Origin of the sequence: Streptomyces sp. CWNU-52B, from assembly GCF_047444975.1 — a bacterium.
In the GTDB taxonomy this organism is placed as follows: Bacteria; Actinomycetota; Actinomycetes; order Streptomycetales; family Streptomycetaceae; genus Streptomyces.
Window position 1 is genome coordinate 451,942 of the sequence record NZ_JBLFJV010000005.1, and the last position, 56,023, is coordinate 507,964.

Here is a 56,023-nt window from a genome sequence, read left to right on the forward strand (position 1 = left end):
GCGGGTGCCGGGCCGCCGGCGCGGACGGCGGCGCAGGAACGCGTCGACGACCCGCTCGTCCGGGTAGCCGGCATAGGGGTTGCTGCGCCAGGTGGGCAGGGCCCGGGGGAAGAAGTCGACGGGCAGGGCGGGCAGTCCGGAGGTGTGGGTGATCAGGTGCGCGAGGGTGACGGGGTCCCGGCCGATGAGCCGGGCGCGCAGGGCCGGGTCGAGGCAGGCGGCGGCCGGCTCCGCCGCGGACAGGGTGCCCGACTGGGTCAGCTGGGCCAGGAGCAGTCCGGTGAACGTCTTGGAGGCCGAGCCGATCTCGTAGCGCAGCCGCTCGCGGGCGACGGGCGGCGGCGGTCCGGTGCCACCGCAGCGCACCGTGCGGTGGCCGTCCCGGGAGAGCGCGAAGACCACGTCGGGCGCGTCCACGGCGGCGATGGCCTCGTCGAGCCGGGTGCGCAGCGATTCGTCGTCCGGGGGCGTCCTCGCCGGCCGGCGGGAGTACGGCAGTACGCCGGTGACGCCGAGCGGATCGCCCGGCCAGGGCTGGGGGCGCGGCGTCACGCCCGTGCCAGCAGCGTCAGGGCGCGGGAGGTGGCCAGCACGGAGGCGAAGGCGGCGACCAGCGTCGGGTGGTAGACGAGGTCGAACAGTTCGTCGGGGTCGCCCTGCGGCATCGTGCGTGCCACGGGCATGGCCCCGTCGGGCTGTTGGGCGGCGGCGAAACCCGCCCAGGCCCGCTCGTCCAGCGTCGGGCGCGGCAGACAGGCGTCGACGACGAGCAGTTCGCCGAGCAGGTCCCAGCGCTGCAGGTCGAGCCAGTCGTCCAGCCAGACCGGCAGCCAGGTGGCGAGGTAGTCGGCGAGGTGCGGCGGGATGCCGTCGGGGTTCTCTCCCCAGTCGGTGAGGTGGAAGACGGTGTGCGTGATGTCGTAGGCGATGTGCCCTTCGACGGTCCAGGGCTCGGGGGTGCGCCCGAGCCACGTGGCGCCGACGACCTCGGACTCCGGCGGCTGGGGCGGCAGTCCGAAACGCCGCTGGAACGCGGACAGCCCGAGCCGGCGCACCGGCCGTGTCTCGATGGCCGCGTAGCTCTCCAGCCGGTGGTTGAAACGGATGATCTCCTCGATGCCGGGGTGGCTGTAGCCGAGCTCCTTGAACGGGAGGTAGACCTCGAAGGGAATGGGGGAGAGGGGCTCGATCCGCTGGCCGTGGACCAGCATCCGGCCGCCGTCCAGCGTGTGACGCCAGGCGTGGTCGAGCAACTGCCGTGCCAGCCGGGTCTCCTGGGAGCCCGACACCCCTTCGCGGAACAGCACCTTGCAGATGACGGCCAGTTCACCGACCGGTTTGAAGCGCTCCAGGAAGCCCACTTCGGGGTCGACGTCCGGGTCCAGGTAGAACCCGTCCCGGTGGGCGTGCAGCCACTCCAGGGCGCCGGTCCCGACGGCGTGGACGAGCCGGGTGCTGGTCATCTCGACACTCCTTGCCCGCCCTGTCCCTGACGCGCCGCGTACGCGAGGGGGCGTGCCCCGCGCGTCACCCCGCCGGCCTCGGCGCTCTCACGCGGACGCGCGGTGCTCAGCACGGCGGCGAAGACCGTCATCAGGGTGGAGTGGTAACAGCCGGGGAAGTCCTGGCCCACGGGGTGGCCGGCGCGTCCGGAGCCCACCTCCGGGATGGCGCCGGACGCGTCCTGGGCTGCCGCGATCCTTGTCCAGGCGTCCCGCAGCAGGGCCTGTTCGGGCGGGTCGGGCAGGCTGGCGGCGACGGCCAGCAGTTCGCAGCTCAGGTCCCACTGCTCCGCCTCCAGGCAGGTGTCGAGCCAGGGCACGAGCCAGTTCCTGAGGTAGTCCGCGACCCGTGGGGGGACGTCCCCGGGGTTCAGGCCCCAGTCGGTGAGATGGAAGACCACGTGGGTGAGGGTGTACCCGGCGGCCAGTTCGAAGGTCCACGGCTCCGGCAGACCGCCCAGCCAGGTGCGCCCCAGGGAGCGCGGCACGTCGTCGTGGGGCGGGATGCCGCTGCGCCGCTCGGAGTTGAGGATGCCCAGGCGCCGGTTGGGCAACTGCTCGGTCAGCTGCCAGCCGCGGGTGCGGGCCGTCGTCGCGACGGTCTTCTCGAAGTCCGCGTGGCGCAGCCCGGCCGCCGCGAACGCCGCGTAGATCTCCAGGGGATACGTCGCGAAGGGTTCGAGACGCTGCAGGTCGAGGAAGAGGGCGCCGTGCCCGGTCTGCTGCCAGGCGAACGTCAGCAGGTCGGAGGCGGTCTCGTGGAGCGGGTCGGCCGGGTCGGTGTGCCGGCGGACGCTGACGCAGACCTGTGCCAGTTCGCCGAGGGGCTTCCAGGTGAGGTTCACGTCGCCGTGCTCGGCGAGTGCGTCGTCGCCGAGCACGAAGTCGCCGCGGTGGGCGGACACCCAGCCCAACGCGGCCTCGCCCAGCGCCCGGACGTCGCGCGCCGTCACACCGGTGCTCCGGTCCGCATCAGCCGCGCCGCCTGGATCTGCAGGGCCACGCGTGAGTCGTCGGCGCCCATCAGTGCCACGAAGTCGAGCCCGGCCTCCAGGCCGAGCGTGTCCGGCACGCCGTCCAGGAGGACCAGCCAGCGTCCCGCGCCGGCCGCCTGCAGCCAGTCGCGGCGGCGGACCGCCCGGACGAATCCACGGGCGACGTCGACGGGACGGCCGCGGGCCGCGCGAGCCACCGCGCAGTCCTCGCCGGGCACCGCGAGCGGGGCCAGCACGGCGAGTTGATGGGTCAGCGACTGCCACGAGGCGTCGTCGAGCCAGGCCGCCGTGGGCTGTCCGTCATGGTCCGGCTCCGGCGTGTCGTCGAGGGACGCGTCCAGTCGGCGAAGGGCCCGGGTCATCGCCCAGTGGCTCCACGCCGAGGTGGGAGCCGCGTCCGCGGGGGGCGGGTAGGCGTGCACGGTCCTGCTGAACACGCCGAGATCGTCGGCTTCGAGCGGTGTGCGGCGCAGGACGCTCGGCAGGACGGCGTCGGCTCCCATCACCCGTACGGCGGCCAGGGCCAGATCCGCGGGTACCTCGGTTCCGTCGCTTCCCGATACGGTGCCGGCCAGCCGGAACTGGCCCCCGCTCCGAAGAGCGGAGACCAGTTCCGACGAGAGGCCCTGCACCGCGCCCGCCAGGCGGGTCGTAGTGCCTGACTGCTCCATGTGGTTCTTCTCCCGTCAGACCTTCTTCGGCCTGGGGGTGGGAGGCGACAGCAGCAGTCCGCCCTGCCCGCCAATCAGGGCGAGGGCCAGGCATTCGCGGCTGTCGCGGAAGGTGCCTTCGGCCTCGATCGGGTTGAGAGCCGCTTCCAGGTCCAGGGTCTGGGCCTCGGCGAGCTCGGCGGTCAGAAATTCGGCGGTAGACATACCACCATCCCCTTTACGAGAGATTCGGTTTGTTCTCACAGTGACGTGTGTCCGCTTTGCTGCGACTTATTCATGATGTGGGGATATGTCTTGAATTTTTTCGGTTCCGCCTTCAACTTCCTTCACCCCAGGAGGCGTCGCCCGGCGTGCGGGAACGCGCGGTGGGCCCCAGCCTGAGTACGTGAGCCGAGAACACCACCATTCCGAAGTGCTGCTGAGGGTGAACGGCGTGCCGCACACCCTCACCGTCGACCACCGCTCCGTCCTGCTGGACGTGTTGCGTGAGCGGCTCCACCTCACCGGCGCCAAGAAGGGCTGCGACCACGGCCAGTGCGGTGCCTGCACCGTCCTGGTGGACGGGCGCCGGGTCAACGGCTGTCTGCTGCCCGCGGTGGCCCTCGACGGCTGCGACATCACGACGGTGGAGGGCCTGGCCGGCGGTGACTCCGGCGGGGACCTGCATCCGTTGCAGCGCGCCTTCCTGGACCGCGACGCCTTCCAGTGCGGCTACTGCACACCGGGTCAGCTCTGCAGCGCCGTCGGCGCGATGGCCGAGGCCGAGTCCGGTCACCCCTCTCAGGTGACGGACCCCGGGTCGCCCTCCGGACAGCCGGTCCCGCTGGACCGGGACGAGATCCGTGAGCGGCTCAGCGGCAACCTCTGCCGCTGCGGCGCCTATCCGAACATCGTGCGGGCCGTCGAGGACGTGATCCGGTGAAGCCCTTCGCCTACGCGCGTGCCGGCACTGTCGAGGAGGCGGCCGAGCTGTACGCGGCCCGGCCCGGCGCCCGCTACCTCGGCGGCGGCACCAACCTGGTCGACCTGATGAAACTGGGGGTGGAGCAGCCGGCCGCCCTCGTCGACGTCAGCCGGCTGCCGCTCGACACGGTGGAGGAGCTGCCCGACGGGTCGGTACGGATCGGTGCCACGGTCCGCAACAGCGACCTCGCCGCCCACCCGACGGTCCGCGACCGCTATCCGGCCCTCTCGCAGGCGCTCCTGGCCGGGGCCTCCGGACAACTGCGCAACGCGGCCACCACCGGCGGCAACCTCCTCCAGCGCACCCGCTGCCCGTACTTCCAGGACACCGGCCTGCCCTGCAACAAGCGCACCCCGGGCTCCGGTTGCGGCGCCCGGGACGGCGTACACCGTGACCACGCGGTGCTCGGGCACTCCCCGCAGTGCATCGCCACCCATCCGTCCGACCTAGCCGTGGCACTGGCCGCCCTGGACGCGGAGGTCGAGCTGTACGGGACCGACGGCTCGCGGACCGTCCCGGCCGCCGAGTTCCACCGGCTGCCCGGGGACCGGCCCGAGCAGGACACCGAGATCCGCTCCGGCGAACTCATCACCGGGGTGCTCCTGCCGGCGGCCCCCGCCGGACTGCCCTCGCTGTACCGCAAGGCACGCGACCGGGCATCGTACGCCTTCGCTCTCGCGTCCGTCGCCGCGGTGCTCGGTGTGGAGGGCGGTGTCGTCCGGCACGTCGGCCTCGCGTTCGGGGGACTGGCCCACCGCCCCTGGCGGGCGCGGCGGGCGGAGCAGGCACTGCTGGGCGCCGCCCCCACGACGGCGGCGTTCGAGCGGGCCGCGGACCTCGAACTCGCCGCCGCCGAACCGCTGCGGGACAACGCCTACAAGATCCCGCTGGCCCGCAATCTGGCGGTCGACGCCCTGGAGCGGCTCGCACGGTCCACCAGGACCTGAACCGCGCCACACCGGACCTCGACGAGCAACGGAAACCATCAGGAGGAGCGGCATGGCCGACACTCGCACCGGTACCGGCACCGCGCTGGGCGCGCCCGCCGAGCGCCGGGAGGGCCGGGCCAAGGTCACCGGCAGCGCTCGGTACGCCGCCGAACAGACCGACCCCGGCCGCGTCCACGCCTGGCCGGTGATCGCCACGATCGCCCGTGGGTCGGTCCGTTCCGTCGACTCCGCCGCCGCGCTGGCCCTGCCCGGGGTCCTCACGGTGCTCACCCACGAGAACGCGCCCCGGCTGGCCCCCGCGGACGACCCCACGCTCGCCGTCCTGCAGAACCCGCGGGTGCCGCACCACGGCTGGTTCGTCGCCCTGGTGGTCGCCGAGACCCTGGAGGCGGCCCGCGCCGGCGCCGCCGCGGTCCGTGTCGACTACGACGCCGAGGCGCACGACGTGACCCTGACGGACGACCACCCCGAGGCCTACACGCCCGACGAGGCCAACGGCGGATTCCCCGCACACCGCGAACAGGGCGACCCCGAGCAGGCGTTCGCGGCCGCGGAGGTGCGCGTCGACACCCGCTACCGCGTCGCACCGCTGCACAACCACCCCATGGAACCGCACGCGGCCACCGCCCACTGGCACGAAGGCAAGCTGCTCGTGCACGACTCCAGCCAGGGCGCCACGACCGTACGCGCCACCCTGGCCTCGCTGTTCCGGCTCTCCGAGGACGACATCACCGTCGTCAGCGAACACGTCGGCGGCGGATTCGGGTCCAAGGGCACCCCGCGCCCCCACGTGGTGCTCGCCGTGCTGGCGGCCCGGGAGACCGGCCGCCCCGTCACCGTCGCACTGCCCCGGCGCTTCATGGCCGCGGTCGTCGGCCACCGGGCGCCCACCCTGCACCGGTTGAGGCTGGGCGCGGACGCGGACGGAACCCTCGGCGCGTGCCTCCACGAGGTCACCACCTACACGTCCCGCATCAAGGAGTTCGTGGAGCAGGCCGCCGTACCCAGCCGGATCATGTACGCGGCGCCCCACCGCCTCAGCTCCCACCGGGTGGTCCCGCTGGACGTGCCCAGCCCGTCCTGGATGCGCGCTCCGGGCGAGGCTCCCGGCATGTACGCCCTGGAGTCGGCCATGGACGAACTCGCCGTCGCGACGGGCCTGGACCCGGTGGAACTGCGCATCAGGAACGAGCCGGACACCGAACCCGGGAGCGGCAAGCGGTTCAGCAGCCGCCACCTGGTCGAATGCCTGCGGGAGGGCGCCCGGCGCTTCGACTGGGCGCGGCGCGACCCCCGCCCTCGGTCCCACCGCGAGGGACCGCTCCTCGTCGGCACGGGGGTGGCCGCGGCCACGTATCCGGTGATGGTCAGCCCGGCGCAGGCGACGGCGCACGCACTGCCCGACGGCCGCTTCGCGGTCCGGATCAACGCCACGGACATCGGCACCGGCGCCCGTACCGTCCTCGCGCAGATCGCCGCCGACGCCCTCGGCGCGCCCCTGGACCGGGTACGCGCCGAAGTGGGCAACAGCGACCTGCCGCCGGCCCCGCTGGCCGGCGGCTCGTCCGGCACGGCGTCCTGGGGCTGGGCCGTCCACGAGGCGTGTACGCGCCTCGCGGCGACCCTGGCCGGGCACACGGGGCCACTGCCGGACGACGGGCTCCGCGCCCACGCCGACACGACGGGCAGCGCCGACGCCGACAGCCCCTACTCGCGGCACGCCTTCGGCGCCCACTTCGCGGAGGTCACGGTCGACACGGTGAGCGGAGAGGTCCGGGTACGCCGGCTGCTGGGCGTGTACGCCGCCGGGCGCATCCTCAACGCCCGCACCGCCCGCTCCCAGTTCATCGGCGCCATGACCATGGGCCTGGGCATGGCACTGACCGAGGGCAGCACCCTGGACACCGCGTCCGGCGCCTTCGTGGAGGCCGACCTGGCCGCGTACCACGTCCCGGCGCACGCCGACGTCCCCGACATCGAGGCGCACTGGATCGACGAGGAGGACCCCCACCTCAACCCGATGGGCAGCAAGGGCATCGGCGAGATCGGCATCGTCGGCACGGCGGCGGCCATCGGCAACGCCGTCCACCACGCCACGGGCGTCCGCCACCGGGAACTGCCCCTGACCCCGGACCGGGTGCTCACGGGGCTGGGCTGACCGCGCCGATTCCCACCCGCCGATCCCCGTCGCGCCGATCCCTACCCCAGCGGGGTGAGGCGCGGGCCGGCGGCGGTCCGCATACTCGGTGACATGAACAAGCACGGGCACCTCGCCGAGTTCCTCCAGGCACGCCGGAGCCAACTGCGCCCCGAGGACGTGGGATTGCGGACCTACGGCGAGCGGCGCCGGGTACCGGGGCTGCGGCGGGAGGAACTCGCGATGCTCGCGGGCATCAGCGCCCCCTACTACACCCGCCTGGAGCAGGGCCAGTCGCGCAACGCCTCACCCGAGGTGCTCGACGCCGTGGCGAGCGCCCTGCGCCTGGACGAGTCCGAGCGTGCCCATCTGCACACCCTGGCCAAGGCGCCGCGACGCGGCAGGGCCGCCGGCGCGCGGCCCCGCACCGAACGCGTCACCGCGGCGACGGGCGCCCTGCTGGCGGCGGTCGGGGGCACCCCCGCGCTCGCCCTGGGCCGCGGCAGCGACGTGCTGGCCTGGAACGGGCCCGGGCACAGCCTGTTCGCGAGCCATCTCGACCCGGACAGCCCCGACGACCCCGGCCGGCGGCCCAACATGGCGAAGCTGGTGTTCCTGGACGCGCACACCCGCGACCTGTACGTCGACTGGCCGGCCAAGGCCCGCGCGGTCGTGGGCAATCTGCGGCTGACGGCGGGGCGGCACCCGGACGATCCACGGCTGGCCGCGCTGATCGGCGAACTGACCATGCACAGCCGGGAGTTCGCCACGCTGTGGGCCGACCACCGGGTGCTGGCCTGCGACGTCGCCGACTACGAGATGCGCCACCCGCTGGTCGGGACGCTGACCGTCACCCAGCAGACCCTGCAGAGCCCGCAAGGGAGCGGACCGTCCCTGGTGGTGGCCACCGCGGGCCCCGGTTCGCCCTCCGCGGCCGCCCTGACCCTGCTCGCCCACGCCACCGGGCCGCGCGAAGCGGCCCGGCCGCGCCACGACAGCGAGCCCCGCACCCCCTGACCCACGCTCCCTGACCTGCTCCGCGCACCGCCTGCACGGTGGCCGGTGGCTCCGGGAGGGTCAGTTCGCCTGCCCACCGTCCCGCAGGACGTCGAGTGCGGTGAGCGCCACATGCAGTTCGGTGCGCCGCTCGCCGCATTCGAGGTCGCAGTCGAGCAGCCGCCCGATGGTGCGCAGCCGCTGGTAGACGGTCTCCCTCGACAGGGCGCCCAGCCGGGCGGCGGTGGTCTTGTTGCCCGCCGCCGCCAGGTAGTGCCGCAGGGTCGTCAGGAGGTCGGTGCCGTGCCGGGTGTCGTGGTCGACGAGGCGGCCGAGCTGCCGTTCGGTGTACTCCTGGACACGCGTGTCCTCGCGCAGCGCGTACAGGAGGCGGCGCAGACCGATGTCGGCCGGCTCGTGGTAGGGCCTGCCGTCCGGCAGGGGCTGTCCTGGGCGGGTCGCCTCCGCGACGCGGGCCGCCTCACGGAAGGAACGGGCGGCGTGCGAGAGGTCCCTGACCTCGGAACCGGTGCTCACCACGGCACGTGGGTCCGACTCCAGCGCGGCGCGGCCCAGATGCTCGACCGTGGGCCGCCACGGCCGGGAGGGACGCAGGGCGAGCAGGACGCCGAGCCGGGCGGGAGCCAGCGCGCCCACCAGAGCGGGCGCGCCCGTCGTCCTGAGCTCCTGGGACAGCCGGGCCTCGAGCCCGGAGCCGTCGTCCGGTGCCCGGGTGTCCACCAGGACCGCGAGGAAGGTACTGCCCTCGGTGGGCAGGCCCAGCGCGGCGAGCCGCGCGCGGGCGTCCGCGGCGGAGTGGTGGCGCTGCTCGACCAGATCACGCAGCGCGCTCCGGTGCGCCGTGCGCTCCCACGGCGTGGCGTGGATGAGACGGGCGATGGTGAGAGCCATCGCCGTCCTCTCCAGGACGGTGACGTCCTCCGGCACGAACGCCGGCCCGACGGAGGAGGCCCGGGTCCCGCCCGGAGGCGGGAGCATGGCCACGCGGCCCCACCGTTCGCCCTGGTACTCCACGGGTGCCACGAGCCAGCCCTCGGGCCCGCCCACCTCCGTGTGGTCGCCCGGCGAAGTCGCCCGGGAGCGCCGCTCCCAGCCGGTCAGCGCCTCGCCCACCGTGCTGCCGGACGGCTCGCAGAGCAACGCCCGGTGCACCAGGTTCTCCAGGACGACGGTGTGGCCGCTCATCTCCGCCGCCGCGCGTACGACGTCCTCGGGGCCCGCTCCGCGCAGTGTCAGCGCGGTGAACGCCTCGTGGATGCGCTGGGTTCTGCGCACGGCGTCCGCCTGGCTGCCGAGGATGAGGGTGTGGACGACCTGGGTGACCTCCAGGAAGTTGACGTCCTCGACCAGGGTGACCAGCGGGAGGCCACGGGTTCGGCACGCTTGGATGAGCGGGCCGGGCGGCCGGTGATAGCGCCGTACGAGTTCGATGACTAGGGCCGCCGCTCCGACGTCGGCCAGCTCGTCGACGTAACGGCGTACGCCCGCGGGGTCCTCGGGCAGGGGCATGCCGGTGGTCAGGACGAGCTCGCCGCCCTTGAGGAAGGAGGCGGGGTCCGTCAGCTCGGTGATGTGCACCCAGCGGACCGGCCGGTCCAGGCCCGTCGCCCCGGCCACCACCTCGGGCCGGCCCGCCGCCAGGACGGGAAGGGCCAGCACGTCGGCGACGGTGAGCGCGCGGCCCGCGGGGGCGGTGCCCGGTTCCACGGCCCCGGCCGCGGTCCCGGCCGGCCGGGGTGTTTCGGCGTACTCGCTCATGGTGCGTCCCTGCCCGCCCGGACACTGTGACAAGCGTGGCTGACCTGCGCGAGAACGGGCCGACGACCGGTGCGGTGGTCCCCGAGGGCGCCTCGGCCCAGGGGCGGTTGACACACTGTCCGAACCCCGCCGTCCCGTTGGACAGATCACGCGTTGTCGCCTTCCGTCCCGGTGGAGATGCTCGGAGTGCCGAAGCAGCGCCGTGCCGGAGCACGAACGCCGCAGACGACAACGCAGGGCCGGGAGACGAACATGACCGCACTGTCGCCGCACCTTCGCCAGGCCACTCCCGTGGTGGCCGTCCGGGGCGAGGGCGTCCACCTCTTCGGTGAGGACGGCCGCCGCTATCTGGACTTCACCGCCGGTATCGGTGTCACCAGCACCGGACACTGCCATCCGAAGGTGGTCGAAGCCGCCCGGGACCAGGTGGGCAGGCTCGTTCACGGCCAGTACACGACGGTCCTGCACCAGCCGCTGCGCCGGCTCGTCGACAAGCTCGGCGAGGTGCTGCCCGCCGGACTCGACAGCCTGTTCTTCACCAACTCGGGCAGCGAGGCGGTGGAGGCCGCGCTGCGGCTGGCCCGGCAGGCCACCGGCCGCCCGAACGTGCTGGTCTGCCACGGCGGATTCCACGGCCGGACCGTGGCCGCCGCCGCGATGACGACGTCCGGGACGCGCTTCCGGTCGGGGTTCTCGCCGTTGATGAGCGGCGTGGTCGTCACCCCGTTCCCGACGGCCTACCGCTACGGCTGGGACGAGGACACCGCCACCCGCTTCGCCCTCCAGGAACTCGACTACACGCTCCAGACCATCTCCTCGCCCGCCGACACGGCCGCGCTCATCGTCGAGCCGGTGCTCGGCGAGGGCGGCTACGTGCCCGCGACCCGCGCCTTCATGGAGGGACTGCGGGAACGGGCCGACCGGCACGGCTTCCTGCTGATCCTGGACGAGGTGCAGACGGGAGTGGGCCGCACCGGCCGGTTCTGGGGACACGACCACTTCGGCGTCACCCCCGACATCCTGATCACCGCCAAGGGGCTGGCCAGCGGCTTCCCGCTGTCCGGCATCGCCGCCTCCGAGGAATTGATGGCCAGGGCGTGGCCCGGCTCGCAGGGCGGCACCTACGGTGCCAACGCGGTGGCCTGCGCCGCCGCCTGCGCCACCCTCGACGTCGTACGCGACGAGAAGCTCGTCGAGAACGCCGACGCGATGGGGGCGCGGCTGCGCCGGGGCCTGGAGACGGTGGCCGCCCGGACGCCGGCCATCGGGGACGTGCGCGGCCTGGGGCTGATGCTGGCCAGCGAGTTCGTCGACGCGGACGGCGGCCCCGACCCCGAGACCGCCGCCCGGGTGCAACGGGCCGCCGTCGACGAGGGGTTGCTCCTGCTCCTGTGCGGCGCCTGGAACCAGGTCGTGCGCATGATTCCGGCGCTCGTGATCGACGAGACGGCGGTGGACGAGGGGCTCAGGGCCTGGGAGGCGGCGGTGGCGGCCGGTACGGCGGCAGCCCCGGGCCGATGACGAACACCCCCGCGACCGTGGCCCGTACGGTCGCCCGGCCCTCCGCCCGCACCTCGCCGCCGCCGACCGACCAGGAGTGACACCATGACCGACACACCGACCCGGCTGTTCATCGGCGGCGCCTGGACGGACGCCGCGGACGGCGCCACCATGCCCGTCGACGACCCCGCGACCGGGGAGACCCTCTGCCATGTCGCCGACGCGGGCCTCAAGGAGGCCAGGCTCGCGGAGGACGCGGCCGTCCGGGCCCAGGAGGCGTGGGCCCGCACGGCACCCCGGGCCCGCAGCGAGATCCTGCGCCGCGCCCACGAGATCATCCTCGAACGCACCGACGAACTCGCGCGTCTGATGACGTCCGAGATGGGCAAGCCGCTCGCCGAGGCCAGGGGAGAGGTGGCGTACGCCGCCGAGTTCTTCCGGTGGTTCTCCGAGGAGGCCGTACGCGTCGAGGGCGGCTACGGCACCCTGCCCGACGGACGTCACCGCATGCTGCTGTCCCGGCGCCCGGTCGGCCCGTGCCTGCTGATCACGCCGTGGAACTTCCCGCTGGCCATGGGCGCCCGCAAGATCGGCCCGGCGGTCGCGGCCGGCTGCACGATGGTGCTCAAGCCGGCCCCGCAGACACCGCTGTCCAGCCTCGCGCTGGCCGCGATCCTCCAGGAGGCCGGGCTGCCGGACGGAGTCCTGAACGTCGTCACCACCTCGCGCGCGGCGGAGGTCTGCGAGCCCCTGCTGCGCGGCGGGCGGATCCGCAAACTGTCGTTCACGGGCTCCACACAGGTCGGGCGGCTGCTGCTGGCGCAGTGCGCGGACGCTGTCGTCCGCACCTCGATGGAACTGGGCGGCAACGCGCCCTTCATCGTCTTCGACGACGCCGACCTGGACACGGCCGTGGACGGCGCGATGACCGCCAAGATGCGCAACATGGGGGAGGCGTGCACCGCAGCCAACCGCTTCTTCGTGCACCGGTCGGTGGCGCAGGAGTTCGGGCAACGGCTCGCCCGGCGGATGGGGGCGCTCGTCGTGGGTCCCGGTACGCGCGCCGGGGTCGACGTGGGCCCGCTGATCGACGCCGAGGGCCGGGCCAAGGTCGAGGACCTCGTCGCCGACGCCGTGGCACGCGGCGCGCGGGTGCTCGTCGGCGGCCGTACCCCCGAGGGCCCGGGGTGCTTCTACCCGCCGACCGTGCTCGCCGACGTCGACGCGGGCAGCCGGCTGACGGACACGGAGATCTTCGGCCCGGTGGCCGCGATCCTCACCTTCGACGACGAGGAAGAGGTCGTCCGCCGCGCCAACGACACCCCCTGGGGGCTCGTCGCCTATGTCTTCACCCAGGGCCTGGACCGCGCCCTGCGTGTCAGCGAACGCCTGGAGGTGGGCATGGTCGGCCTCAACACCGGCCTCGTCTCGAACCCGGCGGCGCCCTTCGGCGGCGTGAAGCAGTCCGGGCTGGGCCGCGAGGGCGGCCGAGTGGGGATCGAGGAGTTCCTGGACCACCAGTACCTGGCGATCCCGACAGCCTGACCCTGACCCTGACCCTGACCCTGACCACCCCGATCACCCCTCGCCCCGGGCCGGCGGCCGCAGGCCACCGGCCACGGCGGCATGATGACCCCATGACCCCCATGCGCATCCGAGTCGAGGCCGTCGACCTGCCCGGCCTCACCCACCCGGCCCCCACCGGCGGCGGCAGGGCCCCGGCGCCGGGCAGACTCCATGTCGCCGTACAACGCCGCGACCGGCCGGGCGAGCTGCTCGAACCGCACTCCGGGGACGCCAGGTCGGCGACCTGGACCCTGGAGTGCACCGCGACGGTGACGCCGGCCGGCACCGAGGTGAAGGGACCCTACGTACAGGACCGGCTGGGCCGGCGGTTCGTCTACCTGTCCTGGGGCACGGTCGACGAGGCGGGCCTCTTCACGATGTTCCGCCGCGCCAAGCTCATGCTCGACATGGTCCCCGCCGAAGTGCTCGCCCAGGCCGCGCGCGAGGGTCTCCTGGTGGCGCGCCTCGGGCTGACCGACGCCCAGGGCGGCCCCCTGTGCGCACGGGTCGAACCCCCGCACGTCACCTGGACCGCCGAACGCGACACCTGACCGGGGCGGCTCGGCGGCCGGCTTCCTGGACGGGCCCGGCCGCTACGAGGACCCGTCCGCCCCGAAGCCGGTCGTCGCGAAGGACGTCCGATCGCGGGACGTGGTGCCCTCGGTGATCCACCAGTGCGTGGGGTGCGTGCCGTAGTAGCCGAACAACGAGTCGGACGCCCAGTGGAGGATCAGTTCGTCCTTGCCGTCACCGTCGAAGTCCGCGGCGCCGGCGGGCCGGGCGTGCCGCCACTTCGCCGGTGTCTTCTCGCCGTCCGCCGTCGCGGGCCCCTGGCGCAGCACGGCGGTGCGCCGGTCGCCGTCGATGAGCGTGGCCCCTTCGTAGGTGGCGACGAGCACGCCGTCGCGGCCGTCGCCGTCCGGATCGGCCGCGGCGAAGCCACCGGGCCCGTAGTCGGTGCTCAACTTCTCCGGGACGTCCGGCAGTTCGTGCGTGACGGGGGTGTCACCGCTGCCGGGGTACACCGTGAGCGAGCCTTCCACCTCGGGCGCCTCCGTCTCGAAGCCCGGTTCGTCGTTGCGGCTGCCGTCGTCCCCGACGGCCACATCGCGCTGTCCGTCGCCGTCGAAGTCACCGAACGCCTGGGCGTTCCCGAGGCGCAGCTCCTGCCCCCTCCCGGCGAGCGGGGTGCCGCGGCGGGCCGGGTAGAGGGTGTTGCCGGCCTGCTCCCCGTCGCTCAGGCCGTGGAGCAGCAGCGACGTCGCACGCGGCTCGCCGGACGGAGCGATGTCGTCCGCGACGAGGTCACCCTCCTTCCACGGCAGACCGGTGTCGGTCCGCGCGGGCGTGCCGTCCCGTGTGACGGGTCCGTACAGCACCACCAGCGACGACTCGTTGTACGCGAGAGCGGCGAGGTCGTGGTGCCCGTCGCCGTCGAAGTCGCCGCGGACGACCGACTGGAGGCCCAGTTTCGTCACGCTCGGCGGCAGCCGCAGCTCGGTGGCCCCGGACTTCCCCTCGGGCCCGGCAGGTCCGCCCCAGGCCACGTACGGGACGGTGCGCGAAGCGGATATGTTCCCGTCGTCCGCCTCCTCGCCGACGACGGAGGTGATGAAGTCGGGGAAGCCGTCGCCGTCCAGGTCGGCGGTGACCGTCGACTCCGCGGAGACGCCGGACACCTTGGTCATGCTCTCCGGCGTTTCGGGCAGGCCCAGGTCCTGGCGCCGGTGGACCGTGCGCGTCGTGGGATCGAGCCCCTTGGCCGATCCGTAGACCACACCGACCCGTTGTTCGGCGTCGGGGCTGTCCGGGTCGTCGCCGACGGTGACCGGTACGACGAGATCGCGGAACCCGTCCCCGTTGATGTCGTCGGGGTCCTTCGACCCCTTGCCGGACACCGGCCCCCGGCTCTCCGTCGGCGCGCCGGGCACCCCGGAGGCCGAGGCCGCGCCACCGGAACCGGAAGGCGACGCCCCCTGACCCGGGGTGTCGCTGCCGCATCCGGTGAGCGGGGTGAGCACGACACAGACGGCGCAGACGGCGAGGGCGGGAAAGGCGGTACGAGACGTCATGCGCTCCAGCCTCACATCCCCCGTCGCCGCGACCGCGCCGGGCGGGACAACTGTTTCCCAGTTGTAGATCTCGGCTCCGGATCTCGGCTGGAGGTCTCGGCGCACGCTCCGGGCCAAGAGTTTCACTTCACCCCGTTGCCCGCCCGAATGCGGGGCACACGCACGCGTACGGGAGTCGCTTCGCTTCGAACGGCGCCCGTGGCACCGGAGCCGGGCGCACCGGGTGAGGGGTCCCAGCAGGGGACCGCTTCCGGCGTTCTCCCGATCCGGAGGCGTGCCGACGTGCGGAGGCCGACGGGGGACGGACCTTCGCGCCATGACCGGATGGAGGTGTGATGTCCACGCAGACCCATCGCCTGACCATCACCGGGATAACCGACTGTGACCACTGTGCCGTTCTGCGGATCAGTGGAGAACTCGACCAGAGCTGTGAGGACTACTTCCTGGGCACTCTCGCCGCTGTAGTCGACGCCGGGCACCGGCACCTGGTACTCGATGTGACAGCGCTCGTCTTCTGCGATTCACGGGGGCTGAACTGTCTGCTCGCGATCCGCTGGCTGCTGAAACGGCTGGACGGCAGGCTCCTTCTGGCCGGCGCGGGCCGCAGGCTGTCGGAACTGCTCGTGCAGACGGGCAGTACGGAGCTGTTGCCCGTCCGCCGCACGGTCGGGCTCGCTCTCCTGGAGCTGCCCGCGGCCCAACGCCCCGTCTGGCCCCCCGTGCCGGACCACGACGAGGAGTGACCGGGCCCGGTTGCCCGGTGTTCACAGCCGGGCGAGTCGCGTGACCAGCAGGGCGGCGTCGTCCGCCGAGCCGGCCGGACGCGCGGCCATGAGGGCGTCGCAGACCTCGTCCAGTGAGGCCCCGGGCTCGCGCACCGCCTTGCTCAGTACGGCGATTCCCTGGTCCAGGTCCAGGACGGCACTGCGGTCCTCGACCATTCCGTCGGTGTAGAGCACCAGGAGGCTGCCCGCGGGGATGCTGTGCCGGCTGCCCGCGTACACATGGTCGAGTCCCATGCCCAGCGGTGGCCCCGGCTCGCCGTTCAGGATGTCCGCCGAGCCGTCCGGGCGGATGAGCAGCGGTGGCGGGTGTCCTGCCAGGGCGAGGTGGAGGAGCCCGGTGACACCGTCGTAGACGGCGCACGCGCAGGTGGCGGCGAGGTCGCCCTCGGAGTCGTCCATCAGGCCGTCGAGGCGCGTGAGCAGCTGTCCCGGGTCCAGGCCCACGGCCAGCAGGGCACGGGCCGAGGAGCGGTAGCGGCCCATGGCGGCCGCGGCGCCCAGCCCGTGGCCCATGACGTCGCCGATGTTCAGCCCGATCCTGCCCCCGGGGAGCAGGATGCTGTCGTACCAGTCGCCTCCCGCCAGGGTGCCGTCCTGCGCGGGGCTGTACCGGTGTGCCGACCGCACCCAGTCGGTGCCGGGCAGCCCCGAGGGCAGCAGATGGCGCTGGAGCGTCAGTGTCGCCAGCCGCTGGCGCCGGTAGAGCAGGGCGTTGTCGATGGCGATCGCGGTCCGGGCCGCGATGTCCCGGGCCGTGAGGACGTCCTCGTGGCCGAACTCGCGGTCGTGCCGCAGGAAGGTCACGGCTCCGAGCACGCGTCCCACGGCCATGAGGGGCACGGCGATTCCGTACGGCGCGAGTCCGTGCTCGTCGTCCGCGCGGAAGGCGGCGGGCCGGGCGGTACGGACGCAGTCCGCGACCGGTGTCCGCGCCAGGCCGGGCGGCGGCAGATCGGCCTCCGGGTCGGTGCCGTGTCCCACCGCGGCGGCCGGGGGATCGGTGAACGCGTGGGTCCACGGTGTGGTGCCGGCCCAGGGAGTCCGCCCTTCGCCGCCGGCGGCCGAGTCGGGCTGGGCCGCGGCACGGAGCAGGTCGACCGTGACGTCGTGCGCGAACTCCGGTACGCAGACCGCCGCCAGCTTCGTCGCGATGCTTCCCAGGTCCAGTCCCTGGCCCAGCACGGCACTGATCCGGGCCAGCAGCTCCATACGGCGACGGTCCCGGGCGGCGTCGAGCAACTCGCCTCCGCCGTGGCCGACTTCGTGCACCAGACCGGCCTGGCCGACGATGTGCCCGTCGGGGCCGCGCAGCGGGAAGAGCGTCCCGCGCGCGGCGTACGGATGTCCGTCCGGGCCGATGGCCGCCACCTGCAGGTTGTCGACCGTCTCGCCGTCCTCGACGATCCGCCGCAGGACCCGCTCGTACGTCTGCGGGTCGGGCACGTCCAGCACGTCGAGGATGCGGCGCCCCAGATGCTGCGCCACCGGCAGACCGTTGATCCGGGCCAGGGCGTCGTTGACGAAGCGGTACCGCAGTTCGTTGTCCAGCACCGCCAGGCCGATCGGGGCCGAGCTCAGCAGGTGGCCGATCGCGGCGGCGTCGCACTGGTGGAGCTGCTGGGCGGCGGGCACGGCGATCGCGAACACGCCCGTCCCCGTCGCGAGCGGGACGGCGAAGGGCTGCCAGACGACACTGCGGCAGGTGCCGTCGAAACAGCGGACCCAGTCGGTGCGGACACCGGCGCCGGCCCGCACCCCGTCGGCGGCGCTCGCGCGCTCGGAGCCGCTCGTGCGGCCGGCCGTACGCTCTCGGCCTGCCGTGGCTCCCCGATCAGCCGCCCGCTCCTGATCGGCCGTACGCACCAACAGGCGTACCAGCTCGCCTCCTTGCGTGGTGACCCGGTCGGCGAGCACGCCCGCGTCCCTGCCGATGATCTCCCGCGCGGGGTGGCCGGTCAGCGCCTGGGCCCCGGCGCTCCACAGGCGGACCCGCCCGTCGGGATCGATCAGGGCGACCGCCAACGGATCATGGGCAGGGGCGGGCGAGACCGGATCGCTCACCGAGCCGTCTGGTGGTGGAACCATGAGGACCTCCCGTACCGCACCGCTTCCCGGCAATGACGCGGAACGCCGCGCGGTGGCAGAGCACCGCTGAACGCGTTCGGCCTGCTCAGGTTATGGTCTGCGCCACTCGCTCTTGCGCCGGAAGCGCCTGCGTATTACCCGGAGGAGTGACCGCTTTTTTTCGTGGTGCGTGTCGCGGGCACCGACCCGGCCGCGGACATGAATACGCCGGGCCCGCCGCTACGGGGGGAAGCGACGGGACCGGCTGAGGTACAACCTGCCACACCCGTGCGGGAAACATGCGCTTCTTTGCCCGGGAGGGAAGGAAAAGAATCGTGACGGTCGTTCACACGGCGGGTACGAGGGCCCCGCGCCGGCCCCTCACCAGCCCGTCAACAACAGGTGATTGAGCAGCAGCGCGAGGACGGCCTGCGCGCCGAGCCAGGCCCTGGGCCGGGTGAGGAACGCGCAGGCCGGCAGCAGCCACATCGCGAAGGGCAGCCAGATGCGTTCGGTCTCGGCCTTGCTCATGCCGGACAGGTCGGCGACGAGCAGGGTGAGCAGCCCGCACAGGACGAGCACGGCGAGCCGGGTCCCGGCGCTCGAACCCTGACTCTCGGCTCCCGGGCCCCGCGTCTCGACGCCCGGACCGCGCGCACCGGCCTTCGGCCTTCGGGGTGTGCGGTGCGGCAGGAGGCCGTGGCGCCCCCGGACCAGTACGGAGCCCACGCGCCCCAGGCCCGCCGCCGTCGCCAGACCGGTGATGAGCACCGTGCACGCGAGGTTCGCCCACACCCAGTACCCGTAGGGCCGGACACCGCCCGCGCCCTGGTGGTAGCGCTCGACCAGGAGGCGGTACGCCTCCCACCAGTCGAAGCCGGCGAGGGTGAACACCGCGGGCACGACGGCCGCACCGGCGACGAGCCAGGCGAGCGCGCGGACGCGGTGCCGCCCGAGGAACAGCACACCCGCCCCGATCAGCGCGAAGAGCGTGAGCCCGTAACTGAGGTAGCAGGTCAGTCCGTAGAGCAGGCCGGAGCCGAAGGCGACCGGCCCGGTGCGAGGTCCCGGCCGGGCGGTCACGGCGAGCGCGAGCAGCGCCACCGACCAGGCGGCGGCCGCGGCGAAGTACGCGTCGGCCGAGGTGCCCATCCACACCGCGGCCGGTGCGAGCGCCAGGAAGGGTGCCGCGCGCCGCGCGAGCTCCTCGCCCGCCAGCCTGCGCACGGTCACCAGGACGGCGACGCAGGCGGTGGTGCCGACGGTGATGCACCAGGCTCCGGCCCAGCCGCCGCCGCCCAGCCCGATCCGGTCGAGGAGGACGAAGGTGAGGGTGGCACCGGGCGGATGCCCGGCCACATGGGGCGGCCAGTGGTCGGGTGAGCCGAGCAGGATGTGGTGGGTGAAGTCCCGCAGGGTGGCCGGGATGTCGTGGAAGCGGTCGATGACCTGGAGGTACTCGTAGCGGGTGGTGAGGCGGACCGCGACGCCCCGGTGCCAGCCGTCGACCAGGGCCAGTGACCAGGTCCAGGCCATGGCGGTGGCCCAGGCCGCGCCGAGCAGCGCGCGCCAGGGCAGGCGCGCCGCGAGGGCGGGGCCGTACGCCACGACGGCGAGCGCGACCGCCGCCGCGGCCGGAGTCCCCGGGCCGACGTGCGGGTCCCAGACCGCCCACAGGGGAGGCCAGCCGGCGAACAGGGTGTGGTCGGTCTCCTCGATGTGGCGGCCGATCAGCACGGCGGCGAGGACGAGGAGCCCGGCCGCCGACGCCACGGCCAGATCGCGGAGAGGGGAGCAGATCACCCGGGCGGGGGGCGAGCGGATCACCCGGGTACGAGGAGAACGGGTCATGCGGGAACGCGGGGAACGGATCACACCGGAACGCTAGGGCGGGCCGGGCCCTTCCGAGCCGTCGGCCATGCGGACGTCAGAGTTTCGTCATGGGTCGCACGCCCTGTCAGGGCCTCGTCCCGGCCTACCGTCGGGCCATGCGCGACCACACCCCACGGCTCCCCACCTCACCCGGCTTCTGGCGCAGCCCGCTGCGCGGCCCCGGATTCACGTCGGTACTCGGTCTCGTCCTCCTCGTCGGCATCACCGTGCTGTTCGTGACGGGCCTGCTCTCGTACGCCGCCTACAACCCCGGTCTGTCACCGGTGAACGACAAGACCCCGGACAAGGGGCTCCTCGGCTTCTACCTCTTCGACTGGCCCACCGGCCCGCACTGGCTGTACCGCCTCACCCAGGGCGTCCACGTCACCCTCGGCATCACGCTGATCCCGGTCCTGCTGGCCAAGCTGTGGTCGGTGGTGCCGAAGCTGTTCGCCCTGCCGCCGGCCCGCTCGCTCGCCCACGCGCTGGAGCGGATCTCGCTGGTGCTGCTGGTCGGGGGCGCGCTGTTCGAGTTCGTGACCGGTGTGCTCAACGTCCAGCTCGACTACGTCTTCCCCGGCTCCTTCTACCCGCTGCACTTCTACGGCGCCTGGGTGTTCTTCGCCGCGTTCCTCACCCATGCCGCGCTGAAGACACCGGCCGCCCTGCGGAACGTACGGCGCATGCGGGAAGGCCGCCAGGCCGCGCCGGAAGGGGAACTGACCTCGCCACGCCCGGAACCGGCGACCGTCTCACGGCGCGGCGCCCTGTGGTTCGTCGGTGGTGGCTCGCTGCTGCTGTTCGCGACGACGGCGGGCCGGAGCTTCGACGGGCCGCTGCGGCACACGGCGGTCCTCGCGCCGCACGGCGGAGCCGACCCGGGCAGCGGACCGAACGGCTTCCAGATCAACAAGACGGCCGCCTACGCGGGGGTCGGCGCGGCACGGACGGGCGAGGACGCGTGGCGGCTCGTCGTCACCGGGCGCACCGGCACGGTCCGGCTGAGCCGCCGCGACCTGCTCGAACTACCCCTGCACAGCGCGGCGTTGCCCATCGCGTGTGTCGAGGGCTGGTCGACCTCGGACCAGTGGTGGCGGGGCGTGCGGCTGCGCGACCTCGCGGCGCTCGTCGGCTTCGACGGCGAGCGCGACGGTGACGGCACGGCGAACGGTCCGCCGGACGTCTTCGTCGAGTCCCTCCAGCGGCACGGTGCCTTCCGCCACGCGGCCCTGCGCGCCAACCAGGTGGCGGACCCGCGCTCCCTGCTGGCCCTGACGGTCAACGGCGAGGACCTGAGCCCGGACCACGGCTACCCGGCACGGATCGTCGTGCCCGCCGCGCCCGGTGTGCTGAACACGAAGTGGGTGTCCCGGATGACGTTCGGAGAGATGCGATGAGGGTGGCGAGGCCGGGGAGTTCGGAGAGCCCGGAGAGGCCGGAGAGGCCGGAGACGACGGACCGGCGGCGAGGGGCGCGGCGACGGCGGATCACGGCCCTGCTGGGCAGCCCGCTGCAACTCCTCCTGACCGCCTGCTCGTTCGCGCTCGCCGGCTACGCGGGGGTCCGGCTGCTCGCCGACGACCTGCTCGGCGTGGCCCTGTGGTTCGTGGGCGCGGCCCTGCTGCACGACCTGGTGCTGCTGCCGCTGTACGCGGCGGCGGACCGCGGGGCCGTCCGTGCGTTCGGCGCGGCGGGACACCGGGAGCGGACGATGTACGTCCGTGTCCCGGCGGCCCTGTCCGCGCTGCTCCTGCTGGTCTGGTTCCCGCTGATCAGCGGTCAGGTGGAGCGGCGGTACCGCAGGACGACCGGGCTGCCGGGGGACGACTTCCTGGGCCGCTGGCTGCTGATCACGGCCGTTCTCTTCGCCGGCTCGGCGCTCCTGTTCCTGCTGCGGCTGCGCAGGGCGACGAAGGACCGTCCGCCGGCCGTCCACTGATCGACGGCGGTCCAGCCCGCGCGGGTCCCGTACCGGATCAGAGCACGTGTTCCGGTACGGGCCCATGGGAACGGCGTACCGGGTGCGCCGTGTGCGTCCGTGATGTGGACCCGGACGCGCTCGTCGATGTCCACCGGCACCGTCTCGGCTATCAACAGCCCGTCCGGGACCAGCAGATCGGCCAGCCTGGTGAGGAGCGCGCGCGGGTCACCGCCGATGCCGACGTTCCCGTCGACCAGCAGCGCGGTGTCCCACCGGCCCTCGGCGGGCAGCGGTTCGAAGACGGAGCGGCGCAGGGCGGGGCCGCCCAGCCGCGCGGTCCTGCTGACGGCCGCCGCGCTGACGTCGATGCCGAGGACACGCCGGCCCTGCCCGGCGAGTTCGGCCACGAGCCGCCCCGGGCCGCAGCCGATGTCGAGCACGGAGCCCTCGCACCGGCCCAGGATCTCCAGGTCCACCGCGTCGGCGCGGGCGCACCAGCGCTCCACCTCCAGCGGCAGCAGCCAGCCGTCGGACCGGCGCAGGAAGAGCGGGCCCTGGCCGGTGCGCAGCGCGCGGGTGTAGGGGTCGGCGCCGGACCACGCGGGGTGGGCAGGGGGAGCCGACGGCGCGTCGAGGCCGTCGACGGCGGGTTCGCTCAGGGGTCGGTTCATCGGCCGGCGACCGCCGTGAGCCGGGCCAGGCGGGCGGCGAAGCGGCTGTGGGGCGCCGCCGCGGCCACCGCCTCGGCGTCGGCGGCCGTGTCGACGTCCCGCAGCCGGGGCAGGTCGCGTACGCGCAGCCCGGCGCCGATGAGCCGCTCGCGCTGCACGGCTCCGGTGACCGGGGTCGACATCGGGACGCCGCGCAGCAGCCGCGGATCGGGTTCGGCCAGGCCCAGGGCCCAGAAGCCGCCGTCCTCGGCCGCGCCGAAGAGCGCGTCGCAGCCGGTGAAGTCCTCGGTGAGCAGGGCCGGTGTCACCTGGGGTGTGTCCATGCCGATGAGCAGGGCCGGTCCTTCGCAGCCGGCGAAGGCCGCGGCCAGCCGTTCGTCGAGACCGCCGCCGCACTGGGGTACGACGTCGAAGCCGGGCGGCAGCCACGGGCCCGGTGACCCCTCCAGGACGAGGACCCGGCGGGTGGCGGGCGTGGCGGCCACCGCGCACAGGGTGTCGGTGAGCGCCGCCTCGGCGAGAGAGGCGGCCTCCGCCGGGGTGAACGGTGGGGTGAGCCGGGTCTTGACCCGGCCGGGCCGCGGTTCCTTGGCGATGACGAGCAGAGTGGTCAACGGAGGGTTCCTCCCTGGGTGGCGCCTTGCGCGGCGTGCGGAGCGGGTTCGCCGAGCACTCGGCTCATGTCCCGGACGGCCTGCCAGGTGCCGCGCCAGGTGCCGGTCACCTTGGAGGAGCCCGTACGGGGCAGATAGGGCACGTCGTGCTCGGTGATCCGCCAGCCCGCGTCGGCGGCGCGGACGACCATCTGGAGCGGATAGCCGCTGCGCCGGTCGGTGAGTCCGAGGTCCAGCAGCGGCTCGCGCCGGGCGGCGCGCAGCGGACCGAGGTCGTGCAGCCGGAGGCCGGTGCGGCGGCGCAGCAGCCGGGCGAGCGCGAGGTTGCCGGCCCTGGCGTGGGCCGGCCACGCGGACCGGCCTGCCGGGCGGCGCCTGCCCAGTACCAGGTCGGCCTCTCCCTCCTGCACCTGGCGTACGAAGGGGATCAGCAGCGACGGGTCGAGCGAGGCGTCGCAGTCGCAGAAGCAGACGAGGTCGGCGGTGGCGGCGGTGAGCCCCGCGTGGCAGGCGGCCCCGAATCCGCGGCGCGCTTCGTGGACGACGTGCGCGCCGAGCGCGCGGGCGACGCCGGCCGAGCCGTCGGTGGAGCCGTTGTCCACGACGATGGCCCGCCAGCCGGGCGGGATCCGGTCGAGGACCCAGGGCAGGGCCTCGGCCTCGTCCAGGCACGGGAGGATCACGTCGACGTGCGGGGAGGCGGGTGGACAGCCGGGGGGAGAGGCGGAAGGGATGGTCACGTGCTTCACCCTACGAAGACGAAATGCGCATATAGGGCATCGCCTCCTTACGAAACACGGACGTCCGGGGCCGGGAGCGGCACGGCCGACCGCGCGGTGCGAGGCTTGGCCCATGCACCAGCCGTACGAACCGACACCGGCTCCCGTCGACGCCCCCCGGGCCGCCGGGGGCGCCCGGGTCCTGGTGGTCGACGACGACCCCACCGTCTCCGAGGTGGTCTCCGGCTACCTCGACCGCGCCGGATACCGCGTCGACCGGGCGGGCGACGGCCCCGACGCGCTCGCGCGGGCCGCCGCGCACTGGCCCGACCTCGTGGTCCTCGACCTGATGCTGCCCGGCATGGACGGCCTGGAGGTGTGCAGGCGGCTGCGCGACCGTGGACCGGTACCCGTCATCATGCTCACCGCCCGCGGCGACGAGGACGACCGCATCATGGGCCTGGAGGTGGGTGCGGACGACTACGTCACCAAGCCGTTCAGCCCCCGGGAGCTGGTGCTGCGGGTCGAGTCGGTACTGCGCCGCACCCGGCCCGCCGCCGAGGCGCGGCCGCTCAGCGCGGCAGGCCTGTCCGTCGACCCGGCCGCCCGTCGCGCCGTCAAGAACGGCACCGAACTGGCCCTCACCCTGAGGGAGTTCGACCTGCTCTCCTTCCTCCTGCGCCACCCGGGACGGGCGTTCGGCAGAGAGGACCTCATGCGCGAGGTGTGGGGGTGGGACTTCGGCGACCTGTCGACCGTGACCGTCCACGTCCGGCGGCTGCGCGGCAAGGTCGAGGACGACCCGGCGCGGCCCCGGCTGATCCAGACCGTGTGGGGCGTCGGCTACCGCTTCGACCCGACCGGCGACGACGCCGGCCAGGAAGGGGCCGACCGTGCATGACATGGCGCTGATCGCCCTGTACGCCTTCGCGGGGGCCGCGGTGGCGGGGCTGGCCGGGGCGGGTGCGCTGCGCCTGATCCGGCGCCGTTCGCTCACCATGTCGCTCGCGGTGGTGGCCGCCGTGGCGGTGACCGCGATGTTCGCCGGGACCCTGGCCGTGGCGAAGGCGATGTTCCTCTCCGCGCACGACCTGAGCGTGGTCACCACGGTCGTCGCCATGGCGGCCGTCGTCTCCATGATCACGGCGCTGCTGCTCGGCCGGTGGGTCGTCGCCCGCAGCCATGAACTCGCCGTGGCCGCCCGGACCTTCGGCGACGGCGGCGACTTCACCGCCCCCGACGCCCCGGCGACCGCCGAACTCGCCGCGGTCAGCAGGGAACTGGCGGCCACCAGCGGCAGACTCGCCGAGTCCCGGATGCGCGAGCGCGCCCTGGAGTCCTCCCGGCGTGAACTCGTCGCCTGGATCTCGCACGACCTGCGCACCCCGCTCGCCGGGCTGCGCGCGATGTCGGAGGCGCTGGAGGACGGCGTGGCGGCCGAACCGCAGCGCTATCTGCGCCAGATCCGCACCGAGGTCGACCACCTCAACGACATGGTCGGCGACCTTTTCGAACTCTCCCGCATCCATGCCGGGGCGCTCGCGCTGAGCCCGTCGCGGATGTCGCTGTACGACCTGGTCAGCGACGCCCTCGCCGGAGCGGACCCGCTCGCGCGCCAGCACGGCGTACGGCTGGTGGGCGACCTCGTCGAGGCGGTGCCGGTCGAGGTGGACGGCAAGGAGATGAGCCGGGTCCTCGGCAACCTCCTGGTCAACGCGATCCGGCGGACCCCGGCCGACGGCACGGTCGCGGTGGCCGCCGAACGCTCGGGCGACGGGGTCGTCCTGTCCGTGAGCGACGGCTGCGGCGGCATCCCGGAACAGGATCTGCCGCGCGTCTTCGACACGGGCTGGCGGGGCTCCGACGCCCGCACACCGCCGGCCGGTGCGGGCCTCGGGCTCGCCATCGTGCAGGGCATCGTCGAGGCCCACCAGGGACGCGCCACCGTACGCAACATCTCCGGCGGCTGCCGCTTCGAGGTGACCCTGCCGGCGGCCGGTTTCTGATGCCGGGGTGATTCCGGGGTCCGGCTTCCGTCACCGGAGTTCAGACCCCGGAGTTCAGAGCGCCGCCGCGAACTCCCGCATGCCCTCCTCGAATCCGACCTCGGGCTTCCAGCCCAGGTCGGTCCGCAGCCGGGACGAGTCCGCGGTGATGTGCCGTACGTCCCCGAGGCGGAACTCGCCGGTCACCACGGGGTCCGGCCCGCCGTGCGCGCCGGCCAGCGCCCACGCCATCTCACCGACCGTGTGCGGCTGTCCGCTCCCCGCGTTGTACGCGGTCAGAGCGCCGCCGGCGGCATCCGCCTCCAGCGCCGCCACGTTGGCCGCCGCCACGTCCCGCACGTGCACGAAGTCCCGCTGCTGACCGCCGTCCTCGAAGACACGCGGCGCCTCACCGCGGGCGAGCGCCGAACGGAAGAAGGACGCCACACCGGCGTACGGGGTGTCCCGCGGCATCCCGGGCCCGTACACGTTGTGGTACCGCAGCGACACCGCCGTACCCTCCGTCGAGCGCGCCCACGCTGCGGCCAGGTGTTCCTGCGCGAGTTTGGTCGTCGCGTACACGTTGCGCGGGTCGGCCGGAGCGTCCTCGCCGACCAGACCGGGCGTCAGGTCCGCGCCGCAGGACGGACACCGGGGCTCGAACCGCCCCGCCGTCAGATCGGCGGCCGACCGCGGTCCGGGCCGCACCACACCGTGCCGCGCGCAGGAGTACCGGCCCTCGCCGTACACCACCATCGAGCCGGCCAGGACGAGCCGTCGGACCCCCGCCTCGGCCATCGCCGCCAGCAGCACGGCGGTACCGAGGTCGTTGTGGGAGACGTAGTCCGCCGCGTCGGCGACACCGTTGCCCAGTCCGACCATGGCCGCCTGGTGGCAGACCGCGTCGACCCCGGCCAGGGCCGGTGACACCGCCCCGCGATCGCGGACGTCCCTGCCCGCTCCCTCCCGTACGTCGAACACCAAGGGCTCGTGCCCGCCCGCCCGCAGCGCCTCGACGACATGGGACCCGATGAACCCGGCACCGCCGGTGACCAGTACACGCATGTGCCGAACCCTAGGTCCGGCACCCCGCCCCACCGCGGGATCAGGGCCGTCACGTCACCGGTCCGTAAGAGGTCGTCCCCCGCTCCGTCGTCCCCGGCCCGTCGTCCCCGGCCCGTCGGCCGCGGCCTGCGCACAGCGGCGGGCGAGCCGTGCGAACGCGTCCTTCAGCTCGGCCGGGCCGACGACCTCGATGTCGGCGTCGAACCTGCCGATCCCGGCGGCCAGGGCGGTCCACGACCACGCGCCCAGCGTGAGCCTGCACCGGTCAGGGCCCAGCTCCTCGACGACTCCGTCCTGTACGAAGGGGGACACGGCGGAGGCCGGCCGGTCGAGGATCACCTCGCCGCGGCAGGGCCAGTCACCGGCGGCCGCACCGGCGCCGGACCCCCGGAACCTGGCGGCCACGAAGGCGGCCACGTCACCTCCGGGCAGTGCACGCGGGGTGAAGCGGGGCCCGGTGGGGACGCGCGGGGTGATCCGGTCGGCCCGGAAGGTCCGCCAGTCCGCACGGTCCAGGTCCCAGGCGACGAGATACCAGCGTCCGCCCCAGGTGACGAGGTGGTGGGGCTGGACCTTGCGCGGCGGTGCCACGGAGGAGGCTCCGTCACCGGCCGCCGCCGGTGACGGCGGGGCCGAGGCGTAGTCGAAGCGCAGCACCTCGCAGGCGTGGACGGCGGCGCTGAGCGCCATCAGCACGCCGCTGTCGAGCTGGGGTGCCGGCCGGGGCGCGGGCCGCTCGACGGCGGTGACCTGAAGGGTGTCGATCCGGTGGCGCAGGCGCGCGGGCATGACCTGGCGCACGGTGGTCAGCGCGCGCACCGCGGCCTCCCCGATGTCCGCACCGGTGGTGGTGGCGATCTGGAGCGCGACGGCGAGGGCGACCGCCTGCTCGTCGTCGAACAGCAGCGGCGGCAACTCCGTACCCGCGTCGAGACGGTAGCCGCCGTCGGGTCCCTTGAAGGCCACGATGGGATAACCGAGTTCGCGCAGGCGGTCGACGTCACGGCGCACGGTGCGCTGACTGATGTCCAGCCGCTCGGCCAGCAGTGCCCCGGGCCAGTCCCGGCGTGCCTGGAGCAGCGAGAGCAGGGACAGCAGTCGGGCTGAGGTCTTCGGCATGGCTCCATGGTGCCCCGAGAAGAGGACACATCCTGACCGCTTCCGCTGAGATGGTCGTCCTGTGCCCGACAGCGACAGCAACAGCAATGCCGCCGATCAGAAGGATCCGATCACTGTGACCGCCACGACCTCATCGCGGCCCCTGCCCCGCCCCGTGCTCGACGCCGAGCGGACCGATCTGCTCGCGGCCCTCGCGGCCGCGAGGGCCGCCCTCACCGCCACCACCCGCGGTCTCAGCGACGAGCAGGTCGGCGAGACCCCGACGGTGAGCACCCTGTGCCTGGGCGGGCTGATCAAGCACGTCGCGTCCATCGAGGAGAGCTGGCTGCGCTTCGTGGCCGAGGGTCCTTCGGCGATGAGCTACGACCTGCCCGACGGAGTCACCTGGGCCGATCTCGCGGCCGGCACCGCACGCGAGGTCCCGCAGTGGGCGATCGACCACCGGAACGACTTCAGGATGCTGCCCGGTGAGACGCTGGCCGGGATCCTCACGCGCTACGAGGAGGTGGCCGCCCACAGCGAGGAGGTCGTCGCCGCCCTTCCCGACCTGGCGGTGGCGCACCCCTTGCCGCAGGCGCCCTGGAACGAGCCGGGGGCGGTGCGCTCAGCTCGCCGGGTGCTGGCGCAGGTCATCGCCGAGACCGCGCAGCACGCCGGACACGCGGACATCCTGCGTGAGTCGCTCGACGGCCAGAAAGCCTCCTGAGCGATGAGCGGGCTCACTGTTCTCGGCACCCGGGCGCTCAACCGCGCGACGCTGGCCCGGCAGTTGCTGCTCGACCGTGCCGACATGCCGGCCCTCGACGCCGTCGCGCACCTCGCCGGTCTGCAGGCACAGGAACCGCAGGAGCCGTTCGTCGGGCTCTGGTCGCGGCTGCGCGGGTTCGAGCCGTCGGCGCTGTCCGGCCTGCTGACCGGGCGGAGCGTGGTGCGCACCCACCTCATGCGCCGCACCGTCCACCTGGTCACCGCCGACGACGCTCTGGCCTGGCGGGCCCGCCACACCGCCATGCTGCGTCAACGCGTGCTCGGGACCTACCGCCGTGAACTCGCCGGGGTCGACCTGGACGAGCTCGCGGCGGCGGGCCGGGCCGTCATGGCCGACGGCGAGCCCCGCTCGTCGGCCCAGCTCGCGAGGGAGGTCGCCGAGCGGTGGCCGGACCCCGGACCGCGGCCACTCGGCGAAATGCTGGTCGCGGCCCTCGTCCCGATGGCGCAGCTCCCACCGCGCGGGCTGTGGCGGACGAAAGGGGGAGTACGGAACGCGCTGCTCTCCTCCTGGCTGGGGCGCGACATCGACCCGCCGTCGCCGGACGTCGCGGACCCCGTGGGCCAGGCGCTGGTCCGCCGCTATCTGGCCGCGTTCGGGCCCGCCGCCTCGGCCGATCTACGGGCCTGGTGCGGCCTCGCGGGGCTGCCTGCCGCGGTCGGCGCGCTGCGCGGGGAGCTCGTCGCCTTCCGTGACGAGCGGGGCCGGGAACTGCTGGATCTGCCCGACGCCCCACGCCCCGACCCCGGCACACCCGCGCCGGTACGGTTCCTGCCGGCGTTCGACAACGCGATCCTCGGCTACCACGACCGGGGCCGGATCATCGACGACGCCCACCGCGGTCTCTCGGTGGCCGGCGAGCGGGTCGTCCTGGTCGACGGCCGGGTCGCCGCGACCTGGACCGCCCGGGACGGCATCGTGACCGTCACCCCGCTGGGCGTCCTGTCCCGGGCCGACCGCACCTGCGTGGCCGACGAGGGCCGCAGGCTGGCCTCGTTCCTCTCCGACGGCGAGGGCGACGGAGCCGACGACCGGGGCAGCGACCGGGTCCGGATCGCCGAGCCCGGCTGAGTACGGACGGACGGACGGACGGGCCCGGTGCTGTTCCCGGCACCGGGCCCGCCCGTCCATCCGTGCGTCCGTCCATCCGTTCGTACGCGGCAGCGGTGGCCGCTCTAGTCCGTGCCGAACTCCATCGCGGCGCGGTCCAGCAGCTCGTCGTCCTCGGACACCTCGCCGCGCGAGGCGATCGCCTCGGCACCGCCCTGCGGCATCTCCGGCATGCTGGCGATCAGCCCGGTCGAGGCCGCCTGGGCGGCGCCGACGGAGGGGCTGCCGGTGCCGATCAGACCGAGCCCGGCGTACTGCTCCAGCTTGGCGCGCGAGTCGGCGATGTCGAGGTTGCGCATGGTGAGCTGGCCGATGCGGTCCACGGGGCCGAACGCCGAGTCCTCGGTGCGCTCCATGGACAGCTTGTCCGGGTGGTAGCTGAACGCCGGGCCGCTGGTGTCGAGGATCGAGTAGTCCTCGCCGCGCCGCAGCCGCAGCGTCACCTCGCCGGTCACGGCCGCGCCGACCCAGCGCTGCAGCGACTCGCGCACCATCAGGGCCTGCGGGTCCAGCCACCGGCCCTCGTACATGAGGCGGCCCAGGCGCCGGCCCTCGTTGTAGTACTGGGCGATGGTGTCCTCGTTGTGGATCGCGTTGACCAGACGCTCGTACGCGGCGTGCAGCAGCGCCATGCCCGGCGCCTCGTAGATGCCGCGGCTCTTGGCCTCGATGATCCGGTTCTCGATCTGGTCGGACATGCCCATGCCGTGCCGGCCGCCGACCGCGTTGGCCTCCATCACCAGGTCGACGGCGGAGGCGAACTCCTTGCCGTTGATCGTGACCGGGCGGCCCTGGTCGAAGCCGATCGTCACGTCCTCGGTGGCGATCTCGACCTCGGGGTCCCAGAACCGGACGCCCATGATCGGCTCCACCGTCTCCACACCCGTGTTCAGGTGCTCCAGGGTCTTGGCCTCGTGGGTGGCACCCCAGATGTTGGCGTCGGTGGAGTACGCCTTCTCCGTGCTGTCGCGGTAGGGCAGCTCATGGGCCACCAGCCACTCCGACATCTCCTTGCGGCCGCCGAGCTCGGTCACGAAGTCCGCGTCGAGCCAGGGCTTGTAGATCCGCAGGTGCGGGTTGGCGAGCAGCCCGTACCGGTAGAACCGCTCGATGTCGTTGCCCTTGAAGGTCGAGCCGTCGCCCCAGATCTGTACGTCGTCCTCGAGCATCGCCCGGACCAGCAGGGTGCCCGTGACGGCGCGGCCGAGCGGGGTGGTGTTGAAGTAGGCACGCCCGCCCGAGCGGATGTGGAACGCTCCGCAGGTGAGCGCGGCGAGCCCCTCCTCGACCAGCGCCGCACGGCAGTCGACCAGCCGCGCGAGCTCGGCACCGTAGGCCTTCGCACGGCCGGGCACCGAGGCGATGTCGGGCTCGTCGTACTGGCCGATGTCGGCGGTGTAGGTGCACGGGACGGCACCCTTGTCGCGCATCCACGCGACCGCGACGGAGGTGTCGAGTCCGCCGGAGAAGGCGATACCGACGCGCTCGCCGGCGGGAAGGGAGGTGAGGACCTTAGACATGGGAAGAGTATGCATGACTTCGCATGATCATGCAAAGAGGGGTGGTGGTCCGGCTTTCCGAGCCCGACAGGAACCGGCAAGGACCGACAGGAACCGGCAAGGACCGGCAGGGGCCGGTCCCCGGACAAGCCCCTAGTCGAGAACCGCGACCGCCTCGACCTCGACCAGATGCTCGGGTACGTCCAGGGCCGCCACGCCGATCAGTGTGGCGGGCGCCATCGGTGTGATCCCCAGTTTCGCGGCGGCCCGGGTGAGGCCCTCCAGGAGCAGGGGCATCTTGTCGGGGGTCCAGTCGACGACGTGGACGGTCAGTTTCGCCACGTCGTCGAAGGAGCCGCCCGCCTCGGCCAGGGCGGTCGCGACGTTGAGGTAGGACCGCTCGACCTGGGCGGCGAGATCGCCTTCGCCGACCGTGACCCCGTCGGCGTCCCAGGAGACCTGCCCCGCGACGAAGACGAGCCGTGAACCGCTCGCGATCGACACCTGCCGGTACACGTCGATCTTCGGCAGTCCTTCGGGGTTCACCAGGGTGATGGCCATGTCGTGCGTCTCCTTCTGCTCTCCTGCGGTTACTGAGGAACCGTAGGAGAGCAGCCGCTGACATGGAAGAACGCACTTTTCGGTGACCGGGGAACCTCGCGGTGACCCAGCAGCCCAGCGGCTCAGCCGCTGGGGTTGAGCCAGGGGATCGGGTCGGCGTAGTAGCCGTCGAGAATCACTTCGAAGTGCAGGTGCGGGCCGGTGGACAGACCGGTGGAACCGACCAGCCCGACCGGTGTCCCGGCGTCCACCGACTGGCCCGCCGAAACCTGCAGCGACAACAGGTGGCTGTACGTCGTCTGCAGTTGTTTGCCGTCGATGGTGCCGTGGTCGATCACCACGCGGTTGCCGTACGCCTTGGTCATCGCCGCGGACACGACCCGGCCCTTCATCGCGGCGGACACCTGGGAGCCCTGCGGCGAGCCGAAGTCGACCCCGGTGTGGAGCTTCGTCACTCCGGTCAGGGGGTGCTCGCGCGACCCGTAGGGGGAGGTGATGGTGAGGTCGGCCACGGGCGCGGCCAGCACGGCGCCCGGCGCCCGGTTCACGGGGCCGCCGGGACTCTCCCGGTCCACCGACTCGTAGCGCGGGGCCTGTGCCTTCACCTCGCTGACGAAGGTGTCCGCCTCGGCGGGGACCCGGCCCGCCTTCTCCACGGCGTCCGCACCCGACGCGTAGGCGGCGAGTGTGAGGTTCGTGAGATCACCGGCGACGACTCCCTCGGTCCTGAGGGCGGTCACCTTCTTGGCGAGGGAGCAGTCCTGTCGCCCGAGCGCCATCATGGCGTCCACCGGATCGCGGGGGGAGGAACGCCCGTTGCCGTCGGCGTCCTTGCCCCAGGTCCGCCACTGGGCGTCGGTGAACGCGGCGATGCCCTTCTCGCCCGACAGCTTTCCGGTGTCGTTGCTCCAGCCGGAGAGCCGGTCGATCTGGGCCGCCAGCACCGACGGCTTGATCACCGTGCAGTCCGAGACCGCCTTGCGGAGCCAGGGAACGTACGAGGCGTCGACGACGGTCGAGGCGCCCGGGGCGGGGTCGGACCCCTCGGGCCAGGCGGACGACAGCCCGCCTGTCCAGGCCAGGAAGCCGGCCACTCCCATCAGGGCGAGCAGCCCCGGCAGGACCAGCAGGGTGAACGGGCCGGGGCCGCGGCGGGTGCGCTTGGCCGGCTGCTTCGACGGCTCGTCACCCTGGCCCTCGCCCTCGCCCGCCTCGTCGTGTCGAGGAGCGGTGGCCACTGCCTCGGCCGTGCGGGGATCAGGTGTCCCGGTCTCGTCCAACCGGTCGTCGATCACGGGCGTACTCCTCGCGCACCGCATCTGGTGGGTAAAGATGCCGACGGCGGTCTCGCGGGGGTCAAGGTGCTCACGGGCAGCACGCTAGCGTGCCGCCCTGTGGGTATCACGAGACGTGGAGGCACGGGGGTGTGCCCGAACGGGCAGACTTCGCGTCCGCGTGTTTCACCGGCAGGGGTACGGCGTGGCGCGCGCGGCGCCGGACCGGTCGGGCCGCCCCGGTACGGCCCTCCCCGGTGCGCCGGGCGCCTGTGCGCGTCCTGTGGCGCGAGTCCGTGTCGTGACGGTCGACCCGGGAGTCCGACCCGGCCGAGGGGCAGCATCGTTGCCCCGCCGGGTGACAGGGGTGCCCTCGCGGCTCGGGCACCCTGCCGGGAGCGTCAGGAGGGGACGACGGCGTCGGCCGGCGACATCCCGCCGCCGGGCCCGGTGTCCGGGTCCGTGTCCGTGCCCGGTTCCAGGGACGGCTCGGCGAGCTGCTCGCGGAGGTAGTTCCAGAACACCGCGACGATCGCCGCGACCGGGACGGCGAGCAGGCTGCCCACGATGCCCGCCAGACTGCCGCCGAGCGTCACCGCCAGCAGGATCACCGCCGCGTGCAGCCCGAGCCCGCGGCTCTGGATCATCGGCTGGAAGACGTTGCCCTCCAACTGCTGCACGACGATGATGATCGCCAGCACGACCAGCGCGTCGGTGAGACCGTTCGAGACCAGGGCGATGAGCACCGCGACGAAGCCGGCGAACAGGGCACCCACGATCGGCACGAACGCGGAGACGAACGTCAGCACCGCCAGCGGGAGCACCAGCGGCACGTCCACGATCCACAGGCCGATGCCGATCAGGACGGCGTCGATCAGACCGACGGCCGCCTGCGACCGTACGAACGCGCCCAGGGTGTTCCAGCTGCGCTCGGCCACGATCGGCACGTCGGTGGCGAGCCGGCCGGGCAGCTGACGGGCCAGCCACGGCAGGAACCGCGGGCCGTCCTTGAGGAAGAAGAACATCAGGAAGACCGCGAGGACGGCGGTGACCAGACCGTTGACCACGGTGCTCACCCCCGTGACGACCGTGCTCAGTACGCTGTCGGCGCTCTTCTGGACACGTGCGACCGCGTCGTCCAGGGCGACCGCGATCTGGTCCTCGCTGATGTTCAGCGGCGGACCGGCGGCCCACTCGCGCACCTTGTGGATGCCCGCCACCACCCCGTCGGTCAACTCCCCGGACTGGGACGCGACCGGCACGGCGATCAGCGCCACCACGGCCGAGGCGCCCGCGAGGAAGAGCACGGTCACGGTGGCGGCGGCGAGCGCGGGACGCCACCCGTGCCGGCGCAGGAAGCGGGCCAGCGGCCAGGTCAGTGTGGTCAGCAGCAGGCCCACTATGAGCGGCCAGACCACGGACCACATCCGGCCCAGGAGCCACAGGGCCACCGCGGTCATCACCAGAATGAGCAGAAGCTCCACGGAAATACGCGCCGATGTGCGCAACGCGGCGCGGGATCTGGCGTAACTCAACGAGGCAGACATGCGATCACCCTATGGGCACGCCACCGCGCTTCCGCGGACCCCTGCCAACCCGATGGCGCGCGTGGCGCGTTGGACGCCGGCGCTCCACGGCGCGACCGCCGCCGGCCGGGTCCCCGGCCCGCGCCGTCCGCCCGACGGGGGCGTGGGCGGCGGGCCGGGGACCGTACCGGACGGCGGACTCCGGACGGCGGACTCCGGGTGGGAGGCCTATGCGGTGAAGCGGTGGGTGCCCGAACCGACCCGGTACACCGCACAGCCGTCCTCGCTGCGCAGGAACGCCGCGGTGCCGTGCTTGACCGCGTCCGGCGATTTCGCGGGGATCCACACCTCGGCGGTGGTGTTGGCGGGCACCGAGCACGTCAGCGTGAACCCGCCGGACCGCTGCCGCCACTGGGTGGAGACGGGGCCGTGGACCGAGGCGAACGTGGCGCGGGCCGAGGTGACACCCCCGCCGGGACGGGGCTGCACGACGATCTCACGGTAGCCGGGGCGGCCCGCCGCGATACCGGCGATGTTCGTGTACATCCACTCGCCCACCGAGCCGTAGGCGTAGTGGTTGAAGGAGTTCATGCCCGGGTCCTCGAAGCTGCCGTCGGGCCGGATGGAGTCCCAGTGCTCCCACATCGTGGTGGAGCCCTTGTCGATCTGGTAGCCCCAGCTGGGGTACGAGCGCTGCCCGAGCAGCCGGTAGGCGACATCGGTGTGCCCCGTGTCGGTGAGGACGGGCAGCAGCCGGGGCGTCCCGAGGAAGCCCGTCGACAGATGCCAGTCCTTGGACTCGATCAGCGCGACGAGCCGGTCGGCCGCCGCCGTCCGCAGCTCGTCCGGCAGCAGGTCCATCGACAGGGCGAGCACATAGGCCGTCTGCGTGTCGCCCTTCACCCGTCCGTCGGCGGTGACATAGGCCTTCTGGAAAGCCGTCCGTATCCGTGCGAAGAGGTCGTTGTAGGGGGCGGGGTCCTTGCCGAGTTCCTTCGCGATCCGGGCCGCGAGGTCGGCGCTGTGGCCGAAGTACGCGGTGGCGATGACGTCCTTCGGCGTCTCGTCCTCGACGTTCAGCCAGTCGCCGTAACCGCTCGCCGGCCGCAGCAGCCCGTCGCTGTTCTTCTCCAGGTACGTCAGCCAGGCCTGGACGGAGGACCACGCGTCCTGGAGGACCTGGAGGTCGCCGTACGCCTGGTACAGGGACCAGGGCACCGTGACGCCCGCGTCGCCCCAGCCCGCCACACCGTTGCCGACCGTGCCGACCATGGGCGCCACATCGGTGAAGGCGCCCTCCGCGGTCTGCCCGTCGCGCAGGTCCACGAGCCACTTGGTCAGGAAGCGGGCGGACTCCATCGTGTAGGCGGCCGTGGGCGCGAAGACGTTGATGTCCCCGGTCCAGCCCAGCCGTTCGTCCCGCGCGGGGGTGTCCGTCGGGATCGACAGGAAGTTGCCGCGCTGCCCCCAGGTGATGTTGCTGTGCAGCTTGTTGAGCATCGGGACATCGGTCTCGAAGTCGAAGGTGAAGGGGGCGGACGTGTGCATGACGCGGCCGGTGAGGGCCCCCGCCGACGGCGTACCCGGGAAGCCGGTCACCTCGACGTAGCGGAAGCCGTGGAAGGTGAACCGCGGCTCGTACGTCTCCTGGCCACGGCCCTTGAGGGTGTACGTGTCGGTGGCCGCGGCGGTCCGCAGGTTCGCCGTGTAGAGGGTGCCGTCCGCGTTGAGCACCTCGGCGTGCCGCAGCCGGACGGTCGTCCCGGCCGCTCCCGAGACCCGCAGCCGTACCGAACCGACCATGTTCTGGCCCAGGTCGAAGACGAAGACACCGGGTTTCGGCTCGGTCACCTTCTTGACCGGGAGTTCCTTGGCCACCCGGACCGGACCGTCCGCCTGCGCCACGATGTGCGGGGGAGCGGCGTCGTCCGCGGCGCGCACCACCTCCGGCCAGGCACTGTCGTCGAAACCGGGTGAGGTCCAGCCGGCGGTCTCCTTGCGCGCGTCGTACGCCTCCCCGTTCAGCAGGTCGGCTGAGACGATCGGCCCGGCGGTGGCCCGCCAGCCGGTGCCCGAGGTGACGCTCTCACGCGTCCCGTCGGTGTACTCGACCTCCAACTGCGCGAGCAGCGCGGGGCGTTCGCCGTACTGGTGGGGTCCGAACATGCCGACGTTCCCTGCGTACCAGCCCGGGGCCACGTACGCGCCGATGGCGTTGGCGCCGCCCCGCACGAGCGCGGTGACGTCGTAGGTCTGGTACTGGACGCGTTCGCGGTAGTCGGTCCAGCCCGGGGCGAGCTGGTCGCGGCCCACCCGGCGGCCGTTGAGGTGGGCCTCGTAGACACCGAGGGCGGTGGCGTACAGACGGGCGCGCGCCACCTTCTTGCGCGGAAGCGCGAACTCGTGCCGCAGCTGGTTGGCGGCGTACGACGCGGGGACGACCCGTCCCCACGGCCCGGCTCCCCAAACGGCCGCCTTCTTCGCCGCGGGCCAGGCGCTGTCGTCGAAGTCGGCGGCGCGCCAGTCGGCGGCGGGTTCCTCGTCCGTCGATCTCCAGGAGTCGTCGGTGAGGATCCGCTGTTCGCCGGACGCCGTGCGGAGGGTGAGGCAGGCGACCAGACCGGCGGGCCCCTCGGACGCGTTGGCGGCCGAGACCGCCAGGACGTTCCTGCCCGTACGCAACTGGGCGAGGACCTCGACGACGGCGGGGCGGCGCCAGCCGTCGTTGTCCGTCGCCAGGTCGGTGCGGGCCACTTCGGTGCCGTTCACGGAGACCGTGTAGACGTTGTCCGCGCTGATGGCCAGGGTCGCCGCCGTGACGGCGTCCGGCAGGTCGAGGGTGCGGCGGAACCAACGCGTGCTCGCCGGCGCGCTGACGGCCGGATCACCCTCGGGGAACCAGATCCAGGAACTGCCTTCGAGGGACGGCGCGTCGGTGAGCGAAGGAGGAGCGGACACCCATGCCGCCGACCACTGAGCGGCGTCCAGGAGTCCGGTCTCCCACCAGGACGGCTCGCTCCAGTCCGAGGCACCGCCGCCGGCGTCCCACACGCGCACGGACCAGAAGTAACGGGTGCGCGGCTTGAGTTCGGGGCCCGCGTAGGCGACGAGGACGGACTCGCCGGAGGCGACCTTCCCGCTGTCCCAGACATCGGGGTCCGGCAGGCGTGCGGCACTGGAGGCGACGCGGATCTGGTACGCGCTCTGGCGTGCGTCCGGCTTGTCCGAGCTCATCGGCCAGCTCAGCCGGGGGCGTGGTGCGTCGAGGCCCAGGGGGTGTCGCACGTACTCGACGGTCGGCGCGGTGACGCGCAGGGCGCTGCGCCGCGCGGATGCCTGGGCCGGTGCGGACGCGGGCGCGGCCATTGCCGGTCCGGCGGCGGTGGCGGTGGCCGTGGCGGCCATCGCGGCCGCCGTACCCGCCAGAATGTTCCTCCTGCTGATCACTGCGGCTCCTCAGGTAGGAAGGATGAATCGATTCACTCCGGTGAAGGTAGGGGCGTGAGTGGTGGGGGTCAATGAGCGTGCAGCACAATCTTGTTGGGACGTCGGATGGGATGGTCGCCTCGGTGGGGGCTGGTGCGGCAGGGGCGCACGCGATTGAACGGTTTCAATCGGCCCGGGGTGTGGCCGTGGGTGTGGCCACGGGCGCTGCCGGAGGCGCGCGACCGGGGAGGTGAGGCAGGGGGAGGGGCGGCCGGAGCCCGCCGGGTGCGGTCGGGGAACGCGGGTCCGCTCGGGGTGCGGCCCGCCGTGCGTCGGCGGGACGCTGCTCGCCGTGGACGGACGCTGTGGACGCCGTCAGCCGGTTGGGCCGGCCGTCGCCGTCTCCGTCGTCGACGCCGTCCGGCGGGCGGGTCACACGGAGGTCAGCCAGGCCGCGGTGTCGGCGGGGCGGGCGAACCGGAGGGTGTCGAGGGGTGCGAAGCGGGGATCATGCGTGAGCTGCTCGATCTCCCGGTGCCGGCCCGCGTGTTGGGACCAGGCCCACCAGGCCGGGTGCTCCTTGCTCAGCCAGCCCGCCCAGGTCTCCCTGTTGCCGCCGAAGACGCTCTCGCGGGTGACGGTGCGCCGCAGCGAGCGGCGAAGGACCCGGGGCATGACGACGCGCCGCGGGTAGTCGAGCCAGAGCACGGTGTCGGCGCGGGCCCAGAGCAGCCGGCGGACCTCGGGACGGCCGATCGAGTCGACGATCCAGCGGGGTTCGGCCGTGACCCGTGCGACCGTCTCGGCCAGCCTGCCGTCGGTGGCCCAGCCGGGGCCCGTGTAGTACAGCGCGTCCATCTCGTGATGAGGCATGCCGAGGCGCTCGCTCACCGCTCGGGCGAGCGTGGATTTGCCCGCGCCTGTGACACCCACCACCAAGATCCGCTGCACGGACGCACTCTATAGGCCGACTTTTCGACCGGCCCGGACGCCTCCCGGCGGGCTGCGGACCGTGCCGCGAGCGGCCTCCCGGAGGAACGAATCACCGATCCGAACCACTCCGTGCACCGCGCCCTTTCGTTCTCCGGCCGCCGATAGGATCTAATGGGCAGTCGCGCGCGAGGTAGGCAGGTACCGATGGTCATCGGTCGACAGCTCCGCCTCTGATCCGCGCGACTCCCGACTCCGGATGGTTTTGGATGCCTGCCTCTTCGCATCGCGACCCTGCACGTCCCGTTCAGAACACGGCGGCCTCGTCGGCAGCGCCGCAGCACCACGATCTGTTCCTCCAGCCGCAGTACACCGTGGAACTGCCGCCGCTGGACGAGGAGGAGGACACCTTCACGCCGCCTCCGCCCCCGCCGGCGCAGCGGCGACGGGGGGCACCCCGGGCACGCTGACCGCTTCTGCCACCCGTCCCGCCGTCCGTCCCGCAGTACCGTGGGCGGCGAGGTGTCCGCCCGGTCCGGGCGGCGACCGACCCGAGGGGAAGAGACACACCGGATGCCGTGGGAAACGCGATGATCGTTGTGCACAGGCCGTCCGCGGGCGGCGGTCGGCGGGTGAGCGTGCACCGTGACGGCCGGGCCGAGATTTTGGGCCTCGCCCACTCCGACCACGATCTGATCGTGTTCCTGGAGGCCGCCGGACTGTCCTACCCGGCCGAACTGCTCGACGACCCCGGCTGGGTGGAGTGGCGCGGCGGCCGCCCGCACGAGTGGGACGCGACACCGTAGCCGCGGCTCGCCCGGTGGTCGCCGAGCCGAGACGTGCCGTGCGGGCCGGCGTGGGCCCGTACCGCTGTGAGCGCCGCCGGGCCTGTCCGGGCCCGGCTCTCCGCCGGGGTTTCGGCTCGGAGCCGGGGCTGCGACACGGAGTGCGTGCCGTCGTCGCCGGTTCAGGCGGTCGCGAGTGAGACCTCCGTCGACTTCATCAGCGCGACCACGGACGAACCGGCCTCCAGACCGAGGTCGGTCGCGGCGTCCTTGGTGATCACCGCAGTCAGTTCGCGCCCGGCGACCGTGAACCGCACGGAGGCCATGGCGCCGCCCGTGGTGACCCCGGTGACCGTGCCGGGCAACTGGTTGCGGATGGACAGGCCCCCCACCGGGCCGGTGGCCAGCGCGACCTCCGTCGACTTCACCAGCGCGCGGACGCTGGAGCCCTCGACGAGACCGAGGTCCTCGACGGACTCCAGCGTGATGGCCGCGGTCAGATCCTGGCCGCCGTCGAGGCGGACCCTGACCGTCGCCATGGCCTCACCCGCCGTGACGGAGGTGACGGTGCCGGGGATCTGATTGCGGATGCTCAGGCTCATGACGGAACGCCTCACAGGAGAAGGACTGACGGCCGACGGCCGCCAGCGGGCCGATGGTCGATTTGTCGCGTTTGGTTCCCGCTCGGCCCACGGTAGGCCGGACGGGCCGGAACCCGCTTCGTTCCCCTCGCATCTGCGACGGGTGTCGCCGGCGGCGTCTCGCAGACACGCCTCATGGACACGCCTCGTAGACCTACCTCGCCGACGTGGCTCGCGGACCCACGCCGCGGAGAGGGGTCACGGCCCCGTGGCGGCGGCGCGCGTCCCGTCTCGCGCGCCGTACGCGCCCCGTACGCGCGCCTCAGACCGGGTAGGCGTGGGTCTGCGCCGCCTTGACCGTCGCCCAGACCGCCGCGCCCGGGTGCAGATCGAGTTCGGCGGCGGCCACCGTGGTCAGGTCCGCGGCGAGCGGCAGCTCCCCGGAGAGGTCGGCGCGGATCTGGTCGCCGTGGGTCTCCAGGCCCGCCACCTCGCAGCGCCAGAGGTTGCGGGCGCTGGCCCCGGTCGGACGGTCGCGGTAGAGGGTGACCGAACTGGGCGGGAACGCCACGAAGACGGGCCCCGACAGGGCCTCCGTGGTGGTGATGGGCGGGCCCGCGTCGAGACGGACGGAGTGGCCGTCGGCCTCGCCCCGGTAGAGGTTCAGGCCGACCAGCTGCGCGATGTAGTCCGTACGGGGCCGCCGGGCGATGTCGGCGGGGGCACCCTCCTGGACGACCCGGCCGTCCTCGACGACGACCAGTCGGTCGGCGAGGACCATGGCGTCCAGCGGATCGTGGGTGACGAGGACGGCGACCGCCTCGAACTCGGCCAGATGGCGGCGGAGCTGGGAACGCACCTCAAGGCGGGTACGGGCGTCCAGCGCGGCGAGCGGCTCGTCGAGCAGGAGCAGCCGGGGGCGGGTGGCGAGCGCGCGGGCCAGGGCGACCCGCTGGGCCTGACCGCCGGAGAGCCTGCGGGGCTTGGCGCCGACGTGTTCGCCGAGTCCCAGGCGGTCCAGCCACTCGGCTGCCAGTGCCCGCGCCCGCGCCTTGGTCGCGCCCTGACAGCGCGGTCCGAAGGCCACGTTGTCCAGCGCGGTCAGATGAGGGAAGAGCAGGTAGTCCTGGAAGACGACACCGACCGGACGGGACTCCGGCGGCGTACGCTCCAACGCGGCGCCGTCCAGCCGCAGCCGGCCGCCGGTGAGCGGTGTCAGACCGGCGAGGGCACGCAGGGCGGTGGTCTTGCCTGCGCCGTTCGGGCCGAGCAGGGCGACGACCTCGCCGGGCGCGACGGTCAGCTCCACATCGAGACGGAAGGCGCCGCGCTCGACGACGAGATGGGCGTCGAGCCCTTCCGCGGAGGCGCCCTTCGCGGACGCGCCCGCAGCGGCGGCGGCGCCGGCGCGAGCGTCGGGGACGGGGTCATGGGCGGGGTCATGGGCGGCGTCGTGGATCTCGGTCATCCTGTGGTCATCCAACGGTCGCGCAGGCCGGCCAGTACCGCGATGGACACGGCCAGCAGGACCAGACTGAGGGCGATGGCGGCTTCGGGGTCGCTCTGCAGGGCCAGGTACACGGCCAGCGGCATGGTCTGGGTACGGCCGGGGAAGTTGCCCGCGAAGGTGATCGTCGCGCCGAACTCGCCGAGCGCGCGGGCCCACGCGAGGACCGCGCCGGCCGCGATGCCGGGCGCGATCAGCGGCAGCGTGACCCGGCGGAACGCGGTGAAGCGGGAGGCGCCCAGGGTGGCGGCGGCCTCCTCGTAGCGCGGGTCGGCGGCGCGCAGGGTGCCCTCGACGCTGATGACGAGGAACGGCATGGCGACGAACGCCTCGGCGATGACGACCCCGGCGGTCGTGAAGGGCAGCGTGACCCCGAACCAGGAGTCCAGCCACTTCCCGACGATGCCGTTGCGGCCGAGGGCCATCAGCAGGGCCACACCGCCGACGACCGGCGGCAGCACGAGGGGCAGGGTGACCAGGGCGCGTACGAGGCCCCGCCCGGGGAACTCGACCCGGGCCAGCAGCCAGGCCAGCGGCACCCCGATGACCAGGCTCACCGCGGTCGCCGCCGTGGCGCAGACCAGGGACAGCTGGAGCGCCTGCCACACCTCGGAGCTGGTCAGCAGGTCGGGCAGGCTGCGCCAAGGGGCCCGTACGAGCAGGGCGAGCAGCGGCACGATGAGGAACGCCAGACCGATCAGGGCGGGCACCAGCAGGGGCAGCGGCACGCCCCGGCCGCCGCCCCGGTGTCCGCCGTCCCCCTTCGTGCGGGCACGCCGGCGCCGCGGACCGCCCCGGAGGGTGTCGGCCGCGGCGTCGGACTTGCCGATCGGTACGGTCACGGCTTGAGGAACCCGGCCTCGGTCAGGACCCGCTGGCCCGCGGCGGACTGGACCAGGGCGATGAACGCCTCGGCGCCCGCGCTGTTCTGTGCGTCCTTGAGCTGGACGATCGGGTAGTCGTTGATGGCGTCGTCGGACTCGGGGAACTCCACGCCCTCCACCTTGTCACCCGCAGCGTGCACATCGGTCTTGTAGACGACGGCCGCGTCGGCCTCCTTCAGCTCGACCTTCGTCAGCGCCGCCTTCACGTCCTGCTCGTAGGAGACGGGGGTGAGCTTCAGCTTGCTGGCGGCGAGGGCCTTCTCGGCGGCGGCGCCGCAGGGCACCTCCTTGTCGCACAGCACGACCTTCAGGCCCGACCTGGTGAGGTCCTTGAGCGAGGCGATCTTGTCGGGGTTGCCCGGCAGGGTGGCGATCTCCAGCTCGTTGCGGACGAAGGTGGCCGGTGTCCCCGAGCCGTCGCCGGCGTCGGTGACGATCTTCATGGTCTTGGGGCTCGCGGAGGCGAACACGTCCGCCGGGGCGCCGCCCGTGATGCTCGCGGCCAGCGAGTCGCTGCCGCCGAAGCTGAAGGTGACCTTCGTGCCGGGGTGTTCCTTCTCGAACTCCTCGCCCAGTGCCGTGAAGCTCTCCTTTAGGGAGGCGGCGGCGAACACGGTCACCGTGCCGGACAGCTTGTCCGACGAGCCGGCGGACGCGGAGGAGTCGGCCGACGCCGACGAGGAGTCGTCGGAGGACGAGCAGGCGCTCAGCGCCAGCAGAGCGGCGGTGCCTGCACCGGCCATCTGCAGGGTCCGACGGGTCCGGCGCGCGGTACGGGTCATTACGGTTCCACTCCCTCTGGTCCTGACGGACTCGTTCACCAGTGGTCCTGACGGACCGTCTACGGTCTTTCGACGACCACGTTGGTCGACTTGATCACGGCAACGGCCGGAACGCCGGGCTCCAGTTCCAGCTCGTCGGCCGACTCACGGCTGACCAGCGCCACCACCCGGAACGGCCCGGCCTGGATCTCCACCTGCGCCGACACGTCTCCGAGCAGCACGTCGGTGACGATGCCGGAGAGGCGGTTGCGCGCCGAGGAACCGGTCGACCCCCGCTCCGCCCGGTGCGCGTACCGGGCGTACGCCGCGAGAGCCGGGCCGGGGATGATCCGGCGGCCCTGCTCGTCGCGCCCGGCGGTGAGTTTCCCGCCGTCCACCAGACGCCGCACGGTGTCGGCGCTGACACCGAGCAGGGCGGCGGCGTCCCCGATCCGGTAGGTGTGCATCCGCTGATGATACTGCCGCAGATGCGAGGGTAAAGCCTCTTGTTGCTTCGCATGAGCTGGACCCCTGCTCGGGGTGGGTGGCATGTGCGTTTGCACGGGACCCGCGTCCGGGTACGGTCACCCGGGAGGTGGTAACCCGTGAGTCAGTCCCTCACCACAGCCGGCACGGCCGCAGGACCGGTCGCGGAACTCGCCCTCGTCGGTGATGTTTCCCGGCCCGCCCTGCTGACGGTGTCCGACCTGCTGTCCTGGCCGCAGCACGAGGCCGAGGTCAGCTTCGAGTGCGCCACCAGCGGGGTCCAGCGCCATCGCTTCACCGGACCGCTGCTGCACGACGTCCTCGCGGCGGCCGGTCCCGGTTTCGACCCCGCACGCCGCAAGGAGCGTCTGCGCTTCCTGATCGCGGTCTCCGGCCGGGACGGCCACCACGCGCTGCTGTCCTGGGCGGAGATCGACCCCGACTTCGGCCGCGCCCCCGTCCTGCTCGCGGCCACCATCGACGACCGCCCGCTCGACCGCACGGGCCCTCAGCTCGTCCTGCCCCAGGACCGCTGCGGCGCCCGGCACATCAGCGGCATCGACGCGATCCGCGTGGACGGCGGCTACCCCTCGTGGACGGACCGGTGAGCTGGTCCGGGCCCACGGGCGTCCTGGTCGTCGAACACCTGCCCCACGAGGGCCCGTACGCCATCGGTACCGCACTGGCGGCGGCGGGGCTGCCGGTGCGGGTGTGCCGGACCTGGGCGGGCGACCCGGTCCCGGAGTCGCCGGCCGGACTTGCCGCGCTGGTGGTGCTGGGCGGGCCCATGGCCGCGTACGACGACTCCCCGGCCTTCGCCACCCGCGCGGCCGAACTGACCCTGCTGCGCGCCGCGCTGGACTCCGAGGTCCCGGTGCTCGGCGTGTGCCTCGGCGCGCGACTGCTGGCGGTGGCGGCGGGCGGCACCTCCGGTCCCGGCACGGCCCGGCGGATCGGCTGGGGCGAGGTGCGGACGGCTCCGGTCGCGTCCGCCGACCCGCTGTTCGCCGACGTGCCCGAGCGGCTGCGGGTGCTGCACGGACACGGCGACACGGTGGATCTCCCGCCCGGCGCGACCCTGCTCGCCTCCTGCGACCGCCACCGGGTCCAGGCATTCCGGATCGGCGGCTCCGCCTGGGGCGTGCGGTTCCACCTGGAGGCGGACAAGGCAGCGGTCGACGCCTTCGCGACGGCCCCGCCGGGGGAGGCGGCCACCGCACCCGACCTCCAGGACTGCGCTCCTGCCGCGCTGACGGCCCTGGCGCCGCACCGCGACGACGTCTTCGAGCGCTTCGCCGCCCTGGCGGCACGCCGGGCGACGGCGACCACGACCCGCGCCTTCTTCACGCCCCGGGCAGCCGCGTGGGAGGAGCGCTTCGCCGTCGACGGACCCCGCTACACCGCGGCCGTCGCGCGCATGCGACTGCGCCCGGGACAGCGGGTCCTGGACGTGGGCTGCGGCAGCGGCCGTGCCCTGCCCGCGCTGCGCGCCGAGGTCGGGGCCGCGGGCGTCGTGCTCGGCGCGGACCTCACCCCGGCGATGCTCACGGCCGCCGCCCGGGAGGGCCGCACGGGCCTGCTGCTGGCCGACGCGTGCCGGCTGCCGCTGCCGGCCGGATCGTTGGACGGCATCTTCAGCGCGGGCCTGGTCGACCATGTCCCCGACCCCGAGGCGGCCCTGCGCGAATGGGCCCGGGTGGCAGCCCAGGGCGGAGTCCTCCTGCTCTTCCACCCCTCAGGGCGCGCCGAACGCGCCGCCAGACACGGCCGCGCCCCGGACCCCGGCGACCCGCTGGCCGAGGAGAACCTGCGCCCGGCCCTGCTCTCCGCGCAGGCCCGCTACGCGGCGGGCACCCGCGAGATCCTGGAGTCCTGGCTGGCGGGCCGCCCGATCCGCGAGGAGTACCTCATCGTGGACGGCGGCGCACTGGCGGGCACGGGCGCGCACTCGTACTCGGTCACCGGGTGAGATCCGGTGGAGGCCGCCTGTGCTCGGCTGTGCGGTCAGGCCCGGTCGATGTGCACGTTCGTCGACTTCACCCGGGCGGTGGCCTCCACCCCGACCTCGAGACCCAGCTCCTCCACGGCCTCCCGGGTCAGCAGCGACACCAGCCGGTGGGGCCCGGCCTGGATCTCCACCTGGGCGGCGACGTCACCGAGTTTCACGGCGGTGACGATGCCGGGGAAGGCGTTGCGGACGGAGGTGTACGAGGGGTCCTCCTCGCCGCCACCGCCCTTGGCCAGCTCGACGGAGAAGGCGGCCAGGTCCTTGCCGTCGATGAGGCGGCGTCCGCCCTCGTCGCGGTGGGTGACCATCCGGCCCGCGTCCGCCCAGCGCCGCGCGGTGTCCGGGCTCACCCCGAGCAGACGCGCGGCCTGGCCGATCGTGTATGACTGCATACGCGCCAAGATAGGCGATCATCGGCGTGCCGTACGCGACGCGCCGGGTCGTCAGTACCCGACGCGGAACGTCGCGTCCTGCCGCTCCGTGGCGGTGGAGACCGGATCGATGCGCAGCACGTAGTTGGAGTGGCGGATGTAGCGGGTGGGGTTGTTGTACGAGCGGAACGACGACCAGGAGCTGTCGGCGAGGCCCGCCGTGCGGTAGAAGGTGGCATCGCCCGCGAACGTCGACGTGCCGTCGGCGGCGTCGAGTCGGAGCGCGTAGTCGTAGTGCCGCAGATAGCGGGTCGGGTAGTTCACCGACTGGAAGGAGACCCCGGAGCTGTCGGCCAGGCCCGGGACGAGCTTCCACTGGGAGTCGGTGTACAGGTCGAAGGGGTACGCGTCGACGCGGGCGAGATAGTTCGCGTGACGGACGTAACGGTCCGGGAAGTTGTACGACTTGAGCCGGTTCCAGGCGGGCGCGCCCCACTTGGCGAGCAGGTTGGCGTACTCGGTCGTGGTGATCGTCGCGATGCCGCAGTGCTTGGAGTTGACCGGCTGGGTGTAGGTCCTCTGGTCGAGCGCGGTCCAGGTGCCCGAGGCCAGGTTGCTCGACTGCCAGGCGTAGAAGACGCCGTTCGGTGTGTAGGTGTCACCCCACAGGTACCAGGTGTTCGAGGTCAGCGACTTGTACACGGTCGGGGCCTCGGTGCCGCCGTGCGCCACACCCGCGCCGAACTCCGTGAAACTGCCCGGGTCCAGGGAGGCCGACCGCGCGGCCACCAGGGTCTGGTTCTTCTTGAAGAAGAGGTAGTTGACGCCGTTGACGCCGACGGCCATGTCGCCGTCGATGACGTCGTAGCCGGGGTCGAAGAAGACCTGAGGGGCCGACGCGGTCACGAAGTCGCTGGTGTGGTTCACCATGATCACGTTGTGGCCGCTGGAGTCGACCGAGGAGTAGATGACCGCGTACTTGCCCCGGCCCGCGTCCCAGAACGCCTCGGGCGCCCAGCTGTGGGTGGCCATGTCGTGGAGCTTGAGACGGCGGTAGCCGGTGAAGGTGCGCAGGTCGGCGGAGTCCCAGACATGGATGTACTGGCTGTTGTAGCTCCAGTCGGTGCCCTTGAGGTCGGTGGCGATGACCACGAAGGTGCCGTCCTGCTTGCGCAGGAGGAACGGGTCGCGCAGGCCGAGGGCGCCCGCGGTGGGGGTGACCAGCGGGTTGTTCTGGTTGAGCGGCGTCCAGTCGAGCGAGTCGGTGCTGACGGCGAGATGGAGACCGTAGTCGGTGCCGAGGCCGAGGCTGGTCGACTCGGTGAAGTAGCACATCACATAGGCCGAGTCCGCCGCGTGGGCGGTGCCGGCGCCGAGGGCCAGCGCACCGGACAGGGCCACGGGTGTGGCGGCGGCCATGCCGAGGACGAGGCGTCGGGACGGCTGGGGTCTTGCGCTCATCGTGGTCTCCAAGCGGGTGCGGGGGTGGAGAGAGCGGCCTGAGTCGGCGTCTGGAGCGAGCGAGCAAGCAGGCGAGTGGTGCGGTGCGGTGCGGGGGACCTGAGGCGTGAAGGGTGCGACCAGGCAGATGGTGCAGTGGTCGGTATTTCGAACGCGGTTCGGAAGGTCGGTCAGAAAGTAGAGTGCCTGGCGGTGCGCGTCAATGACTCTGTCGTCGCCGGGAGCTCCGGGGTTGTCGGGGGCGGTGGGCCCGGTCCGTCCGCGGTGTGCCCCCGCCCGAATCGTGGTCCGATGAAATCGGGCGTTTTCGCCCGGATCCGGGGCCGGCCGCCCCACGACGAGGGAGGCAGGCGTGGCCGCACGGCACAGACTGATCAAGAGGAGCCCCCGCGAGGTGTGGGCCGTCCTGGCCGACGGCACGCGGTTCGCGGACTGGGTGGTCGGGACGGCGTCCTCGTACCCGGTGCGCGGCCGGTGGCCGCAGGTCCACTCCGCCATCGGCTACGAGGTGCGCGTCGGGTTCCTCAAGCTCACCAACGAGACGGTCGTACGCGCGTGCGACGAGGAGCGCGAGCTGGAGCTTGAGGCGAAAGCAGGCCCCCTCGGCACCGCCCGCATCGCCGTCGAACTGCGTCCCTGGGGCGACCACACGCTGGTGATCATCGACGAGCATCCCCTGCAGGGCGTCGGTGGCCTGCTGCACAACGTGGCCGTGGAGGGGGTCATCCAGCTGAGGCACCGGGCCATGCTCAAACGGCTGGCCGAGGTGTGCGAGGGCGACCGCGGCCGGCCCGAGCCCACCCGGACGGAGCCGCGCCCGGCCTGACGGTCCGGCGGGTCACGACGGTGACGGCGGCTCCTGGTCCTGCCCGAGCCAGGTGGTCAGGGCCCACCACCAGTGCAGCGTGCTCAGCGGTTCGGCGAGCGGCCCGGACGACGGGTCGGCCGGCGAGTGCCCGGTGATCTGCTGGAGCCGGCCGAGCCGGTAGCGGACGGTGTTGGGGTGGGTGAACAGGGCCGTCGCGCTCTGGTCGAGCCGGCGGCCGTTGTCGAGGAACGTCAGCGCGGTGAGCGCGAGTTGCCGGTGAAAGGCGTTCGACTCGTCGAGGGCGGACAGGAGCCGGGCGCTCAGGTGCGAGCCGAGGAGCGGCTGGTCCGCGAGGGCGATCTCCGCGGCGAAGTCCGTCAGTTCGTACAGGCCCTGACGTCCTTGCCGCACCCCGATGTCCAGGGCCCGGACGCAGAGCCGGTACAGGGGCCTGATCTCCTCCAGCCGAGCGGCCGGCGAGGCCACGACCAGAGCCGACGCCCCCGCCCCCTCGTCCCCCGGGCCGTCGGGCAGCCGCCGGCACAGACCGGCCAGCCGGCCCTCCACGGGGCCGAAGACCGCGCCGAGTCCGGAGAACCGGTCGGTGAGAAGGCGCGCCGCCGCCAGGTCGCCGGTGTCCGCGACGACGCAGTGGTGCGGTCCGTCACCCGGTCGCATCCCGGCCCCGGCCATCTCCAGGGGGGACGGCACGACGCCGCCGACCAGCAGCCTGCGGAGCACGTTCGTACGGACCTCGGCGGTCTCGTGCGGTGTGGTCCGCTCCGCGGCCCGATACCCGTTGATGACATGGCGCTCGACCGCGGCGCTGTACTCGTTGAACCGCAGGACCACGCCGATCAGGGTGCTGTCCGGCACCCCCGCCGCCCGGCAGCGGTCGACGCCGATCTCCACGGCGCGCTGCAGACCGGCCTGGACGCCGCGCAGGACCGCGGTCATCGCGACGCCCTGCCCCGCCCGGTCGGCGCCCAGTAACAGGGCGGCGGTGAAGTCCTGTTGCTCGACCCCGTCGAAGGTCGCGAACCACTCCCCGGCGGCCCGGATCATGGCGGTGACATGGGAGAGGCTCTCCGCCTCGGTGAGCCGGGCGACCTCGGGGGAGTGGGCGCGGGCCGCGCGGACGAGTTCGCCGCACACGTCGCCGTCGCCGGCCATCGCCCGCAGGATCTCGGTGACCGGCTCGCGCTGGTGGACGACCGTCATGGGGTGATTCTCCGTCCGTTCCGTGTCCGTGCTGTCGCCGGGCCACAACGAGGCCGCCCTCGTGTTGGTGTCCGGCCACTACCACGTTGATGTGACGACCTGGTTCCCTGTGGGCTACCGACGGTAACAGCGTGGCTGTCCATCCGTTCCCGTCTCCTCACGTCTCCTTCGGAAGGCAGTCCATGGAGAACTTCCCGGCCCGGTCCGCGATCACACGGCGCCACGCCCTGACAGTGGCAGGCGGTGCGATCGCCGGCACCGCCCTCGCCCAGGCGACGGCCCCGGCCTTCGCCGCCTCGGCCTCGTCGGCGGACGCGGACGCGATCGTCGTGGGCGGCGGGCTCGCCGGTCTGGTCGCCACGGCGGAACTGGCCGCGGCGGGCCGCAAGGTGCTGCTGCTCGACCAGGAACCCGCCACGAACCTCGGCGGACAGGCGTTCTGGTCCTTCGGCGGGCTGTTCCTCGTCGACTCCGCCGAGCAGCGGCTGATGGGCATCAAGGACTCCCAGGAGCTGGCCTGGCAGGACTGGCTGGGCACGGCCGGCTTCGACCGCGGCATCGCCGACCCGTCGGGGCAGGACCACTGGGCGTACAAGTGGGCCGAGGCGTACGTCGACTTCGCGTCGGGGGAGAAGCGATCCTGGCTCGCGGGCCTGGGCGTGCAGTGGTTCCCGATCGTCGGCTGGGCGGAGCGCGGCGGGGGTCTCGCGGACGGACACGGCAACTCGGTGCCCCGTTTCCACGTCACCTGGGGCACGGGACCCGCGGTCGTGGAACCGTTCGAGAAGAAGGTGCGCGCGGCGGTCGCGGCTGGCAAGGTCACCCTCAAGTTCCGGCACCGGGTGGACGGGCTCGTGACGACCGGCGGAGCCGTCACCGGCGTCCGCGGGGCCGTCCTGGAGCCGAGCGACGCCGCCCGCGGCAAGCCCAGTTCGCGCACGGTCGTCGGCGACTTCGAACTGCGCGCCCCGGTCGTCGTCGTCACCTCGGGCGGCATCGGCGCCAACCACGATCTCGTACGGCAGAACTGGCCGGCCCGCCTCGGCACCCCGCCCAAGACGATGATCACCGGCGTTCCGGCCCATGTGGACGGCCGGATGCTCGCGATCACCGAGAAGGCGGGCGGCCGGATCGTCAACCCGGACCGGATGTGGCACTACACCGAGGGCCTCAGGAACTACGACCCCATCTGGCCGGACCACGGCATCCGCATCCTGCCGGGCCCGTCGTCGATGTGGTTCGACGCCACCGGCAGACGCTTCGGCGCGCCCGACATGCCCGGCTACGACACCCTGCACACGCTCAAGTCGATCACCGAGTCCGGGTACGACTACTCATGGTTCGTCACCACCCAGAAGATCCTCGCCAAGGAGTTCGCGCTCTCCGGCTCCGAGCAGAACCCGGACCTCACCGAGAAGAACATCTGGATGCTGCTGTCACGCATCTGGCAGACCCCCGAACCGATCGAGAAGTTCAAGAAGAACGGCGTGGACTTCGTCGTCGCCACGTCCCTGTCCGAACTGGTCCGGGGCATGAACAAACTGACCGGTGACGGCCTGATCGACCTGGCGGACCTGACCCGCCAGATCGAGGCGCGCGACCGGGAGATGGAGAACCCGTACACCAAGGACGTCCAGGTCATGGGCATCCGCAACGCCCTCTCGTACCCGGGGGACACCCTCAGCCGTACGGCACCCGCCCACAAGATCATGGATTCGAGCGCCGGACCGCTCATCGCCGTACGCCTCAACATCCTCACCCGCAAGACCCTCGGCGGCCTCCAGACCGACCTCTCGGGCCGGGTCCTGGACGCGAGCGGCACCCCGGTCGCCGGACTGTACGCGGCGGGCGAGGTCTCCGGCTTCGGCGGTGGCGGCGTCCACGGATACCGCTCCCTGGAAGGCACGTTCCTCGGCGGCTGCCTCTTCTCGGGCCGCGCGGCGGGCCGGGCGGCGGCGGAGGCGACGGGCGCCTAGCCGTGCGTGCCGGTGCGTGCCGGTCCGGTGCCTGCCGGTACCGGCCACGCACCGGACCGGTCGACGCGTCCTGGTCCCGATTCACCGTCCGCGGACCGCTGAGTTTTCGGCGGTCTCACGGTCTGACTCTGTGAAAGGTGACCAGCCGCGAACGACCGACAGGAGACCCGCCATGAGCGCCCTCACTTCTCAGAGCCGGACCACCACCGCCAAGTCCCCCGCCACGCGCCCCGTGTGGCAGGTCGGCGCCCTGGCGGTCCTCGCCGGCGCCGTCGTGACCGAGGCCTTCGCGCTCGTCGCCCGAGCCGCCGGCGTGCCGATGGCCGCGGCCAGTCCGGGGGCCACCGAGGCCGCCGAGATTCCGGTGGGCGGCTTCGCCGGAGGCGTGCTGTTCTGGTCGGTCGCCGGAGTCGTCCTCGCCCTGGCCCTCGCCCGCTGGGCCAGGCGGCCCGCCCGCACCTTCCTGGTGGTCACCGTCGCGTTGACCGCGCTGTCCCTCGCCGGCCCCGCAGTCGCCCCGCACACCGCCACGTCCACACAGATCGTCCTCGCCGTGTCCCATGTGGTGGCCGCGGCCGTGATCATTCCCCCGCTGGCGCGGCGGCTCTCGCGGCGAGCGGCGTGAGAGCGGACGCCGAGGCGCCGCGGGGCGGACGGGGAGAGAGGCCGAACCTCTCCCCGTCCGCCCCGCGGCGACTGCCGGGGCGGGGTCAGCTCGCGTCGGCGTCTGCTCCGTCGGCTCCCTCGTCCGTTGCCGACGGAGCAGCCGTTTTCGCCGGGACTGCCGGGTCCGCCACGGCCTCGGCCTCCTCGACCTCCTCCACGGGGGGCATGAAGGCCCGCAGCCAGCGCTCCGTCTGGGCGACATGGGCCTCGGCCGCGCCGGCGGCGGCGCCGGGGTCGCGGTCGGCGATCGCGCCGGCCAGCACGCGATGGTCCGCGTCGCTCTTGCGCCGCAGCTCCGGCCCCTCGGGGAGCGTGAAGATCTGGTACTTGCGGGAGCGGGCCCGGAAGACCGCGAGCAGGGAGGCGAGGGTGGGGTTCTCGGCGGCCCTGGCGATCTCGGCGTGGAAGCGGTGGTCGAGGTCCGAGGCCTCGCCGGGGTCCTCGGTGGCCTCCATGGCCTCGATGAGGGAGAAGAGCGACTCCACCGCCTCGGGGGTCCGGCGCGCGGCGGCCTTGGCCGCGACATGCGCCTCGAGGACCCGCCGGATCTCGTACACCTCCAACAGCCCCGTCAGAGGCAGCAGTTCGAGCGTCAGCGACAGGCTGCCGATGATGTCCTCCGGCCTGAGCTGGGACACATAGGTCCCCGAGCCGTGCCGCGGTTCGACCACACCCAGCGCCGCGAGCATCCGTACCGCCTCGCGCAACGGGCCCCGGGAGACGCCGAGTTCCTCGCCGAGCTCGGCCTCGGGCGGAATGCGCTCTCCCGGACCGAGACGCCCCGTCGCGATCATGTGACGCAGACCGTGGAACGCCTTGTCGACTGCGGACATCCGATTCCTCCCCTGGCGGGCCGGTGGCAACCACCGCCGAAACCCTCGGGCACTCTAGCGAGTCATCAGATGTCTCCGATGTATCGGTCAAAAGTCATCTGATGACTATCGCTCCACAACCCTTGCGTGGCGCAAAAATGCCGTGCAGGATGCCGAGTCATCATACGTGTCCCGCTGAGAGTCTGATGTCTCGCGGACATTCGGGTTCGGTAGATGTGGAGTGATGTGAGCGAGACCGAGGTCACCACCGCCCCGCGCCCCTTGCTGCTGGCAGACGGCAGGCCCGCCGCTCGGGCGTGGTCGCTCGACCCCGTCATGAAGCACCTCAACCACGGCTCGTTCGGAGCGGTCCCCCTGGTGGCCCAGGAGCGGCAGAACGAGTTCCGCGCCGAGATGGAGAGCTCGCCGGTGGTGTGGTTTCCGGCCCTGCCGCAGCGGATCGCCGCCGCCCGGGTCGACCTCGCCGCCTTCCTGCGGGTCGCCCCCGACGACGTCGCCCTGGTACCGAACGCGAGCGCCGGCATCAGTGTCGTGTTCGCCTCGCTCCAGCGGTGCCGCGGTGGCGGGATCCTCGTCACCGATCACGGCTACGGCGCCGTGACCATGGGCGCCGAACGTCTCGCCCGGCGCTGGGGCGGCGAGGTGCGCACCGCGCGGGTGCCGCTGGACGCGAGCGAGGAGCAGGCGTACGAGGCTGTCGTCGCCGCGATCGACGACGCCACGGACCTGATCGTCCTGGACCAGATCACCTCCGCTACCGCCCGCAGGCTGCCGGTGGAGCTGATCGGCGCCGAGGCCCGGCGGCGCGGCATCCCCCTGCTCGTGGACGCCGCCCACGCCCCCGGTCTGATCGAGGCCCCGCTGGACGGCCTGGCCTGTGACTTCTGGGTCGGCAACCTGCACAAGTGGGGCTGCACGCCACGCGGTACCGCCACGCTGGTCGCCCGCGGCGAACTGCGCGAGGAGCTCTACCCCCTGATCGACTCGTGGGGCGCCCCCGACCCCTACCCCGACCGCTTCGACCAGCAGGGCACGGTGGACGCCACCGCCTATCTCGCGGCCTCCACCGCCCTGGACCTCGTCGAGGACACCTGGGGCTGGGACACGGCCCGCCGGTACATGGACGATCTGGCCGGCTACGGCGAGCGCGTCATCGGCGACGCCTTCGCCGAACTGTCCGGCACCTCCAGCACCGTCGACGTGGGCATGCCGGTGCCCGGGATGCGGCTGGTCCGGCTCCCGGCGGGCCTGGCGGGCAGCCGCGTGGAGGCCGACGCGCTGCGCGACCGGGCGGCCCGCGAGCTGGGAGTGGAGGCGGCCTTCACGAGTTTCGGCGGCGTCGGCTACATGCGGCTGTCGGCGCACGTCTACAACACGGCCGCCGACTACGAGTACTTCGCCGAGGACTGCGTCCCCCTCCTCGGCCGGTGGGCCCGCGCGGCCCATGAAGACCCCGAGGCGTCGTAGGCGCTCCGCGGTCGTATCTGCGGTGTCAGCGGTATCAGCTGTTTCAACGAAAGAGGTCGGCACGATGAGAAGAAGGACGGCAGCTCTGGCCCTCGGCACAGCCGCCACGATGGTCCTGACGGGCTGTTCCAGCATGAGCGGCTCGGCGGCCGACGGCACGGTCACCCTCAACATGGTCGAGAGCCTGACGAACCCGGCGCGCACGGACCTGCTGAAGGACCTCCTGGGGGACTTCGAGAAGCAGAACCCCAAGATAAAGGTCAATCTGATCTCGCCGCCCACCGAGCAGGCCGACCAGAAGATCCAGCAGATGCTCCAGTCCGGCAGCGGAGTCGACACCCTCGAAGTGCGGGACACGACCGTGGGCCCCTGGTCGAACAACGGCTGGATCTACGACATGAAGTCGGACCTCAAGGCCTGGAAGGGCTGGGAGGCGATGACGGAGAACGCCGTCAAGGCCTCCGAGGACGCCGAGGGCAAGACGTACTTCGTCCCGTACGGCTTCTACGGCCTGAGCGTCTTCTACCGCACCGACCTGATCAAGGAGGCCGGCTTCAGCAAGCCGCCGGCCACCTGGGACGAGCTGCTCGAACAGGCCTCGGCCATCCACGACCCGGGCAAGCGCCGGTACGGATACGCCTTCCGCGGCGGAGCCAACGCCCAGGGCAACGCCACCGCCGTCATCGAGGCGTACGTCGCCGACGAGATCGACCCCGCCGACGGCTTCAAGCTGAAGGACGGCAGCACGATCTTCGCCGCGCCCGAGGCGCTCGACGCCATGCAGACCTATCTGAAGCTCTTCAAGGAGGCGTCGCCCAAGTCGTCCGTCTCCTGGGGCTATCCGGAGATGGTCGAGGGATTCTCCAACGGCTCCACGGCCTTCCTGCTCCAGGACCCCGAGGTGATCGCCACCGTCTCGGAGTCCAAGTCCATCAAGAAGGACCAGTGGAGCACCGCCCCGCTGGTCGCGGGTCCCTCGGGCAAGACGGTCCAGCCGCTGGCCACCGCCGGATGGGGCGTCGCGGACGGCAGCAAGCACAAGGCCGAGGCCGTGAAGCTGGTCGAGTTCCTCTCCGAGGGGGAGGCGTCGACCGACTTCACCAAGAAGAACAGCCTGGTGCCGATCCTCAAGTCGGCAGCCGACGACTCGTTCTACAAGACCGGCC

General features: G+C 72.9%; 50 protein-coding genes and 1 pseudogene (2 of these 51 running past the window's edge). 22 read left to right on the plus strand and 29 right to left on the minus strand.

All coding sequences use genetic code 11. The annotated features are described in order from the left end of the window. The 5 genes in view from ACLVWQ_RS04860 to ACLVWQ_RS04880 are tightly spaced (at most 15 nt apart) and all read right to left on the minus strand, a layout consistent with a single transcriptional unit that may run on beyond the window. On the minus strand, positions 1-552 hold the start of the coding sequence (locus ACLVWQ_RS04860; protein ID WP_414106891.1) for a serine hydrolase domain-containing protein. 573 nt of this gene lie to the left of the window's left edge; 552 of the gene's 1,125 nt are visible here — the first part of the coding sequence; its start codon is at positions 550-552; its stop codon lies off the left edge, out of view. Continuing rightward, the gene (locus tag ACLVWQ_RS04865) at positions 549-1,463 is read right to left on the minus strand and encodes a DUF6895 family protein (protein WP_414106892.1); all 915 of its coding nucleotides are present in this window, start codon (positions 1,461-1,463) and stop codon (positions 549-551) included. Before ACLVWQ_RS04865 ends, ACLVWQ_RS04860 begins: the two co-directional genes overlap by 4 nt. Continuing rightward, positions 1,460-2,455 carry a DUF6895 family protein gene (locus tag ACLVWQ_RS04870; protein WP_414106893.1) on the minus strand — a complete coding sequence of 332 codons (996 nt, stop codon included), beginning with the start codon at positions 2,453-2,455 and terminating at the stop codon, positions 1,460-1,462. Before ACLVWQ_RS04870 ends, ACLVWQ_RS04865 begins: the two co-directional genes overlap by 4 nt. Beyond that, positions 2,452-3,168, minus strand: a complete 717-nt coding sequence (locus ACLVWQ_RS04875; RefSeq protein WP_414106894.1) for a hypothetical protein — start codon at positions 3,166-3,168, stop codon at positions 2,452-2,454. The genes ACLVWQ_RS04870 and ACLVWQ_RS04875 overlap by 4 nt, the downstream gene beginning before the upstream one ends. Before the next feature lie 15 nt (positions 3,169-3,183). Then, a complete protein-coding gene (locus tag ACLVWQ_RS04880) occupies positions 3,184-3,372 on the minus strand; it encodes a hypothetical protein (protein WP_414106895.1) in 189 nt (62 codons plus the stop codon). 181 nt (positions 3,373-3,553) lie between these two features. On the opposite strand from ACLVWQ_RS04880, the gene ACLVWQ_RS04885 reads away from it, so the two are divergent. The 4 genes from ACLVWQ_RS04885 to ACLVWQ_RS04900 all read left to right on the plus strand — a co-directional run bounded on the left by ACLVWQ_RS04885 (position 3,554) and on the right by ACLVWQ_RS04900 (position 8,236). Continuing rightward, the gene (locus tag ACLVWQ_RS04885; RefSeq protein ID WP_414106896.1) at positions 3,554-4,090 is read left to right on the plus strand and encodes a (2Fe-2S)-binding protein; all 537 of its coding nucleotides are present in this window, start codon (positions 3,554-3,556) and stop codon (positions 4,088-4,090) included. Beyond that, positions 4,087-5,079 carry an FAD binding domain-containing protein gene (locus ACLVWQ_RS04890; protein ID WP_414106897.1) on the plus strand — a complete coding sequence of 331 codons (993 nt, stop codon included), beginning with the start codon at positions 4,087-4,089 and terminating at the stop codon, positions 5,077-5,079. Before ACLVWQ_RS04885 ends, ACLVWQ_RS04890 begins: the two co-directional genes overlap by 4 nt. Before the next feature lie 52 nt (positions 5,080-5,131). Next, the gene (locus ACLVWQ_RS04895; RefSeq protein WP_414106898.1) at positions 5,132-7,240 is read left to right on the plus strand and encodes a xanthine dehydrogenase family protein molybdopterin-binding subunit; all 2,109 of its coding nucleotides are present in this window, start codon (positions 5,132-5,134) and stop codon (positions 7,238-7,240) included. A 93-nt stretch (positions 7,241-7,333) separates the two neighbouring features. Next, a complete protein-coding gene (locus ACLVWQ_RS04900; RefSeq protein WP_414106899.1) occupies positions 7,334-8,236 on the plus strand; it encodes a helix-turn-helix domain-containing protein in 903 nt (300 codons plus the stop codon). 60 nt (positions 8,237-8,296) lie between these two features. Here ACLVWQ_RS04900 and ACLVWQ_RS04905 read toward each other — a convergent pair whose 3' ends face one another. Continuing rightward, positions 8,297-9,994 carry a PucR family transcriptional regulator gene (locus tag ACLVWQ_RS04905; protein WP_414106900.1) on the minus strand — a complete coding sequence of 566 codons (1,698 nt, stop codon included), beginning with the start codon at positions 9,992-9,994 and terminating at the stop codon, positions 8,297-8,299. Positions 9,995-10,246: 252 nt separating this feature from the next. Here ACLVWQ_RS04905 and ACLVWQ_RS04910 point away from each other — a divergent pair, with 252 nt between their 5' ends. From ACLVWQ_RS04910 to ACLVWQ_RS04920, 3 genes are all read left to right on the plus strand, one after another. Continuing rightward, on the plus strand, positions 10,247-11,515 hold the full coding sequence (locus ACLVWQ_RS04910) for an aspartate aminotransferase family protein (RefSeq protein WP_414106901.1): 1,269 nt from the start codon (positions 10,247-10,249) through the stop codon (positions 11,513-11,515). An 84-nt stretch (positions 11,516-11,599) separates the two neighbouring features. Then, positions 11,600-13,039: an NAD-dependent succinate-semialdehyde dehydrogenase gene (locus tag ACLVWQ_RS04915; RefSeq protein WP_414106902.1), complete on the plus strand. Its 1,440-nt coding sequence runs from the start codon at positions 11,600-11,602 to the stop codon at positions 13,037-13,039. Between the two features lie 101 nt (positions 13,040-13,140). Beyond that, entirely contained in the window at positions 13,141-13,611 is a 471-nt protein-coding gene (locus tag ACLVWQ_RS04920; RefSeq protein ID WP_414107395.1) for a DUF5990 family protein, read from the plus strand. A gap of 42 nt (positions 13,612-13,653) precedes the next feature. Here ACLVWQ_RS04920 and ACLVWQ_RS04925 read toward each other — a convergent pair whose 3' ends face one another. Continuing rightward, complete coding sequence (locus tag ACLVWQ_RS04925; RefSeq protein ID WP_414106903.1) at positions 13,654-15,132, minus strand: hypothetical protein; 1,479 nt, start codon at positions 15,130-15,132, stop codon at positions 13,654-13,656. Positions 15,133-15,467: 335 nt separating this feature from the next. Here ACLVWQ_RS04925 and ACLVWQ_RS04930 point away from each other — a divergent pair, with 335 nt between their 5' ends. Beyond that, entirely contained in the window at positions 15,468-15,875 is a 408-nt protein-coding gene (locus ACLVWQ_RS04930; protein ID WP_414106904.1) for an STAS domain-containing protein, read from the plus strand. A gap of 21 nt (positions 15,876-15,896) precedes the next feature. Here ACLVWQ_RS04930 and ACLVWQ_RS04935 read toward each other — a convergent pair whose 3' ends face one another. Both ACLVWQ_RS04935 and ACLVWQ_RS04940 read right to left on the minus strand, forming a co-directional pair. Beyond that, positions 15,897-18,002: a SpoIIE family protein phosphatase gene (locus tag ACLVWQ_RS04935; RefSeq protein ID WP_414106905.1), complete on the minus strand. Its 2,106-nt coding sequence runs from the start codon at positions 18,000-18,002 to the stop codon at positions 15,897-15,899. A gap of 360 nt (positions 18,003-18,362) precedes the next feature. After that, positions 18,363-19,832, minus strand: coding sequence for a hypothetical protein (locus tag ACLVWQ_RS04940; protein WP_414106906.1), 1,470 nt, complete (start codon positions 19,830-19,832; stop codon positions 18,363-18,365). 137 nt (positions 19,833-19,969) lie between these two features. Between ACLVWQ_RS04940 and ACLVWQ_RS04945 the strand changes: the two genes are divergently transcribed. Continuing rightward, the gene (locus ACLVWQ_RS04945) at positions 19,970-21,250 is read left to right on the plus strand and encodes a molybdopterin-dependent oxidoreductase (protein WP_414106907.1); all 1,281 of its coding nucleotides are present in this window, start codon (positions 19,970-19,972) and stop codon (positions 21,248-21,250) included. Further along, positions 21,247-21,792 carry a hypothetical protein gene (locus ACLVWQ_RS04950; protein WP_414106908.1) on the plus strand — a complete coding sequence of 182 codons (546 nt, stop codon included), beginning with the start codon at positions 21,247-21,249 and terminating at the stop codon, positions 21,790-21,792. Before ACLVWQ_RS04945 ends, ACLVWQ_RS04950 begins: the two co-directional genes overlap by 4 nt. Before the next feature lie 176 nt (positions 21,793-21,968). On the opposite strand, the pseudogene ACLVWQ_RS04955 reads toward ACLVWQ_RS04950, so the two are convergent. From ACLVWQ_RS04955 to ACLVWQ_RS04965, 3 genes and pseudogenes are all read right to left on the minus strand, one after another. Next, a pseudogene (locus ACLVWQ_RS04955) lies at positions 21,969-22,445 on the minus strand (class I SAM-dependent methyltransferase); the annotation flags it as partial. After that, positions 22,442-23,059, minus strand: coding sequence for a TIGR04282 family arsenosugar biosynthesis glycosyltransferase (locus tag ACLVWQ_RS04960; protein ID WP_414106909.1), 618 nt, complete (start codon positions 23,057-23,059; stop codon positions 22,442-22,444). The pseudogene ACLVWQ_RS04955 and the gene ACLVWQ_RS04960, both read right to left, overlap by 4 nt. Next, positions 23,056-23,808, minus strand: a complete 753-nt coding sequence (locus tag ACLVWQ_RS04965; RefSeq protein ID WP_414106910.1) for a glycosyltransferase family 2 protein — start codon at positions 23,806-23,808, stop codon at positions 23,056-23,058. The genes ACLVWQ_RS04960 and ACLVWQ_RS04965 overlap by 4 nt, the downstream gene beginning before the upstream one ends. 103 nt (positions 23,809-23,911) lie before the next feature. Between ACLVWQ_RS04965 and ACLVWQ_RS04970 the strand changes: the two genes are divergently transcribed. Both ACLVWQ_RS04970 and ACLVWQ_RS04975 read left to right on the plus strand, forming a co-directional pair. After that, positions 23,912-24,679 (plus strand): response regulator transcription factor, encoded by a 768-nt coding sequence (locus tag ACLVWQ_RS04970; protein ID WP_414106911.1) that lies wholly within the window; start codon positions 23,912-23,914, stop codon positions 24,677-24,679. Continuing rightward, positions 24,672-25,784: a sensor histidine kinase gene (locus ACLVWQ_RS04975; RefSeq protein ID WP_414106912.1), complete on the plus strand. Its 1,113-nt coding sequence runs from the start codon at positions 24,672-24,674 to the stop codon at positions 25,782-25,784. The genes ACLVWQ_RS04970 and ACLVWQ_RS04975 overlap by 8 nt, the downstream gene beginning before the upstream one ends. Positions 25,785-25,838: 54 nt before the next feature. Here ACLVWQ_RS04975 and ACLVWQ_RS04980 read toward each other — a convergent pair whose 3' ends face one another. Together ACLVWQ_RS04980 and ACLVWQ_RS04985 are read right to left on the minus strand one after the other, a co-directional pair. Continuing rightward, positions 25,839-26,828 carry an NAD-dependent epimerase/dehydratase family protein gene (locus tag ACLVWQ_RS04980; RefSeq protein ID WP_414106913.1) on the minus strand — a complete coding sequence of 330 codons (990 nt, stop codon included), beginning with the start codon at positions 26,826-26,828 and terminating at the stop codon, positions 25,839-25,841. A gap of 54 nt (positions 26,829-26,882) precedes the next feature. After that, the gene (locus ACLVWQ_RS04985; protein ID WP_414106914.1) at positions 26,883-27,947 is read right to left on the minus strand and encodes a helix-turn-helix transcriptional regulator; all 1,065 of its coding nucleotides are present in this window, start codon (positions 27,945-27,947) and stop codon (positions 26,883-26,885) included. A 109-nt stretch (positions 27,948-28,056) separates the two neighbouring features. Here ACLVWQ_RS04985 and ACLVWQ_RS04990 point away from each other — a divergent pair, with 109 nt between their 5' ends. Then, a complete protein-coding gene (locus ACLVWQ_RS04990) occupies positions 28,057-28,653 on the plus strand; it encodes a DinB family protein (protein WP_414107396.1) in 597 nt (198 codons plus the stop codon). 3 nt (positions 28,654-28,656) lie between these two features. Further along, positions 28,657-29,787, plus strand: a complete 1,131-nt coding sequence (locus ACLVWQ_RS04995) for a winged helix DNA-binding domain-containing protein (protein ID WP_414106915.1) — start codon at positions 28,657-28,659, stop codon at positions 29,785-29,787. 104 nt (positions 29,788-29,891) lie between these two features. On the opposite strand, the gene argG is transcribed toward ACLVWQ_RS04995, so the two are convergent. From argG to ACLVWQ_RS05025, 6 genes are all read right to left on the minus strand, one after another. Next, complete coding sequence (argG, locus tag ACLVWQ_RS05000; protein WP_414106916.1) at positions 29,892-31,346, minus strand: argininosuccinate synthase; 1,455 nt, start codon at positions 31,344-31,346, stop codon at positions 29,892-29,894. Between the two features lie 132 nt (positions 31,347-31,478). Further along, the gene (locus ACLVWQ_RS05005; protein ID WP_414106917.1) at positions 31,479-31,886 is read right to left on the minus strand and encodes a RidA family protein; all 408 of its coding nucleotides are present in this window, start codon (positions 31,884-31,886) and stop codon (positions 31,479-31,481) included. Positions 31,887-32,008: 122 nt separating this feature from the next. Then, positions 32,009-33,181, minus strand: a complete 1,173-nt coding sequence (locus ACLVWQ_RS05010) for a M23 family metallopeptidase (RefSeq protein WP_414106918.1) — start codon at positions 33,179-33,181, stop codon at positions 32,009-32,011. A gap of 380 nt (positions 33,182-33,561) precedes the next feature. Beyond that, positions 33,562-34,707 carry an AI-2E family transporter gene (locus ACLVWQ_RS05015; RefSeq protein WP_414106919.1) on the minus strand — a complete coding sequence of 382 codons (1,146 nt, stop codon included), beginning with the start codon at positions 34,705-34,707 and terminating at the stop codon, positions 33,562-33,564. A gap of 207 nt (positions 34,708-34,914) precedes the next feature. Then, a complete protein-coding gene (locus ACLVWQ_RS05020) occupies positions 34,915-38,133 on the minus strand; it encodes an alpha-L-rhamnosidase (RefSeq protein WP_414106920.1) in 3,219 nt (1,072 codons plus the stop codon). A gap of 411 nt (positions 38,134-38,544) precedes the next feature. Continuing rightward, a complete protein-coding gene (locus tag ACLVWQ_RS05025; RefSeq protein WP_414106921.1) occupies positions 38,545-39,063 on the minus strand; it encodes an adenylate kinase in 519 nt (172 codons plus the stop codon). A gap of 557 nt (positions 39,064-39,620) precedes the next feature. On the opposite strand from ACLVWQ_RS05025, the gene ACLVWQ_RS05030 reads away from it, so the two are divergent. Further along, positions 39,621-39,848 carry a hypothetical protein gene (locus ACLVWQ_RS05030; RefSeq protein WP_414106922.1) on the plus strand — a complete coding sequence of 76 codons (228 nt, stop codon included), beginning with the start codon at positions 39,621-39,623 and terminating at the stop codon, positions 39,846-39,848. A gap of 161 nt (positions 39,849-40,009) precedes the next feature. Here ACLVWQ_RS05030 and ACLVWQ_RS05035 read toward each other — a convergent pair whose 3' ends face one another. The 5 genes from ACLVWQ_RS05035 to ACLVWQ_RS05055 all read right to left on the minus strand — a co-directional run bounded on the left by ACLVWQ_RS05035 (position 40,010) and on the right by ACLVWQ_RS05055 (position 44,027). Beyond that, positions 40,010-40,429 (minus strand): TOBE domain-containing protein, encoded by a 420-nt coding sequence (locus ACLVWQ_RS05035; RefSeq protein ID WP_414106923.1) that lies wholly within the window; start codon positions 40,427-40,429, stop codon positions 40,010-40,012. Between the two features lie 301 nt (positions 40,430-40,730). Beyond that, positions 40,731-41,876, minus strand: coding sequence for an ABC transporter ATP-binding protein (locus ACLVWQ_RS05040; RefSeq protein WP_414106924.1), 1,146 nt, complete (start codon positions 41,874-41,876; stop codon positions 40,731-40,733). Beyond that, complete coding sequence (gene modB / locus ACLVWQ_RS05045; protein ID WP_414106925.1) at positions 41,873-42,757, minus strand: molybdate ABC transporter permease subunit; 885 nt, start codon at positions 42,755-42,757, stop codon at positions 41,873-41,875. The genes ACLVWQ_RS05040 and modB overlap by 4 nt, the downstream gene beginning before the upstream one ends. Further along, complete coding sequence (gene modA / locus ACLVWQ_RS05050) at positions 42,754-43,581, minus strand: molybdate ABC transporter substrate-binding protein (RefSeq protein ID WP_414106926.1); 828 nt, start codon at positions 43,579-43,581, stop codon at positions 42,754-42,756. Before modA ends, modB begins: the two co-directional genes overlap by 4 nt. A 59-nt stretch (positions 43,582-43,640) precedes the next feature. Further along, positions 43,641-44,027 carry a TOBE domain-containing protein gene (locus tag ACLVWQ_RS05055; RefSeq protein WP_414106927.1) on the minus strand — a complete coding sequence of 129 codons (387 nt, stop codon included), beginning with the start codon at positions 44,025-44,027 and terminating at the stop codon, positions 43,641-43,643. Between the two features lie 138 nt (positions 44,028-44,165). Between ACLVWQ_RS05055 and ACLVWQ_RS05060 the strand changes: the two genes are divergently transcribed. Together ACLVWQ_RS05060 and ACLVWQ_RS05065 are read left to right on the plus strand one after the other, a co-directional pair. After that, positions 44,166-44,654 (plus strand): molybdopterin-dependent oxidoreductase, encoded by a 489-nt coding sequence (locus ACLVWQ_RS05060; protein WP_414106928.1) that lies wholly within the window; start codon positions 44,166-44,168, stop codon positions 44,652-44,654. After that, positions 44,651-46,015: a methyltransferase domain-containing protein gene (locus ACLVWQ_RS05065; RefSeq protein ID WP_414106929.1), complete on the plus strand. Its 1,365-nt coding sequence runs from the start codon at positions 44,651-44,653 to the stop codon at positions 46,013-46,015. The genes ACLVWQ_RS05060 and ACLVWQ_RS05065 overlap by 4 nt, the downstream gene beginning before the upstream one ends. Before the next feature lie 35 nt (positions 46,016-46,050). Here ACLVWQ_RS05065 and ACLVWQ_RS05070 read toward each other — a convergent pair whose 3' ends face one another. Beyond that, the gene (locus ACLVWQ_RS05070) at positions 46,051-46,446 is read right to left on the minus strand and encodes a TOBE domain-containing protein (RefSeq protein WP_414106930.1); all 396 of its coding nucleotides are present in this window, start codon (positions 46,444-46,446) and stop codon (positions 46,051-46,053) included. 51 nt (positions 46,447-46,497) lie between these two features. Then, positions 46,498-47,886, minus strand: a complete 1,389-nt coding sequence (locus tag ACLVWQ_RS05075) for a glycoside hydrolase family 43 protein (protein ID WP_414106931.1) — start codon at positions 47,884-47,886, stop codon at positions 46,498-46,500. A 352-nt stretch (positions 47,887-48,238) separates the two neighbouring features. Between ACLVWQ_RS05075 and ACLVWQ_RS05080 the strand changes: the two genes are divergently transcribed. Next, a complete protein-coding gene (locus ACLVWQ_RS05080) occupies positions 48,239-48,712 on the plus strand; it encodes an SRPBCC family protein (protein ID WP_414106932.1) in 474 nt (157 codons plus the stop codon). A gap of 12 nt (positions 48,713-48,724) precedes the next feature. Here the strand turns inward: ACLVWQ_RS05080 and ACLVWQ_RS05085 are convergent, their stop codons facing one another. Next, positions 48,725-49,915 (minus strand): PucR family transcriptional regulator, encoded by a 1,191-nt coding sequence (locus ACLVWQ_RS05085; RefSeq protein ID WP_414106933.1) that lies wholly within the window; start codon positions 49,913-49,915, stop codon positions 48,725-48,727. A 182-nt stretch (positions 49,916-50,097) separates the two neighbouring features. On the opposite strand from ACLVWQ_RS05085, the gene ACLVWQ_RS05090 reads away from it, so the two are divergent. Beyond that, the gene (locus ACLVWQ_RS05090) at positions 50,098-51,891 is read left to right on the plus strand and encodes an FAD-binding dehydrogenase (RefSeq protein WP_414107397.1); all 1,794 of its coding nucleotides are present in this window, start codon (positions 50,098-50,100) and stop codon (positions 51,889-51,891) included. 172 nt (positions 51,892-52,063) lie between these two features. After that, complete coding sequence (locus ACLVWQ_RS05095) at positions 52,064-52,516, plus strand: DUF6069 family protein (protein ID WP_414106934.1); 453 nt, start codon at positions 52,064-52,066, stop codon at positions 52,514-52,516. Positions 52,517-52,601: 85 nt separating this feature from the next. Here the strand turns inward: ACLVWQ_RS05095 and ACLVWQ_RS05100 are convergent, their stop codons facing one another. Then, positions 52,602-53,390 carry a FadR/GntR family transcriptional regulator gene (locus ACLVWQ_RS05100; RefSeq protein WP_414106935.1) on the minus strand — a complete coding sequence of 263 codons (789 nt, stop codon included), beginning with the start codon at positions 53,388-53,390 and terminating at the stop codon, positions 52,602-52,604. Between the two features lie 225 nt (positions 53,391-53,615). On the opposite strand from ACLVWQ_RS05100, the gene ACLVWQ_RS05105 reads away from it, so the two are divergent. Then, on the plus strand, positions 53,616-54,857 hold the full coding sequence (locus tag ACLVWQ_RS05105; RefSeq protein ID WP_414106936.1) for an aminotransferase class V-fold PLP-dependent enzyme: 1,242 nt from the start codon (positions 53,616-53,618) through the stop codon (positions 54,855-54,857). Positions 54,858-54,921: 64 nt separating this feature from the next. Beyond that, positions 54,922-56,023, plus strand: partial view of an ABC transporter substrate-binding protein gene (locus ACLVWQ_RS05110; RefSeq protein ID WP_414106937.1) — the 5' portion only. The gene runs 203 nt beyond the window's last position; only the first 1,102 of its 1,305 coding nucleotides appear in the window; its start codon is at positions 54,922-54,924; its stop codon lies off the right edge, out of view.

What these genes read in the sequence shown, in the direction of transcription:
- ACLVWQ_RS04905 (WP_414106900.1), bottom strand. Translation starts at nt 9,994, where the DNA reads ATGAGCGAGTACGCCGAAACACCCCGGCCGGCCGGGACCGCGGCCGGG.
- ACLVWQ_RS04995 (WP_414106915.1), top strand. Translation starts at nt 28,657, where the DNA reads ATGAGCGGGCTCACTGTTCTCGGCACCCGGGCGCTCAACCGCGCGACG.
- ACLVWQ_RS05085 (WP_414106933.1), bottom strand. Translation starts at nt 49,915, where the DNA reads ATGACGGTCGTCCACCAGCGCGAGCCGGTCACCGAGATCCTGCGGGCG.
- ACLVWQ_RS05075 (WP_414106931.1), bottom strand. Translation starts at nt 47,886, where the DNA reads ATGAGCGCAAGACCCCAGCCGTCCCGACGCCTCGTCCTCGGCATGGCC.
- ACLVWQ_RS04945 (WP_414106907.1), top strand. Translation starts at nt 19,970, where the DNA reads ATGCGCGACCACACCCCACGGCTCCCCACCTCACCCGGCTTCTGGCGC.
- modA (WP_414106926.1), bottom strand. Translation starts at nt 43,581, where the DNA reads ATGACCCGTACCGCGCGCCGGACCCGTCGGACCCTGCAGATGGCCGGT.
- ACLVWQ_RS04950 (WP_414106908.1), top strand. Translation starts at nt 21,247, where the DNA reads ATGAGGGTGGCGAGGCCGGGGAGTTCGGAGAGCCCGGAGAGGCCGGAG.
- ACLVWQ_RS04920 (WP_414107395.1), top strand. Translation starts at nt 13,141, where the DNA reads ATGCGCATCCGAGTCGAGGCCGTCGACCTGCCCGGCCTCACCCACCCG.
- ACLVWQ_RS04895 (WP_414106898.1), top strand. Translation starts at nt 5,132, where the DNA reads ATGGCCGACACTCGCACCGGTACCGGCACCGCGCTGGGCGCGCCCGCC.
- ACLVWQ_RS05100 (WP_414106935.1), bottom strand. Translation starts at nt 53,390, where the DNA reads ATGTCCGCAGTCGACAAGGCGTTCCACGGTCTGCGTCACATGATCGCG.
- ACLVWQ_RS04865 (WP_414106892.1), bottom strand. Translation starts at nt 1,463, where the DNA reads ATGACCAGCACCCGGCTCGTCCACGCCGTCGGGACCGGCGCCCTGGAG.
- ACLVWQ_RS04915 (WP_414106902.1), top strand. Translation starts at nt 11,600, where the DNA reads ATGACCGACACACCGACCCGGCTGTTCATCGGCGGCGCCTGGACGGAC.
- ACLVWQ_RS05090 (WP_414107397.1), top strand. Translation starts at nt 50,098, where the DNA reads ATGGAGAACTTCCCGGCCCGGTCCGCGATCACACGGCGCCACGCCCTG.
- ACLVWQ_RS05015 (WP_414106919.1), bottom strand. Translation starts at nt 34,707, where the DNA reads ATGTCTGCCTCGTTGAGTTACGCCAGATCCCGCGCCGCGTTGCGCACA.
- argG (WP_414106916.1), bottom strand. Translation starts at nt 31,346, where the DNA reads ATGTCTAAGGTCCTCACCTCCCTTCCCGCCGGCGAGCGCGTCGGTATC.
- ACLVWQ_RS05095 (WP_414106934.1), top strand. Translation starts at nt 52,064, where the DNA reads ATGAGCGCCCTCACTTCTCAGAGCCGGACCACCACCGCCAAGTCCCCC.
- ACLVWQ_RS04985 (WP_414106914.1), bottom strand. Translation starts at nt 27,947, where the DNA reads ATGCCGAAGACCTCAGCCCGACTGCTGTCCCTGCTCTCGCTGCTCCAG.
- ACLVWQ_RS05005 (WP_414106917.1), bottom strand. Translation starts at nt 31,886, where the DNA reads ATGGCCATCACCCTGGTGAACCCCGAAGGACTGCCGAAGATCGACGTG.
- ACLVWQ_RS04925 (WP_414106903.1), bottom strand. Translation starts at nt 15,132, where the DNA reads ATGACGTCTCGTACCGCCTTTCCCGCCCTCGCCGTCTGCGCCGTCTGT.
- ACLVWQ_RS04980 (WP_414106913.1), bottom strand. Translation starts at nt 26,828, where the DNA reads ATGCGTGTACTGGTCACCGGCGGTGCCGGGTTCATCGGGTCCCATGTC.
- ACLVWQ_RS05055 (WP_414106927.1), bottom strand. Translation starts at nt 44,027, where the DNA reads ATGCACACCTACCGGATCGGGGACGCCGCCGCCCTGCTCGGTGTCAGC.
- ACLVWQ_RS04940 (WP_414106906.1), bottom strand. Translation starts at nt 19,832, where the DNA reads ATGACCCGTTCTCCTCGTACCCGGGTGATCCGCTCGCCCCCCGCCCGG.
- ACLVWQ_RS05035 (WP_414106923.1), bottom strand. Translation starts at nt 40,429, where the DNA reads ATGAGCCTGAGCATCCGCAATCAGATCCCCGGCACCGTCACCTCCGTC.
- ACLVWQ_RS04970 (WP_414106911.1), top strand. Translation starts at nt 23,912, where the DNA reads ATGCACCAGCCGTACGAACCGACACCGGCTCCCGTCGACGCCCCCCGG.
- ACLVWQ_RS04930 (WP_414106904.1), top strand. Translation starts at nt 15,468, where the DNA reads ATGTCCACGCAGACCCATCGCCTGACCATCACCGGGATAACCGACTGT.
- ACLVWQ_RS04875 (WP_414106894.1), bottom strand. Translation starts at nt 3,168, where the DNA reads ATGGAGCAGTCAGGCACTACGACCCGCCTGGCGGGCGCGGTGCAGGGC.
- ACLVWQ_RS04935 (WP_414106905.1), bottom strand. Translation starts at nt 18,002, where the DNA reads ATGGTTCCACCACCAGACGGCTCGGTGAGCGATCCGGTCTCGCCCGCC.
- ACLVWQ_RS04880 (WP_414106895.1), bottom strand. Translation starts at nt 3,372, where the DNA reads ATGTCTACCGCCGAATTTCTGACCGCCGAGCTCGCCGAGGCCCAGACC.
- ACLVWQ_RS04910 (WP_414106901.1), top strand. Translation starts at nt 10,247, where the DNA reads ATGACCGCACTGTCGCCGCACCTTCGCCAGGCCACTCCCGTGGTGGCC.
- ACLVWQ_RS05070 (WP_414106930.1), bottom strand. Translation starts at nt 46,446, where the DNA reads ATGCAGTCATACACGATCGGCCAGGCCGCGCGTCTGCTCGGGGTGAGC.
- ACLVWQ_RS04900 (WP_414106899.1), top strand. Translation starts at nt 7,334, where the DNA reads ATGAACAAGCACGGGCACCTCGCCGAGTTCCTCCAGGCACGCCGGAGC.
- ACLVWQ_RS05040 (WP_414106924.1), bottom strand. Translation starts at nt 41,876, where the DNA reads ATGACCGAGATCCACGACGCCGCCCATGACCCCGCCCATGACCCCGTC.